45 protein-coding genes (1 of these 45 cut by a window edge) are annotated in these 57,671 nt (G+C 29.1%); 10 read left to right on the forward strand and 35 right to left on the reverse strand.

Annotated elements, in window-relative coordinates; translation table 11 throughout:
* Positions 1-170: 170 nt before the first annotated feature.
* Positions 171-1,229 carry an aldose epimerase family protein gene (locus ABDZ93_RS15555; protein WP_343827378.1) on the reverse strand — a complete coding sequence of 353 codons (1,059 nt, stop codon included), beginning with the start codon at positions 1,227-1,229 and terminating at the stop codon, positions 171-173.
* Between the two features lie 205 nt (positions 1,230-1,434).
* Between ABDZ93_RS15555 and ABDZ93_RS15560 the strand changes: the two genes are divergently transcribed.
* From ABDZ93_RS15560 to ABDZ93_RS15570, 3 genes are read left to right on the forward strand one after another with little or no spacing between them, the layout of a single operon-like run.
* Positions 1,435-2,607 carry a galactokinase gene (locus tag ABDZ93_RS15560; RefSeq protein WP_343827379.1) on the forward strand — a complete coding sequence of 391 codons (1,173 nt, stop codon included), beginning with the start codon at positions 1,435-1,437 and terminating at the stop codon, positions 2,605-2,607.
* A gap of 12 nt (positions 2,608-2,619) precedes the next feature.
* Complete coding sequence (gene galT / locus ABDZ93_RS15565) at positions 2,620-4,113, forward strand: UDP-glucose--hexose-1-phosphate uridylyltransferase (RefSeq protein WP_343827380.1); 1,494 nt, start codon at positions 2,620-2,622, stop codon at positions 4,111-4,113.
* A 13-nt stretch (positions 4,114-4,126) separates the two neighbouring features.
* The gene (locus ABDZ93_RS15570) at positions 4,127-5,146 is read left to right on the forward strand and encodes a LacI family DNA-binding transcriptional regulator (protein WP_343827381.1); all 1,020 of its coding nucleotides are present in this window, start codon (positions 4,127-4,129) and stop codon (positions 5,144-5,146) included.
* Positions 5,147-5,353: 207 nt separating this feature from the next.
* On the opposite strand, the gene ABDZ93_RS15575 is transcribed toward ABDZ93_RS15570, so the two are convergent.
* The 3 genes from ABDZ93_RS15575 to ABDZ93_RS15585 form a co-directional block, all read right to left on the reverse strand.
* Entirely contained in the window at positions 5,354-6,895 is a 1,542-nt protein-coding gene (locus ABDZ93_RS15575) for a glycine betaine uptake BCCT transporter (RefSeq protein ID WP_343827382.1), read from the reverse strand.
* An 88-nt stretch (positions 6,896-6,983) separates the two neighbouring features.
* Positions 6,984-8,294 (reverse strand): betaine reductase selenoprotein B, encoded by a 1,311-nt coding sequence (grdH, locus tag ABDZ93_RS15580; protein WP_343827383.1) that lies wholly within the window; start codon positions 8,292-8,294, stop codon positions 6,984-6,986.
* An 18-nt stretch (positions 8,295-8,312) separates the two neighbouring features.
* A complete protein-coding gene (locus ABDZ93_RS15585) occupies positions 8,313-9,638 on the reverse strand; it encodes a glycine/sarcosine/betaine reductase component B subunit (RefSeq protein ID WP_343827384.1) in 1,326 nt (441 codons plus the stop codon).
* A gap of 221 nt (positions 9,639-9,859) precedes the next feature.
* Between ABDZ93_RS15585 and ABDZ93_RS15590 the strand changes: the two genes are divergently transcribed.
* The gene (locus tag ABDZ93_RS15590) at positions 9,860-10,549 is read left to right on the forward strand and encodes a TetR/AcrR family transcriptional regulator (RefSeq protein ID WP_343827385.1); all 690 of its coding nucleotides are present in this window, start codon (positions 9,860-9,862) and stop codon (positions 10,547-10,549) included.
* Positions 10,550-10,702: 153 nt separating this feature from the next.
* Here ABDZ93_RS15590 and ABDZ93_RS15595 read toward each other — a convergent pair whose 3' ends face one another.
* The 8 genes from ABDZ93_RS15595 to ABDZ93_RS15630 form a co-directional block, all read right to left on the reverse strand.
* Positions 10,703-10,900, reverse strand: a complete 198-nt coding sequence (locus tag ABDZ93_RS15595; protein ID WP_035131204.1) for a cold-shock protein — start codon at positions 10,898-10,900, stop codon at positions 10,703-10,705.
* Between the two features lie 181 nt (positions 10,901-11,081).
* Entirely contained in the window at positions 11,082-14,018 is a 2,937-nt protein-coding gene (locus tag ABDZ93_RS15600) for an insulinase family protein (protein WP_343827386.1), read from the reverse strand.
* Between the two features lie 232 nt (positions 14,019-14,250).
* Positions 14,251-17,304 carry a YfhO family protein gene (locus ABDZ93_RS15605; protein ID WP_343827387.1) on the reverse strand — a complete coding sequence of 1,018 codons (3,054 nt, stop codon included), beginning with the start codon at positions 17,302-17,304 and terminating at the stop codon, positions 14,251-14,253.
* 66 nt (positions 17,305-17,370) lie between these two features.
* On the reverse strand, positions 17,371-18,315 hold the full coding sequence (locus tag ABDZ93_RS15610) for a glycosyltransferase family 2 protein (RefSeq protein WP_343827388.1): 945 nt from the start codon (positions 18,313-18,315) through the stop codon (positions 17,371-17,373).
* 279 nt (positions 18,316-18,594) lie between these two features.
* Positions 18,595-19,023 (reverse strand): large conductance mechanosensitive channel protein MscL, encoded by a 429-nt coding sequence (mscL, locus tag ABDZ93_RS15615; RefSeq protein WP_343827389.1) that lies wholly within the window; start codon positions 19,021-19,023, stop codon positions 18,595-18,597.
* A 29-nt stretch (positions 19,024-19,052) separates the two neighbouring features.
* On the reverse strand, positions 19,053-20,378 hold the full coding sequence (locus ABDZ93_RS15620) for an HdeD family acid-resistance protein (protein WP_343827390.1): 1,326 nt from the start codon (positions 20,376-20,378) through the stop codon (positions 19,053-19,055).
* A 345-nt stretch (positions 20,379-20,723) separates the two neighbouring features.
* Positions 20,724-22,112: an MATE family efflux transporter gene (locus ABDZ93_RS15625; RefSeq protein ID WP_343827391.1), complete on the reverse strand. Its 1,389-nt coding sequence runs from the start codon at positions 22,110-22,112 to the stop codon at positions 20,724-20,726.
* A 386-nt stretch (positions 22,113-22,498) separates the two neighbouring features.
* Positions 22,499-23,005 carry a GNAT family N-acetyltransferase gene (locus tag ABDZ93_RS15630; protein WP_343827392.1) on the reverse strand — a complete coding sequence of 169 codons (507 nt, stop codon included), beginning with the start codon at positions 23,003-23,005 and terminating at the stop codon, positions 22,499-22,501.
* A gap of 516 nt (positions 23,006-23,521) precedes the next feature.
* Between ABDZ93_RS15630 and ABDZ93_RS15635 the strand changes: the two genes are divergently transcribed.
* Positions 23,522-24,067, forward strand: a complete 546-nt coding sequence (locus tag ABDZ93_RS15635) for a GNAT family N-acetyltransferase (RefSeq protein WP_343827393.1) — start codon at positions 23,522-23,524, stop codon at positions 24,065-24,067.
* 66 nt (positions 24,068-24,133) lie between these two features.
* On the opposite strand, the gene ABDZ93_RS15640 is transcribed toward ABDZ93_RS15635, so the two are convergent.
* Both ABDZ93_RS15640 and ABDZ93_RS15645 read right to left on the reverse strand, forming a co-directional pair.
* Positions 24,134-25,441: a sensor histidine kinase gene (locus tag ABDZ93_RS15640; protein WP_343827394.1), complete on the reverse strand. Its 1,308-nt coding sequence runs from the start codon at positions 25,439-25,441 to the stop codon at positions 24,134-24,136.
* A complete protein-coding gene (locus tag ABDZ93_RS15645) occupies positions 25,438-26,112 on the reverse strand; it encodes a response regulator transcription factor (RefSeq protein WP_343827395.1) in 675 nt (224 codons plus the stop codon). Before ABDZ93_RS15645 ends, ABDZ93_RS15640 begins: the two co-directional genes overlap by 4 nt.
* 159 nt (positions 26,113-26,271) lie before the next feature.
* On the opposite strand from ABDZ93_RS15645, the gene ABDZ93_RS15650 reads away from it, so the two are divergent.
* Complete coding sequence (locus ABDZ93_RS15650; protein WP_343827396.1) at positions 26,272-28,659, forward strand: ABC transporter ATP-binding protein/permease; 2,388 nt, start codon at positions 26,272-26,274, stop codon at positions 28,657-28,659.
* 252 nt (positions 28,660-28,911) lie between these two features.
* Positions 28,912-29,478 carry a DUF6143 family protein gene (locus ABDZ93_RS15655; protein ID WP_343827397.1) on the forward strand — a complete coding sequence of 189 codons (567 nt, stop codon included), beginning with the start codon at positions 28,912-28,914 and terminating at the stop codon, positions 29,476-29,478.
* Between the two features lie 86 nt (positions 29,479-29,564).
* Here ABDZ93_RS15655 and ABDZ93_RS15660 read toward each other — a convergent pair whose 3' ends face one another.
* From ABDZ93_RS15660 to ABDZ93_RS15675, 4 genes are read right to left on the reverse strand one after another with little or no spacing between them, the layout of a single operon-like run.
* Positions 29,565-30,956, reverse strand: coding sequence for a HAMP domain-containing sensor histidine kinase (locus ABDZ93_RS15660; RefSeq protein WP_343827398.1), 1,392 nt, complete (start codon positions 30,954-30,956; stop codon positions 29,565-29,567).
* Complete coding sequence (locus ABDZ93_RS15665; protein WP_343827399.1) at positions 30,938-31,624, reverse strand: response regulator transcription factor; 687 nt, start codon at positions 31,622-31,624, stop codon at positions 30,938-30,940. Before ABDZ93_RS15665 ends, ABDZ93_RS15660 begins: the two co-directional genes overlap by 19 nt.
* 33 nt (positions 31,625-31,657) lie before the next feature.
* The gene (locus ABDZ93_RS15670) at positions 31,658-32,413 is read right to left on the reverse strand and encodes an ABC transporter ATP-binding protein (RefSeq protein ID WP_343827400.1); all 756 of its coding nucleotides are present in this window, start codon (positions 32,411-32,413) and stop codon (positions 31,658-31,660) included.
* Between the two features lie 11 nt (positions 32,414-32,424).
* Positions 32,425-34,752, reverse strand: coding sequence for an ABC transporter permease (locus tag ABDZ93_RS15675; RefSeq protein ID WP_343827401.1), 2,328 nt, complete (start codon positions 34,750-34,752; stop codon positions 32,425-32,427).
* Positions 34,753-34,947: 195 nt separating this feature from the next.
* Here ABDZ93_RS15675 and ABDZ93_RS15680 point away from each other — a divergent pair, with 195 nt between their 5' ends.
* The gene (locus ABDZ93_RS15680; RefSeq protein ID WP_343827402.1) at positions 34,948-35,418 is read left to right on the forward strand and encodes a cupin domain-containing protein; all 471 of its coding nucleotides are present in this window, start codon (positions 34,948-34,950) and stop codon (positions 35,416-35,418) included.
* A gap of 471 nt (positions 35,419-35,889) precedes the next feature.
* Here the strand turns inward: ABDZ93_RS15680 and ABDZ93_RS15685 are convergent, their stop codons facing one another.
* The 8 genes from ABDZ93_RS15685 to ABDZ93_RS15720 form a co-directional block, all read right to left on the reverse strand.
* Positions 35,890-38,250 carry an ABC transporter permease gene (locus ABDZ93_RS15685; protein ID WP_343827403.1) on the reverse strand — a complete coding sequence of 787 codons (2,361 nt, stop codon included), beginning with the start codon at positions 38,248-38,250 and terminating at the stop codon, positions 35,890-35,892.
* A complete protein-coding gene (locus ABDZ93_RS15690; protein ID WP_343827590.1) occupies positions 38,241-38,945 on the reverse strand; it encodes an ABC transporter ATP-binding protein in 705 nt (234 codons plus the stop codon). Before ABDZ93_RS15690 ends, ABDZ93_RS15685 begins: the two co-directional genes overlap by 10 nt.
* Before the next feature lie 294 nt (positions 38,946-39,239).
* Positions 39,240-40,430, reverse strand: coding sequence for a chloride channel protein (locus tag ABDZ93_RS15695; RefSeq protein WP_343827404.1), 1,191 nt, complete (start codon positions 40,428-40,430; stop codon positions 39,240-39,242).
* 365 nt (positions 40,431-40,795) lie between these two features.
* Positions 40,796-41,272 carry a hypothetical protein gene (locus ABDZ93_RS15700; protein WP_343827405.1) on the reverse strand — a complete coding sequence of 159 codons (477 nt, stop codon included), beginning with the start codon at positions 41,270-41,272 and terminating at the stop codon, positions 40,796-40,798.
* A gap of 533 nt (positions 41,273-41,805) precedes the next feature.
* Entirely contained in the window at positions 41,806-43,050 is a 1,245-nt protein-coding gene (locus ABDZ93_RS15705; RefSeq protein WP_343827406.1) for a glutamate-5-semialdehyde dehydrogenase, read from the reverse strand.
* 26 nt (positions 43,051-43,076) lie between these two features.
* The gene (proB, locus tag ABDZ93_RS15710) at positions 43,077-43,889 is read right to left on the reverse strand and encodes a glutamate 5-kinase (RefSeq protein ID WP_343827407.1); all 813 of its coding nucleotides are present in this window, start codon (positions 43,887-43,889) and stop codon (positions 43,077-43,079) included.
* Between the two features lie 333 nt (positions 43,890-44,222).
* Complete coding sequence (locus tag ABDZ93_RS15715) at positions 44,223-45,137, reverse strand: hypothetical protein (RefSeq protein WP_343827408.1); 915 nt, start codon at positions 45,135-45,137, stop codon at positions 44,223-44,225.
* A 77-nt stretch (positions 45,138-45,214) separates the two neighbouring features.
* Positions 45,215-46,057, reverse strand: coding sequence for a helix-turn-helix domain-containing protein (locus tag ABDZ93_RS15720; protein WP_343827409.1), 843 nt, complete (start codon positions 46,055-46,057; stop codon positions 45,215-45,217).
* 654 nt (positions 46,058-46,711) lie between these two features.
* Here ABDZ93_RS15720 and ABDZ93_RS15725 point away from each other — a divergent pair.
* On the forward strand, positions 46,712-48,043 hold the full coding sequence (locus ABDZ93_RS15725) for a DUF4910 domain-containing protein (protein WP_343827410.1): 1,332 nt from the start codon (positions 46,712-46,714) through the stop codon (positions 48,041-48,043).
* Positions 48,044-48,168: 125 nt separating this feature from the next.
* Here ABDZ93_RS15725 and ABDZ93_RS15730 read toward each other — a convergent pair whose 3' ends face one another.
* From ABDZ93_RS15730 to ABDZ93_RS15740, 3 genes are read right to left on the reverse strand one after another with little or no spacing between them, the layout of a single operon-like run.
* On the reverse strand, positions 48,169-49,110 hold the full coding sequence (locus tag ABDZ93_RS15730) for a C39 family peptidase (RefSeq protein ID WP_343827411.1): 942 nt from the start codon (positions 49,108-49,110) through the stop codon (positions 48,169-48,171).
* A gap of 25 nt (positions 49,111-49,135) precedes the next feature.
* The gene (locus ABDZ93_RS15735; protein WP_343827412.1) at positions 49,136-49,597 is read right to left on the reverse strand and encodes an 8-oxo-dGTP diphosphatase; all 462 of its coding nucleotides are present in this window, start codon (positions 49,595-49,597) and stop codon (positions 49,136-49,138) included.
* A gap of 35 nt (positions 49,598-49,632) precedes the next feature.
* Positions 49,633-50,721, reverse strand: coding sequence for a radical SAM/SPASM domain-containing protein (locus ABDZ93_RS15740; protein ID WP_343827413.1), 1,089 nt, complete (start codon positions 50,719-50,721; stop codon positions 49,633-49,635).
* Between the two features lie 229 nt (positions 50,722-50,950).
* Between ABDZ93_RS15740 and ABDZ93_RS15745 the strand changes: the two genes are divergently transcribed.
* On the forward strand, positions 50,951-51,097 hold the full coding sequence (locus ABDZ93_RS15745; RefSeq protein WP_343827414.1) for a hypothetical protein: 147 nt from the start codon (positions 50,951-50,953) through the stop codon (positions 51,095-51,097).
* 90 nt (positions 51,098-51,187) lie between these two features.
* On the opposite strand, the gene ABDZ93_RS15750 is transcribed toward ABDZ93_RS15745, so the two are convergent.
* The 6 genes from ABDZ93_RS15750 to ABDZ93_RS15775 all read right to left on the reverse strand — a co-directional run.
* A complete protein-coding gene (locus tag ABDZ93_RS15750) occupies positions 51,188-51,571 on the reverse strand; it encodes a (deoxy)nucleoside triphosphate pyrophosphohydrolase (protein ID WP_343827416.1) in 384 nt (127 codons plus the stop codon).
* A 36-nt stretch (positions 51,572-51,607) separates the two neighbouring features.
* The gene (locus tag ABDZ93_RS15755) at positions 51,608-52,657 is read right to left on the reverse strand and encodes a MerR family transcriptional regulator (RefSeq protein WP_343827417.1); all 1,050 of its coding nucleotides are present in this window, start codon (positions 52,655-52,657) and stop codon (positions 51,608-51,610) included.
* 113 nt (positions 52,658-52,770) lie between these two features.
* A complete protein-coding gene (locus ABDZ93_RS15760) occupies positions 52,771-54,246 on the reverse strand; it encodes a protein adenylyltransferase SelO (RefSeq protein ID WP_343827418.1) in 1,476 nt (491 codons plus the stop codon).
* Positions 54,247-54,701: 455 nt separating this feature from the next.
* Positions 54,702-55,166, reverse strand: a complete 465-nt coding sequence (locus tag ABDZ93_RS15765; protein ID WP_343827420.1) for a GNAT family N-acetyltransferase — start codon at positions 55,164-55,166, stop codon at positions 54,702-54,704.
* A 371-nt stretch (positions 55,167-55,537) separates the two neighbouring features.
* Positions 55,538-56,605 (reverse strand): ABC transporter permease, encoded by a 1,068-nt coding sequence (locus ABDZ93_RS15770; protein ID WP_343827422.1) that lies wholly within the window; start codon positions 56,603-56,605, stop codon positions 55,538-55,540.
* Positions 56,596-57,671, reverse strand: the 3' portion of a protein-coding gene (locus ABDZ93_RS15775; RefSeq protein ID WP_343827424.1) for an ABC transporter permease. The gene runs 19 nt beyond the window's last position; the window shows 1,076 of its 1,095 coding nt (coding positions 20-1,095); its start codon lies off the right edge, out of view; its stop codon occupies positions 56,596-56,598. The genes ABDZ93_RS15770 and ABDZ93_RS15775 overlap by 10 nt, the downstream gene beginning before the upstream one ends.

Genomic DNA, 57,671 nt, shown 5'->3' on the forward strand with positions numbered 1-57,671 from the left:
ATCAAATAAATAATAGATCAGTTTTCTCGCCTATTTGCCACGAATACTGCGTCGTTAAAATCCTGTCATAGCGCCACTATTACAGGATTTTAACTCCTTGTCTCGTGACAAATATACTTCGAATCTTTGATCCATTATTTATTTTCATGTACCTAACTCTATAATTTTTATTAAAATTCATTATCCTTATGAACCCTAAACTTAAAAATGGTTTTAGCCTTATATTCTTCATCCTTTTTAATCAATGAATTCTCCATAAACCTTCCTTTAGGTCCTATAGCTAGATTTTGAGTTTCAAAGCATATAGCTCCATGTCTTTCTAGATTTCCTCCCCACTCTAATTCCTTGCTGCTTTCGGGAAAGTTAGTAGAATACACAACTACTGCTTCTCTATCTGTAGATATCTCCAAGATTCTTCCGCTGACTTCATCCTTTAAAACAATCTGACCTTCTTTATCACTTAAAACCCATGGGTGATCATAACCACATCCTAGAATAAGTTGTTCATGATTATTATTAATATCATCACCAACTTTCTTAGGTATACTAAAATCAAAGGCTGTACCTAAAATATTTATTATTTCTCCACTTGGTGCAGAGTCTTCTCTTATAGTTACCATACTTTTACTTTTTATTGTCAAAACTTCATCTAATATATTTCTTTTTAAGTTGCCTGATAAATTAAAGTAACTATGATTAGTCATATTTAGCAATGTATCTTTATCACTCTTTCCATAGTATTCAATTGATAATTCATCTTTATCATTTAATGTGTACTTTACCTTAATATCTATATTTCCCGGAAAACCATCTTCACTATCTTTGCTTTTAGCTTCTAGAATTACTCCAACTTCTTTTTCACTTTCAAAAATAGTACCTTCCCAGATCTTACTGTTAAATCCATGAATACCACCATGTAGAGTATTTATTCCTTGATTTTTAGTAAGCTCATATCTCTTTTCACAAATATCAATATAACCATCAGCTATTCTTCCTGCGGTTCTCCCAATAATAGCTCCACTATAGCTATTATCATTAATATAATCCTTTAGATTTTTCCATTTAACTACTATATTTTCTACGACACCATATTTGTCAGGCATGAGAATGTCAGTAATAATTCCTCCCAGATTCAATATTTTAACCTCTATATTACTATTATTTTTAAAAGAATACTGAAAAACTTCATCCTCATCCTGCTTAAATATACTTCTCTTTAAAATTTTCATTTTTCGCCTTTCTATAGAAATCAGTTTCTATATATTTTTATATTAATTTTTCAGCCATTTTTTACTTATATCTTTATAATAATGAAATTATAGTGCTTTGTAAATATTATCTTTATAAGTTAATATTTTGTTTCGATAAAATTATTTACTTTTATATAGTAATCGCTTACTATATAATTATAAAAAATTTTCGGAGGTTATATCTATGGAACTTATAGAAAAATTAAAGCATGATTTTAAATATATATTTAAAGAAGAACCTTGTAACGGCTACTTTTCTCCTGGTAGGGTTAACCTAATCGGTGAACATACTGACTATAATGGAGGTAATGTATTTCCCTGTGCAATTTCTCTTGGAACCTATGGTATAGTTTCTAGAAGAAATGACTCTAAAATGAAACTCTTCTCTAAAAACTTTAAAGAAGCTGGCATTATTGAATTTGATTTATCGGAAGTGAAATATGACTTAAAAGATAATTGGGGAAACTACTTAAAAGGAGTTATTAAAACCTTTCAAAATCATGGTTTTAAAATTCCTAATGGTTTTAACATTTTAATATATGGTGATATTCCTAATGGTTCAGGTCTCTCCTCATCTGCTTCTTTAGAAGTACTCATGGCAATAATATTAAAAGATGCCTTTAAGCTGAATATAGATATGATATCCATAGCAAAACTTTGTCAAGAAGCAGAAAATAAATTTATCGGAGTTAACTGTGGTATAATGGACCAATTTGCTGTAGCTATGGGAAAGGAAAACTGTGCTCTATTATTAGATTGTAATACTTTAGAGTATAACTATAGCAATGTCGACATGGAGGGTTATAAAATCATAATAGGCTCCACTAATAAAAAACGTAGCCTTGCAGATTCCAAATATAATGAAAGAAGGACTCAATGTGAAGAAGCTTTAAATATCCTTAAAGGATATAAGTCTATTGCCTCTCTTGGTGAACTTACAGAGGACGACTTTGAAGCTTTTAAAAATAAAATTCAAAGTCCAATTATAAGAAAAAGAGCTAAGCATGCTATTTATGAAAATGTAAGAACTTTAAAAGCAGTTAAGGCATTAAAAGAAAATAACCTTAAGATCTTTGGTAATTTGATAAATGAATCTCATATTTCCTTAAGAGATAATTATGAAGTTACAGGTATAGAGCTAGACACTCTAGTAGAAGCTGCTTGGGATCAAAAGGAAACAGTTCTTGGTTCTCGTATGACTGGAGCTGGCTTTGGGGGATGTACAGTTAGTATAGTAAGAGAAGATAGTATATCTAATTTTATAGAATACTCTTCTAATAAATATGAGAGTATTATAGGCTATAATCCAAGTTTCTATACTGTTGATATTTCAGGTGGAGCAAGAAAATTATTTTAGGAGGTAGAGTTAATGATATATTATGAAATAAGTAGGCTTATAAACTTTGCCCTTCAAAAGGGTCTTCTCGCTAAAGAAGATAAAATTTATTCTACTAATCTACTTCTTAGTCTACTAAATCTAAAAGACTTTGAAGAAAGTGAAATCAATGAAGAGTTAAATAATCCTACGTCTATCTTAGAAAATATATTAGACTATGCTACAGATAAAAAAATCATTGAAAATACAGTTACGGAAAGAGATTTATTTGATACTAAGGTTATGAACTGTGTCATGCCTAGGCCTTCAGAAGTAATAAAAAACTTCTATGAAGTATACAAAATCTCTTCAAAGAAAGCTACAGATTATTATTATAACCTGAGCATAGCTTCAAACTATATAAGAAAAGAACGTACAGATAAAAATATTATATGGAAAACTCCAACTATTTATGGGAAGTTAGACTTAACTATAAATCTATCCAAGCCAGAAAAGGATCCAAAGGATATAGCTAAAGCTAAAGAGCAACACTCTATTAATTATCCTAAATGCTTATTATGTAAAGAGAATGAAGGTTTTTCCGGAAACTTAAATCATCCTGTCCGTGATACCCATAGAATAATTCCAATAAAGCTTAAAAATAATCAGTGGTTTTTACAGTACTCTCCTTATACTTATTATAATGAGCATTGCATTGTATTAAATAGTGACCATGTGCCTATGAAAATATCAAGATCTACCTTTGAAAATCTCCTTGAGTTTGTAGAAAAATTCCCTCATTACTTTTTAGGATCTAATGCAGATCTACCAATAGTAGGCGGTTCTATTTTATCTCATGATCACTACCAAGGAGGCTGTTATACCTTTCCTATGGAAAAAGCTCCTATTGAAAAAAACTATTATATAAAAGGATATGAAAACGTAACTGTAGGACGAGTAAACTGGCCTATGTCAACCATTAGACTTTCTAGTTCTAATAAAGATGAAATTTTAAATCTTGCTAATTATATTCTAGAGTCTTGGAGAGACTACTCTGATGAAGCTGTTCACATATTAAGTAGAAGTAATGGTGAAGTGCATAATACCATTACACCTATAGCTAGACTTAGAAATGAAAAATACGAGCTAGATTTAGTTTTAAGGAATAATAGAACAAATAGTGCTTACCCTCTTGGGATATTTCATCCTCATGAAGAGGTTCATCATATAAAGAAAGAAAATATAGGTCTTATAGAAGTAATGGGTCTTGCTATCCTGCCTGGAAGATTAAAAATGGAACTTCAAATAATTAAGGATTACCTACTTCAAGGTGTAGATGATATCTCCACAGACCGAATTGTGCTGAAACATAGTCAATGGTATAATTATATAGTTCATAAATACCCATCTATTGAAGAGAAAGACGTAGATGAAATCTTAAGAAAAGAAATTGGATTAAAGTTTCAAGAAGTTCTTTATCATTCAGGGGTATTTAAAAGAGATAAATCAGGTCTAGAGGCCTTTGATAAATTTTTAAATATGTTATAAGGTGGAATAAGTTATGAGTATAACTATTAAAGAAGTAGCTGAAAGAGCTGATGTGTCTGTAGCTACTGTTTCAAGGGTTATAAATGGAAATTATCCAGTAAAAAAAGAAACTAAAGAAAGAGTACTTAAGGTCATTGATGACCTTAACTTTGTACCAAACATGCAAGCAAGGGAGTTAACTCAAAAGAAGTCAACTATTATTGGAGTTGTAGTACCTAGCTTGACTAATATGTTTTTTCCTAACGTTGTATATGGTATAGAAACAGAGTTAAAGAAACATTCTCTATCCATTATACTCATGACCACCTCCAATGATAAAAATGAAGAAAAAAAATGTATAAATGATTTGCTTTCCAGAAATGTTTCAGGAATTATAGTTATAGATCCAAGTACCTCTAACATAAAGAGTAAGTTTTTTCATGATATAGCTAAAAAGCTTCCGTTAGTCTTCGTTAATGGTTACACCTCAGTACCTAATATCTCTTCAGTATCTAATGATGAAGCTACAGGATGTGAGCTTGCTTTAAGCTACCTTATAGATAATAATCACAAAGACATATTGTTTCTTAGGGGCAAAGAGAGCTATTCCTATGATATTAAAGAGGAAGTTTACAAAAATATGATGATGGAAATAGGTAACTTTAATCCTGACTATATAATAGATGTAGGAGAAGGAAATAGTATAGAAACTGTAGATAATACTACCGCTTTAATGATGAAGTTACTCCCAAAACTTAAGATAACTTCAGTATTTGCCTGCAATGACCTTATGGCCGTTGGAGTGATGAATAGCTGTAAAAAGTTAAATATAAATATTCCTAAGGATTTATCTATTATAGGTTATGACAATATTCAATTAAGTAGTTTAGTGGAACCTAAACTAACAACTATAGATCAACATATGCAGCTTTTAGGTAGTAAAGCAGCTGCCTTAGTGTTAGATAAGATAGCTGTTAATAATGAATATGGTGTAAAAATAATCCTTGATAACACTTTAGTTGAAAGAGAAAGTGTTACTAAAATAAATATATAATGAAGAAACCTAAGTAAATTTAGTCAAACTTTTTTTAAAACCTTTGGCATGTATCCTAAGGATTATCGTAATATGCTTAGATAAATAATTAATTCTTATATTACTTAAGCTTTTAGAAATGAATATTAAAAAGGGAGTCTATGACTCCCTTAAACTTTATAAATAAATTTAATATAAATATACCTCACAATCTATCTAGATTGCTAATTATATCTTTTCAGTTTTAAGTGCCTTCCACAAGGAAACGCAACATAAAAGCATTACTATAATGAACGGAAATGCAGCAACTACCGATGCTGTTTGTAGTGATGCTAATCCACCTGATAACAATAAAGCTGTAGCTAACAGTGCCTGAAGTATACCCCATATTATTTTCTTTTTATTAGATGGATTTAAATCTCCATTTGAGGATAACATACCTAACACAAAAGTTGCTGAATTAGCTGAAGTAATGAAGAAAGTACCTAATAATATTATAGTAAATACTGAAATTATACTTCCTAGTGGATATTTAGTTATAACTTGAAAGAATGCAGTTTCTGGTGATGCAGCTAAGTTCTTTAACACATCCATTGTGAGCTCACCAGTAATACCAAGATTTACTCCAAGAGTTCCAAAAACTGAGAACCAAATTATAGATACAATACTTGGCGCTACAATAACTCCAATGATAAACTCTCTAATAGTTCTTCCTTTGGATATTCTAGCAATAAATACTCCTACAAAAGGAGCCCAAGCAATCCACCACGCCCAGTAAAATATTCTCCAACTATTTACCCATTTATTACTTGCAAAAGGTTCAATATGCAAACTACTCTCTATAAACTCTGCTAGATAACCACCTGTACCATTTAAAAGAGTATTTATTATCTTTATAGTTGGTCCTATAAATAAAGATAAAATTAAAATTCCAAAGGCAATAACCAAGTTTATATTTGATATTGCACTAATTCCTTTTTCAATCCCACTAACTGCAGTCCAAATAACTATTACTGTTATAACAAATATTATAACTAGCTGAACTATAGGTGTTTCTGGAATTCCAAACATGTAACTTAATCCACTATTAATTTGTAGTGTTCCAAGTCCTAAAGAAGTTGCAACTCCAGCTACTGTGGCAAATACTGCAAGTATATCTATAGTTTTACCAATTGGTCCATTTACTCTTTCTTCTCCTAATAACGGAATAAATATACTACTAATTAGTCCAGGTTTATTTTTTCTAAATTGAAAATATGCTAGGGCAAGACCTATAATGCTATAATTTGCCCACGGGTGAAATCCCCAATGCATAAAGGAAGATTTAAAAGCAAAATTTGCAGCTTCAACGGAACCTGGAGCTATACCTTCTATTGGAGCCACAAAATGAGATATAGGCTCAGCAATTCCCCAAAATACTAGTCCTATCCCCATACCCGCGCCAAAGAGCATTGCAAACCAAGCAACGGTGCTGTATTCTGGTTTTGAATCATCTGCACCAAGCTTTATCTTTCCAAATTTACTAAATGCTAATACCACTGCGAATACTACAAATAAAAACATAGAAATCAGGTATGCCCAACCAAATTTTTCAGTTAAAAAATTAAGAGCACTACTAGACATTTTTTCAAACCCACTTTTATCTAAAATTCCCCAAAATACAATAATGAAAGTTATAATCAATGAAATAATATAAACTGAATTTGATTCTTTCTTTCTTTTAGTATTTGCATTGAGTGTTGTGTTTGTATTAGTGTTGCTATTCCCCATAACAATATCCTCCTTAAAATTAAAGTAGATAATTATGCCGTAAGTTTTCTTTAAGGGCTGTAAATTTACTTTCACAGCCCCTTAAAGATTAAAACTTAACTTTAAAAACAGTTTGTTCTTTTACATCTGCTACTAAGGCATCTAATGCAACTCCAACTCTGTGGTAACGAAGTTTCCACTGTTCTTCTTTTGATGTGCCTGGATCTCCTAAAGGATATGGAATAGATATAGTAGGAATAATCTTGTTTGCTCCTGCTGTTTTTGAAACTGGAATTAAGTTTGCCATTTGTACAATTGGCATACCTGATTTTTCAATTTCCTTAACCATGGTTGCACCGCAACGCGTACAGGTTCCTCACGTAGAAACCATTATAACTCCATCTACACCCTCATTTTTAAGATAAACTAAAATCTCATGTGCCATTCTCTTTGCCTCGGCTTGAGTAGTTCCAGTACCAACCGTTGAATAGAAATACTCATGTAGCTTTTTAAATTTTCCTTCTTTTTCATATGCTCTTAATGCATCTATTGGAGCTATTACATTAGGATCTGCATCTGCTGCTGCAGGGTCAAAACCAGCATGGATTGTCTTATAAACTCCACCTTTTAGATCATCTACTCCATCAATATTATATCTTCCCCATCTTGTTGCAGATGCCGATTGAATTCTATCTGGATTGTCTACAGGTACTATGCCTCCTGTATTTAAAAGTGCTATAGTTGCATCTTTAAGATCTTTAATTGGCTCTGCTATAGGTACTATATCTGTTTTAGGAATTGGAAGTTCAGTGATAAATGGTCTTCCATTTAATTTCTCTATAAGCATTTCTACTGCTCTATCAGCACCCCACTTACCATCTTTTCTCCAAATTTGATGTCTTATCCCTCTTGGATAATATCCCTCTACTTCAGCACCAAGGGTTTCTTCACCTTTTAAAAGTTTATCTCCAAAGCTTGCCATAGATTTTATATCACTTCTCATTTTAGCTGCACTATGTCCCCCTACGAAAACATACATATCCCTTTTAAACATTTCTACTCCAGGGTTTTCTATGTGCATAGAAGTAATTACTGGAACATTAAATTCTTCTTTAACAGCATTACAGATTTCACCACACGCAACTCCATATCTTCCTGCTTGAAAAGCTGGTCCTGCAAAGAAAATATCAAATTCTATATTTTTAAGTTCAGCTATAATTCTTTTTATAGCTTCTTCTGTATTAGATCCCATAAAGTTATCTCCACAAATTATTGTATGAGTAACTTCTGCATCTAAGTTTTTATTTAACTCTATAGCTGGACCTATTGTGCCTTCCTTAATTATAGGCTCAAAATCCGCCTTGTCTTCTCCACCTATTTGACCAAAGAATTGATTTATATATATTACTGCCTTTTCCATTTTATCCCCTCCTAGTTATTAAAACTCTATCATTGTTTTTGGCGACCAACCACAAACCTGATCTCCACAGAACATAGCATTATTCTCCATTATTATTGATCCATCTGCTCTTACAGAAGGTCCAAGTATCTCATCATTTTCCCAACCACCAGATACACCATCTCTACCTAGAGATTCTAATTCTCCTATAACAGTTTCCATTGGTGGAAGAGTTATTAATTCTGACACATTACCACAAGACACAATAGCATCAGCCTTTTCATCCATAGAAACTAGTGGCTGTGATTGTCCATCTCTTCCAGTACACTCATTAGTAAGTCCTACAACTTTTACTCCAGCATCTTCAAGAGCAACTATACAAGCTGTAAAATCTGCATCTGGGTTACCATACCCTTCTTCTGCAACTATTGCACCATCAGCTCCAATTGACTTTGCAATCTGTGCTACAAATAGTGCAGCACGGTTTTTTTGATCTAATGCTACATTAAGATTTGACATTATTATTCCTAAGAAATTTATTGTCTTTCCATGTTCTTTATAAAGTCTTTTTATTGTAGGATTGTTTTGGAACTCATAAGTTGACCATTTAGATGAGCAAGGCATGAAACTTCCTGATACCAACGCTCCATCTAAAACTTCATTGGGATGCATAAAGGTTGGTAGCATACGATTCATATCCCATCCATATAAAAATGTGTTATATCCCAACTCTTCCATTTGAGATTGAGGTTGCATAACAAATACCATACTTGGAAGTTCGTTTACACTTTTTTCACGTTTTATTACTGGCTCTAATTTATATTCTTCAATTTCTTCCGGTTCTAAATCTTTAACAACACTGCCTATAAATTCTGCAAGTTTATGTCCTGCTTCTCTTAAAGCTTTATTTTTTTTCTGTTGTTCTCTTTTTTCAAATTCTTCATCTGTATCAGCAACTAGTACTATATTTTTAAGTTGAGAATAGTAGGTATATTTTGCACCTTCTCCACTCATATCAATAAGTCCATCTTGAAATCCACCCCAATGTTTTCCCACTACAAGCAAACTACAATTCTTCAGTGCATGAGTTCTACCATCACCAGCTTTAACTAAATCTCCTGTATAACCTGGAAATAATGAATTTCCATTCAACTTTACTCTTGGCTCTATAGCTTCTTTTACTGGCATAAGTCGTACATTATCACCTGGCTTAACAATAAATAAATCCGCTTCAGTTATATGTTTGTCCTCTAAAACAAAATTTAATGCTTCTTTTTTATTAATAGTTAGTATCCCTTGAGCAAATTCTGTTTTTTCGCCAAAAACTATGTCTTCGACATAAAAATTTCCAATTTCTAGTTTCATATTCCCACTCCCTTGTTATTTTTATAATTTTCTTAATATTTATAATATTATTTTATTCCACTCATTACATTTTGTAAACGTGTTTACGTTTTTTTGTTATTTAATTAACAAATTTTATGTATTTAAAAATCAAATAGTAACCCTATATATTTATAAAACTTAAACCTTAATGTTATAATGGATGTATATGTTAATATTAAGTGGGTTAAAGGGGTAATCTTATGACTAAGTCAGCCATAGAAAGAAAAGAAATGATAGTTTCTTTCATAAGTTCAGCTAATAAACTTATAGATGAAGAAGGGATAGAAAATGTTACAGCAAGAAAAATTGCTCATACTACAGGATATAACGTTGCTACAGCATATAAATACTTTAAAAATTTAAATCATATTTTGTTTTTTGCTTGTATGAAATATTATAATTTATATATTCAAGATCTTCCTAATTATATTAGTGAAGATAATTCATCTTTAGAGAATTATTTAGGTATTTGGAAGTGCTTCTCTATACACGCTTTTAACAATCCTAAAATCTTTAAATCAATATTTCTAGATCAAGGTCATCTTAGTGTTAAAGATACTATGAAGGAATATTATGAAATTTTCCCTAATGAATTAAAAAACCTCCCAACATCTTTATCTACTATGCTGGATAAAGATTATATTAATGAACGTGATCTTGCTTTACTTGAAGTATGTATTGAAGATGGATATATAAATCAAGCAGATGTTAAAGAATTAAGTGAAAATGTTATTATATTTTTCGAGGGTTTATTGATGAAAGTTACAAACCATGTTGATGGCTATAGTAAAAAACGGGCATTAGAAATTATTCTAAAATTTATTTATAACACTTTGCATTATTATAACTTAAAGTCTTCTAATGTTTTATCACCTTTTTTAACTCTATAAAATTTCATTTATGTAGATGTATTTAACATGAAGATTAATTTAAGATTCATATATTATTGTGTAAAAACACTTCTAAATAATAATTAATTTTAAAGTCTAAAAAACCCCTTAAATAGAATCCTATTTAAGGGGTAAATATTTACTAATTAAAAACTAGATAATAGTAATATTTTCTGCTTGTGGTCCTTTTGGTCCTTTAGCTACGTCAAAAGAAACTTTTTGACCTTCTTCAAGTGACTTGTAACCATCAGAATTTATTTGAGAAAAGTGTGCGAAAACATCTGTTCCATCTTCTCCTGTAATAAATCCAAAACCTTTTTCTCCGTTAAACCATTTTACTGTACCATTCATAAATGTATACCTCCGAAATTTTATTTTTCTTAAATTTATTGTAATAATTCACTAACAAAATTTCGATATTACATACTATATTTATTAAGTACTAATTGAAACATATTGGCTTTACATTATTTACTATTAATTTAAGTTCTTATTAAGCATACTACAGTTTATTATATAAAGCAAGTTATTTTTATAGTAATTTACTTATTTTATTAAAAATAACTTTATTTTCATTAACCTTACCTTCATTTCCTACTGTGCAGCAATAGTTTTCACTCATTCCTACCTTAATCATTGCAGCATAATTTCTTATATCCTGATTAGTAGTACTTAAAAGTTCATCCCTCTCTCTTTGAATGTCTTCTTGGGTTACATTGCATATATAGTCCGCAACTGCTTTTTCACCTTTTCTATCAGGAGTTAATGGTTTATATAACTGTCCAACAGATCCTATTATAAATTTTTCCATATCTTCCTTAGTAAAATCTACTTTTTCTAAAAACTTATAAGCTTCATTATATATATCTATAGTTCTTGTAAGATTGGGATCACGATAGGAGAAAATTGCTAAATTACCATCCTTATTCATGTCACTATAACATCCATAAGCACCACCTTGAAGACGGACTCTAGGATATAAATATTCATTGTCTACTATATTTAAAAGTACTCTCATTTTCCCTGAATACTCATAACCAAGATCTGCAAAATTAAATCCCTTAACTACATATTGCACATTACTAGCAGTTATTATAGCTTCGATATCTTTTTTGCTCTTATGCTCAAGATTATATAATTTAGTAGGTTCAGATTTAATATTACAAATAACCTTATTAATATTAGATACTACTGCTTCAATTTCTCCTTCTTCTCCAACCACTGAAATTATTAAATTATTTTTATTAAATATTGTTTCATAAACCTTAATAAGATTTCTTCTAACTTCCTTACCAGATTTCTCAATACTTTTTTCTAAATTACAGATGAATTCATAATAAGTTGCACCACTAATTTTTTCCCAGTATCCTCTACCACAAGAAGTCTGTGCAAATACTCTGTTCATTGCAACCTCATGTCCTCCATTTATAACTCTCATTTGAAGCTTTGATTTTATTTCTTGAATAATCTGTTTAAGCCTACTTAAATCATCAAATTTAGTAGTAGTAATTATTTCATTTACTAACTCTAATAGATGTGAAATGTTGTCTGCAATTACCTTTGATTTAACTATAAATTTAGGATGATATACCTGACTATTATTTTTCTCAGTGTATACTTCATTTTCAAAAGTTATTCCACCTGTAGTTTTATAGATTTCTGTGATTAATTCAGAATAACCTCTTTTCTCAGTATCAAGCTCCCCTAAAACATCCTTTAAAAGTCCTAAATAAGGAATATACTTTTCTTCAATTACTTTTGCATCAAATAGCAGATCAATATATGCTATTTGATTTGTAGGAATATGATGTTTTAAAATAGTTATTCCTTGTTCTTTTACAACATCTTGAGGAATTTTTTCTACTTTTTTATCTACCTCTTCTATAGGAAGCTTTGGAAGTGTATCCTTTTCTTCTTGTGTATCAATCCTAACCTGAGCCTCTTTTAATTTCTCATTTCTTTTCATAAGATCTTTTAATTCTTTTTCAGATAAAGATCTTTTGTAATTTTCTAGCTTTTCTTCTAAAGTTTTAATTCTAGCATCTTCTAATCCTTTTTTAGGTGTCAAAACTACTAAGGAACAATGAGAATTATTAACCATGTTCTTTTCAATGAATTTTTCAAAGTATCCATTGTCTAAAGCAGCTTTTATTTTATTAAGGTTATCCTCATATTTTAAATGCACAAGAGGGTCTCCATCATATATCCAGCTATTTAAAACCCAGTCATTATATTCAATTCCCTTATTAGCACTTCTCCATGGATCAGCCTCACGTAAACCAAATTCAACGGTATTTATAGCTGCTTTCAATTGGTCCTTATCTAAGCCCTTGTCTACAAGTTCTTTAAGGGTATTCATGATAATATTTTTAAATTCATTCTTCTTTGTAACATCTACATTCTTAGCTACTATTGGGAATAATATTTCCTTAGTTGGATCCATATTCATATCATCTCTTGTAATAATGCACTCACCTATGCCAGCTTTAAGTAACGTAGCTTTTATTGGAGATGCTGAGGATTCTATTAATATATTATAAAGTATTTTTGTAGCTAAATATGCCTCTCCATTACGTGTTTCTTCAAAGGCAAAATTCAGCGCTAAAAATGCCTTATTTTCTTCATCTTCATCCTCACTAATAGAATAATTAGCAGTTCTTTCTACCATACCTTCAAAATTTTTCACATCATCTATATGAGAAGGTATCTCTATTCTGTCAAATTCATAAAGATATTCATCATTTATAAACTTAAGACATGCATCTAAATCCTGATCACCGTATAGGTAGATATAACTATTAGATGGGTGATAGAATTTGCTATGGAACTTTTCAAAATCCTCTTGAGTTAGATTAGGTATATCCTCTGGATCTCCACCTGAAACAAAAGCATAAGTAGTATTTGGAAATATGGATCTATATATATCACTACAAATAACTTCCTCTGGTGATGACATCGCTCCTTGCATTTCACTATAAACTACACCCTTATAATCTAGTTTATTAGTATTTTCATTTAATTCATATCTCCAACCCTCTTGGCGTAATATTTCATGATTTTCATATATTCTAGGATGTAAAACTGCATCTAAATATACGTCCATCAAGTTCATAAAATCTTTATTATTTTTACTCCCTACAGGATACATAGTTTTATCCGTAAAGGTCATAGCATTTAAAAATGTGTGTAATGAACTTTTTGCCATATCTCCAAAAGGATCCTTAGCCTTAAATTTTCTTGACCCACAAAGTACAGAATGCTCTAATATATGAGCAACTCCAGTACTATCTGTAGGCGTTGTCCTAAAACTTATAGAAAATAATTTATTATCATCTTTATTTTCTAAATGTAAAAGTCTTGCCCCACTTTTAACGTGTTCAAATACTCTAGCTATGGATTGTGCCTCATCTACCTTCTCCACTTTTAATAATTTAAATCCATAGTAGATTTCATTAATTTTAAATTGCATATATCTCCCCCCACAATCATAAAAAATAAAAAGCCATAGAGTCCAAACAACCCTATGACTTAAGTAAGCAAAATAATATTTTAGAAAATGTTGTTAAGATCGTTATATGCACTATAAAATTGGATTTTATTTAAGTTATTTAAGTTTTTCATGTAAAAACGACCTCCTTTATATATTTTCAACAATTTCATTCTAGCATTTTTTAACATACTTGTAAATATAATTCCATGAATTATATTCGTGATTTAAATTCATTTTTTAAATTTCTTTTACCAATTATATACCATCCTAAACATATTATTAATGACCCTATACTTATTAATCCGCCTAATTTCAATCCCGGAGTAATATACCTTAACTCTAATGTATAGTTACCTGGTTCTAATTCTATTCCTGTAAATATACCATTTACTTTTAGTAAATCAACCTTTTCACCATTCACCTTAGCTGTCCATCCATTTTTATAAGGAATACTTAATGCTAAAATCCCTTTCTCATTATTTATGATGTTTCCTGATACATGTGGTCCATCTACAACTAAACTTTCAATATTGTATTTATTTCTAGCATCTACCCACTGATTGTACTTTTCATAGGAACTGTACCATAAATCAATTTTATCAACTATATAAGTTCCTGGTGTTAACTGTATTTTCATGGTATCTGTGTCCCCCGACACTTTAAATGTAAATTCATTTAAAGGATATGTCCATTGACCACTTTCTGGTTCTTTTTTACTTATTCTGTCATTAACAGTTATATCAAATCTCTCTCCATTTTCTGGTCTAATATTTATAGTAAATAAAATTTCACCATCAACATTATTATATTTATTGTTTATGGGAAGTATTATTTCTCCTGATTTATCTACATAGAGTTTACCATCACTATACTTAGCATTTGATAGCTCTATATTATCGTAATTAAATTCTAGCTTTTTGATAGTATCGAATTTCAAATTATTTTTTTCAATTTTTTCTACATCTTTTTCTAAAAGTGCAGTATTAAGTAAAACTGCATCACGTTCTGCATAGCTAAGACCTTCTAATTTATCTAAACTCTCATAGCTATCATACCATAAGTCAAAACCTACTGTATTATCATTTTCATAAAGAGTATAATCTCCCTCAGCGATTTTCTCATTGTATCCATATGGTATTTTCTCGTTATCATACTCTAGTTTATACCTAACTCCAAAAGCACTTTCTAAAAATAATCTATTATCAAAATTTGCAAATCTACTAGGCGATACATGATCTTGGACAACATTATAATCTACTTTCATCCACTTATGGACATTCTTATTTATCAAACTATTATAGGCACTGGCACCATAATTCATATAATTCATTGGTGTATTTTCGCTATCCTTAATTTCATATATGGCCCTATAGAATTCATTAGTATTAGGTACAGTTTCAGCTAATATCTTTTTCTCTAAATCATTGTCCATACCTCTACGATTAAAAAGATCCTTATCAAAAAAATGGTATTTTTCCCCATAAGAGGTAATCAAATGTACTTTACAATTTTCTATGCCTCCAACTAAAATGCATACTATAATCATAAAACTCAAAATTGATTGTAACACTTTACTATTCAACATCTTTCTAATATAAAGTATAACTATAGAGCTAATTCCTGCAAATAGAATTATTATATCAGCTGTTGCTACATATCCACCGCCTCTTTCTGCCTTTGTATAGAGCATAATTACAGTGAATAATCCAATTAATAAAATTTTAATAGCACCTTTGATTTTATAAAGATTACAATCTTCTATCCAGTTTGGAATCGCATAAGCAATTACAAAATTAAATATATATAACCATCTGTATGATACATAAGAAAATCCATTAAACATACTATAAGCCATTGGTATCATAGATAGTATAACAAATATAAACGCTAGCAATGTTTTTCTTTTAGTTTCACTACTTACTTTTCTTAATGGTACAGTAAATACTACTAATGCAATTAATGGCATACCTATAAATGATTTATATAAAAATATCTTTTCAAATACTGTTTTATAGAACCCACTATCAAATAACATAGGTATATCATAAATAACTTGAAATCTATCTGCACTCATGAATGCAATGACAGCAGGAATAAATAGAAAAGCTGCTATACCAATGCTTAAGATAATCTTCATACCAAAGTTAAAACCTTTTTTAAAATAGCTTTTAACTTTCTCTTTAATACTATTTCCTTCACCACTTGTAAACACGATGGCATAAATACAATAGAAAATTAAAGACATATATCCAAAATAAAAATTATTTAAAACAGTTAAAGTAATTCCTAAAATCAAAAGAAAATTCTTTTGATTTTTCTCCCAAACTTTATAACCTAAAATTGTTAATGGTAACCATACCATAGCATCTGTCATATAATCAAAGGCTATTGCATTTCTTATAAATATAAGAGATAACCCATAAGATACTGCTCCAATAAAGCTTGTGTACCTTTTTCTATTTTCATATCGCAATAGACTATACATGAATACCATAATAATAAATTCCTTAAATATACTCATATACAACTTGAAATCTATAGATGAAAGATAAGTCCAACTTTCTCCTATTATTTTCTTTATAAAATATAAAATATAAAAAAATGGACTACTTGTATAGTAATATGTAAATTCTCCTAAAACATCTCCACCTAACCCATATGACCATGACCATAATATATCACCTTTATCAATAGTGTTTTCTATAAATGGAACGAAGTACATAAATTGTGTCATACTGTCTCTACTTGCTAATACAAAGCCTCTATTCCTAAATAAATAGCTCCCATGATTTAGCATAGCAATTCCTAAAAAAGCTAATATTATAACTATAATATATATAATATCTTTAGCTGTAATCTTTTTTAATTTTATACCTTCCTCTTTTAATAATAATTTTGTCATTAAAAATGTAATAGGTATTGGCAATATGGATGCCAATGGTCCTGCTATAAATGGTTGTATATTTAATATTTTCACTAAAATATATAGTGTTACTGTTGAAATACAATAATTGGCTAAAGTAGTTAATGGGAACTTTATAAATTTAGATAAAGTAGGTTTTGTTTTAAATGTAAAATAACAATTAAGAAAAAACGATCCTATCATACTTATTATAAAAGCCAACGTAAAACTTATCATATATGGCATAGATATTAATAAAAATAAAGCATACCAAATATAATTATGAATAGTATTTATACCACCTACAAAAGCAAAACGTAAAAACATGAATTTCTTACTTTCGCCATCTCTTATGTTTCTCATTAACAATTTGAATCTATTTCCATTGTCTTCGCTCATATAAGATTTCCTTATCTCCTTTCTAATAATCTATTTAAGTCTCTTATCATCTACATTAGTATCTTTAATAATATAATGTGGTCTTTTCTTAACCTCATAATATATTCTACCAATATATTCACCTATAACTCCTATAGAAATTAATTGGACTCCTCCTATAATTAAGACTGCTGTTATTAATGTAAAATAACCTGGAGAATCTATTCCATTAATAACTATACCTATTAGGGTTATGAAAATATATATAATACTTAGTAATAACAATATTACACCTAAATAAATAATAGATCGTAAAGGTTTGTTATTAAATGATATTATGCCATCAACACCATACTGTAAAAGTGATTTAAAACTCCACTTACTTTCTCCCATTTCTCTTTCTTGATTATCATAATTTATATACTTTGTTTCAAATCCAATCCAAGAAAATAGTCCTTTGGAGAATCTATTATACTCTGCCAAGCTAACTAAGCTATCTATAGCTTTTCTGCTTAATAATCTAAAGTCACCTACTCCATCAATTAATTCTACATCAACAAATTTATTAACTATTTTATAATATAATTGTGATAACTTTCTTCTAATTAACTTTTCACCATCTCTATTTCTTTTACATATTACCTGATCATATCCTTTTTCATAATACTCTACCATTTCGGGTATTAGTTCCGGTGGATGCTGTAGATCTGAATCCATTATTATAGCAACATCCCCAGTGGCATTCCTAAGTCCAGCTAACATAGCTGATTCCTTACCAAAATTTCTTGAAAATGAAATATATTTAACATGATTATCTTTTTCACAAAAATTCACAAGAAGTGTCTCTGTATTATCATGGCTTCCATCATTTATAAATATTAGCTCATAGCCTCTATTGTCTTCTTCATATTTTGATAAGATTTCTGTCAAACTTTTGTATGTTTTAAATATTACTTTTTCTTCATTAAAGCATGGAATTATAATTGATATATTCATCTTATCCCCCCTCATCCATATAATAATACCATATATTGTTTTAAATGTACTAAATAATCACTTCACTTAATCATGTAAAATATTATATAATATTACACTTGACTTTTATCTATATATTTAATCCTAGTATGCATTACTTATCTTTACATAAATAAAAAGAAGTCACAGACTCCCTTTTTATTTTAAATCTCATATCTTCAATAAGTATTGATCTTATTACTGAGTTTAATGAACGCACAATTTTCTATCCACTCTACCTCTTATTAAGACTTGTACATCTTATAGTTCAGAAGTACAATGAGGGCATCTTGTTGCTTCAATTGCAATTTCCGAAATACAATAAGGGCATTTCTTTGTTGTAATCGGCTCCGCCGCTTCTTTTTTCTTAAACCTATTAATTTGTCTAACTACTATAAATACTACAAATGCCATAATTAAAAAATCTATAACACCAGTTAAAAATGAACCATAGGCAACTACTGAAGCTCCAGCTTCTTTTGCAGTTGCAAGAGTTGCATAATCCTTACCATCTAAAGAAATAAATAAATTAGAAAAGTCAATTTTACCTGTAAAAATAGTAATTATAGGCATAATTACTGTTTCCACAAGAGAAGTAACAAGTTTAGTAAAGGCAGATCCAATAATCATACCAATTGCTAAATCAATCATATTACCTTTAAGTGCAAACTTTTTAAAATCTTTTAACATAATTTTTTCCTCCTATGTAATAAATATTTTTATATACTTTTTTCTATTGATAATAGATATATGTTTCTACTAATTACAATACTATTTCTTCTTCTAAACTCCTTTTGAAAATAGTTATAATAAGTTCCTGGTGTAATTATTCCACCTATCCCAAGAATATCAATTCCAGAACGTCCTATTACACTATCTGCAAGTAATACACAGTTTGTATTTAATCCAAAATAGGTTTTAAATTTACCTGATTTAAATGTAAAAAATTCTGCCTTTGTAGATTCGTATAGAATACTTGCATAATCTTTATATTTAGGCTTTATTTTATTTTCTCTTATATCTTTAACTATAGTTGGTTCCCACTTCACCAAATCACCTTTAATTTCATCCAATTTATTTTTTATATTTATTTTCTGCTCTTCATTTAACTTTAGGCCATATCCAAAGATAGTTTTTTTGCTATAATTCGTACAAAAATCTATGTATTTCTCCCTCTCTGCTACAAATAATACTCCCTTACCTGCTAAACCAAACAATTTAAAGGATTCATTATCATAATTTCCATAGGATATAACTTGTCCATCATAGCACAAGTCTACATGTCCAACAACCCCAATGCCCTCTGATGTAACATGTATAAAAACCTCCATATCACTTTGTTCTTTACTATTATTTTTTTTATCTATAACAAACTCATAAATAGTTTCATCACTGCTCTCAAGATATTCATTTATCTTAGTTAAAACCTTATGTGGTATTAAAGTTAACAAAAATACAGGCAGTGTTATTCTCACCTTACGTTTTAGCTTATTTTTAGTTTTTTTTGGTATAATCTCACGAATAAAATCCTTTATAAAATTAAACCCAAATAGCAGACAATACACTCCTATAATTGTAAGTATAGTATTTAGGTGTAATAGTGGTGAAAATAACAATGTCACTCCAAATATAAAGTAAATTATGCACTCAATTAAAACTGCTATCCTGCCTTTAACTTTATCTTTTAAATAGATATAATAAATAATTGCTTTAATTATTCCATTCAAAATAGTATACATTGAAAATAAAATCGCCAAAATAGAGAAAGAAATATTCCTAAAGTACATTACACAAAATCCTAGAGCTATATTAAAAACAGCATTACCTAAGGTGATTCTTTTAGTCATTGCTTTATTTCTATTACTAACTAAACTTATAACTTGAAAGATACCATTAATAATAAATATTAAAGAAATTGACCACATAACTATACTTAAAAATTTGGTCTTACTATATAAAATAACTATAGCTAGAAGTATTAACCCTATTCCTGTAGATAATAAATTTATTCTATTTATATATGATTTATTTATTGATATTCTCAAGTTTATCTCCTTCTTAATATTATTGTCTATACTTACTTGATTTACTTTTTATGCTATGTACTATACAAAATTAGAATTTTAGTTTCTTAATTTACATAAGTAAATTTCAAAGTATAATTACCTTAATTCTATCATAATATATATTTTTTTTATTAGTAATATATAATTATAGATATAAGTTTTAAAAAATCTTTTATGATAATATTATATATGAAAAGAATAAGTAAATGTAGTAACAAAAACCATGGCAAGCTGCCATGGTTTTATTTTAAATTTATATAATAAATAACCACCTTTATACACCTATAATCAATGAAGGTGTTGACACTACCCTAGTATATAGAATCAATCATTACCTGCAAATCCCTTATTTCTCCACTTACCTCTCTTGAAGAAAACCGTAGTTACAATTGCTCCAAGTGTCCAAGAAACAAGCAATGATATGAATGTAGATTCTGGTCTCCCTGTAGGATAAGCTGCACTACGTGTTAAATATGCAATACCATAAGCAACAGGTACACGTAAAATTACCGTAGTAATTAGAGAAATCCACATAGGTGTCATAGTATCCCCTGCACCTCTCATTACACCTGATAAACTTTGAGTTACTGCCATAGCAATATAACCTACTGCAAGAATACGCATCATATGCATGCTTAAGTCAACTAGCTCTGTAGTATCAGTGAAAACTCCCATAAGATATTTACCGAAGATCAAAATTAAAATTGTTATAGTAGTAGAAACCCCAACAGCAATCATAGTACCATCTTTAGTCCCCTTATCGACTCTATCCATCCTCTTAGCACCTATATTCTGACCAGCGTAGGTCGTCATTGCATTACCGAAGGTGAAGTTAGGCATCATAGCAAATCCATCTACACGCATAACAATTACATTACATGCTATAACCATTTCGCCAAAACTATTAGTTAGAGATTGTACAACAATCATTGCAATAGAAAATATGGCTTGAGTAAATCCAGATGGCAATCCAAGTTTTATAAGTTTCATAGAATATTCCTTGGCTGGAACAAGCATCTTAAAATTAAAGTCAAAGGTACTTTTCATTCTTGCTAACTTAATAATACAAAGAACTGCTGATACGCCTTGAGCAATAATAGTCGCCAGAGCAACGCCTGGTACACCCATACCAAGTCCTGCAACAAACCAAAGGTCAAGTATTACATTTAAAACTGTAGCAATAAGTAAAAAACCAAGGGCAGATATAGAGTCACCAAGTCCTCTAAGCACCCCTGCTAAAATATTGTAATAAGCAAAGCCTGAGATACCTAGATAATAAATAACAAGATAATCTGCACACCAATCAATTATAGATTCTGGCGTATTAAGAAAAGATAACAATGGACGAGTAACAAGAGGCCCTATAACCATTATTATCACTGATGCTATAGCGGTAAGAGTTATGCATACTCCAATGGTTCGAGAAAGCTTTTCCCTATCCTTTGCTCCAAAATATTGAGCAACCATGATCCCTGCTCCTGTTGCAATTCCAACAAAAAGTACAAGTAAAAGATTTAATATTGGAGATGCACTACCAACAGCTGCCAGTGCATTATCACCTACATATTTACCTACAATAATAGAATCTGCGGTGTTATAAAACTGCTGGGCTATATTACCAATAAGCATTGGTAATGAAAATTCAACAATTCGCTTCCAAGGTGTTCCCTCAGTCATGTCTTTTGGAGAAAAAATTTCCGAAAATTTTGCCATACATCTACCTCCTAATTAAATTTAATAAGTCAAAACTCTATTTATCCTTAATTTAGAGCTAACCATAAATGATTAGCTCTAAATTTGATTCTTTTATAATTTATTTTTCAAATTGAAAATTTATATAATAAGTGTATTTTTTTACTTTCTTAAACCTTTGAAAATTACTTCGATACTCGAATTAATATTAGTGTATAATAATTCTGAATACTTGTCAATTTTTGTTTTAAATTTAACATCATAGTTAAATTATAAAAATTTAATATTAAGATTTCTGCTATCTCTTGATTCAAAACAAAAATACAACCACCTTTGGTTTATAACCTAGAGTGGTTGTATTTTAATTTTTCCTCATTACTTTATTTACTCTCATATATAAAAGATTATTATGCTACTTTCTTACAGAATATTTCCTTTGTAATATGGTATTCTACTTCTTTCTCAAGCTTTTTAGCTTCTTTGAAACCAATTCCCATAACAAGATTTTGAGACCTTTTATTATCCTTCTTAATTTTTGCAACAACTTTTTCTGTTCTCATTTCGAAAAAAGAAGTTTTTAACGCTTCCATAACTGCATTGTGGCCTATACCTTTTCCCCACAATTCCTTTTCTCCCACAGCAATAACAATCTCAATTGTTTCACCTTTTGGTATAAGTCTTAAAAAACCTATAGTTCCATATGGATTTTTAATAGTAAAAAACCTACAGTTATTATTAAATAAATGAGTTAAAATTGGCATATTTATTCTATCTATAACATTAATTAAGTTTTTTCTAACGTTATTATCTTCATTTAAATACCTTATAATCTCCTCATCACTAAGCCAATCAGCTATCTTCTCCGCATCAGATCTATATACTTCTGGGCTTAGGATAATACTGTTTATTTCCACAAAGTACAACTCCTTAAACCTATTTAATGCTTGCAAACATATATTAACTTACCAGTAACTATGATTTATAATACTATCAATCTTAATATAAGTAAAAATCTTAATTACTGATTAATTAAGTTTAACTTCTTTTTATTGTACTTTCCTCGATTTTCTACAATTTCTTCAATCAGTTTATATTTTCCATTTTTAGTTTTTTAGTTCCAGTTAAAGTTATTAAAAGTCTTTTTATGGCAACATCATTACTATTGATACATAAATTTAATTTTAGTGGTTCTTCTGAAGTTTTCTCTAATCTTCTTATTGGTATCTTTTCCTATATAACTAGATAACTATTTAACTATTTGTTTTATCCATGTGGTTTCAGCAACTTTATTATATAAATGCCATACTTAAAACTACAATAGAACAAATAAAATTTTTCATGGCAATATATTGTTTTTCATTATGATATTCTTTACAATAAGTATTAGCATCTAAATAGTTACAAATAATGAATGAAATGGAGTATTTAAAATGATTTGTAAAGTTGAAACTGAAAGATTAATAATTCGTAACTTTACTCCTGAGGATTGGAGTGATTTATATGAATATTTATCTGATGGGGAAGTATTAAAATTTGAACCATTCAAGCCATTTTCTGAGGAAGATTGTAAAGAAGAAGCACTATCCAGGTCAAAGGGTGATACATTTTTGGCTGTCTCCTTGCGAAGTACAGGAAAAGTAATTGGCAATTTATATTTTAGTAAAGAGGATTTTATGACTTGGGAAATTGGATATATATTTAATTCCAAATATCATAGAAAAGGGTACGCTACTGAAAGTGTAAAAGCTATTATGAAATATTCCTTTGAAAATCTAGGCACAAGACGTATAATTGCTAATTGTGATCCCCGAAACATACCTTCTTGGAAATTGCTTGAAGCTGTAAATATGAGAAGAGAAGGACACCTTCTGCAAAATATCTATTTCTTTGAGGATGAAAATGGTAATCCTCTCTGGAAAGACACCTATGAATATGGGATTCTTGTAGATGAATGGAAGACCTTAACTATGAAGTAAAGGCTCAATCAAAAATCCACGACAAATTGTCGTGGATTTTATTAATTCTTAATAAATAGGAATATCCTATTTATTAAGAATATTATTTTTAGGTAATTCTATTGTGAAAGTCGTACCATAATTAAGCTTACTTTTAACCTTTATTTCACCATTACATAGTTCAATTATTCTTTTTACAAGCGATAGTCCTAATCCATTGCCCTTGCTTAAATGAGATTTATCACCTTGATAAAACTTATCAAAAATATGTCTTTGAGTTTCTTCATTCATTCCAACACCATTATCTGAAACCTTAACAACTATTTTATCCTGCAAATCCATTAGCTTGATACCAATAGTTCCACCCTTCTCTGTGAACTTAATACCATTTCCTATTATATTTAGCCATACTTGCTGTAATAAATCCTCATTTCCTATAATACTTACTTTATCTAGATCTATATCCAAGTCAATGCCCTTTTCACTCCACTCTGGTTCCATTATAAGAATTGCGCACCTAATTTGTTCATCTAAGGCAAACTCTACTTTTTCAGTGATGATATCTTGATTTTCAAGTTTTGAAAGCTTTAATATATTTGAAGTTAGCTTAGAAAGTCTTGATGATTCACTAATAATAATATCTGTAAATTCACTTCTCTCATCATCATTTAAATTTTTATCTTGAATTAACTTTGCAAAACCTTGTATAGATGCAATGGGTGTTTTTATCTCGTGAGAAACATTACTAACAAAATCATTCCTTAAGGTTTCTATACTACTAAGCTCATGAACCATCTTGTTAAAATTTTTTGCTAATAATGCAAATTCATAATCCTTAGGAATACCTATTTTAACACTAAAGTTTCCCTTTGCCACCTCTTCAGTAGCTTTACTTAAAGTTCTTATTGGCCTTAAGATTCGCTTTGATGCTATACCAGATATTATGGTAGCTATTACAGTAGATATAATTAAGGATGCAGTAGTTAGAAGAAATGCACGTATATGCGCACTTTTTTCATTAAATGAATTAGATATTTTTATATACCTATCATCTATCTTTAATATAGTATTAATAATAGGAAGTCTCTTTGTTTTAATTTGTAGAAATTCCCTCTCATGAAGTTTATCAACAGTTCCAGTATATTCATGTAAATCACTAATAAGTATTACTTCATATCTATCATTATTACTTAGCTCTATAATTTTATTTAAAGTAAAATCTGTATTATTATGTAATTCTAAAATAGTATCTACTACTTTCCTTTGGGCATTTTTTGATTCTTTCTCTATATTTCCACTAAACATTATTATGGATATTATAATGGAACAAATTCCTGATATAATCATCATCAATAGAAGAATTAATACAAACTTCACTCTTAGATTTTTTCTCATACCTTCTTAACCGCCTTATATCCAAGACCGCGTACTGTGACAATCTCAAATTCTGTACAACTATCATATCTTTCTCTCAATCTTTTTATATGGACATCTACAGTACGCTCATCCACTTCATTATCCATACCCCATATTTCATCTAATAACTGTCTTCGTGTAAATATAACACTAGGATAAGATAATAATTTAAATAACAAGTAAAATTCCTTTTTAGGAAGGGTAATGCTTTCCCCGTGTCGGCTTACAGATATTGAATCATAATCTAAAATAATATCTCCTATAGATAGTCTATGTTCATTAGAAATCTTAGCTCTTCTAAGAAGTGCTCCAACTCTTAATATCATTTCATTTATATCAATAGGTTTTACCATATAATCGTCTACTCCAACATTAAATCCTTTTCTCTTATCTTCAAACATTTCCTTAGCTGTAATCATAAGTATTGGCATACTATATCCTGAATCTCTCAAAGCTTTCACTAAACTGTAGCCATCTAGCTTAGGCATCATTATATCAGATATTACTAAATCAATATGCTCCTTATCTATAACATCAAGAGCTATTTCTCCATCTTCTGCCATTAATGAGTTATATCCATTTTGTTTTAAGGTTGCAGATATAAGTTTTCTTAAGTTTTTATCATCCTCAACAACAAGTATATTAAACAATATTATCACCTCAATTTATTATGTTACTTTAAATAATAATTATTTCATATTAATTAAATATGAACTTTAGAAATAAAAATATAATTTTAGACCATAATTCATATTAGGTTCATATTACGATTTTACAATTAGAAAAGTTAATCGTAAAGGAGGAGCATAATGTTACAATTAAAAAATATATTTAAAAGTTATACTACAGGCGAATTTACTCAAGTTGCATTAGATGGAATAAGCCTAAAATTTAGAAAATCTGAATTTGTTGCAATTCTTGGACCAAGTGGCTCAGGAAAAACAACTTGTTTAAATGTTATAGGTGGTCTTGATCAATATGATGATGGTGATTTAATTATCAATGGTAAATCTACAAAAAATTTTAAAGACTCAGATTGGGATGCCTATAGAAATAATAGTGTTGGATTCATTTTTCAAAGCTATAACCTAATTTCACACCTAAGTATAGTAGATAATGTGGAAATGGGAATGACCCTTAGTGGAGTTTCAACTACAGAAAAACACAAAAAAGCTCTTGAGGTATTAGAAAAGGTTGGCCTAAAGGACCATGTTCACAAAAAACCAAACCAACTGTCAGGAGGACAAATGCAAAGAGTTGCTATAGCTCGAGCACTAGCTAATGACCCTGATATAATTTTAGCAGATGAACCTACTGGAGCTTTAGACACTCATACAAGTATTCAAATTATGGAGCTTATTAAAGAAATTTCAAAGGATAAACTTGTTGTTATGGTAACTCATAATCCAGAGTTAGCTAATGAATATGCTGATAGAATTGTTGAATTTAGAGATGGTGAGATAAAATCTGATAGCAATCCATTTTATGATGACTTAGATACTTCTGATTATAAACTTAAGAAAACAAGTATGAGTTTCTTTACTGCTTTAAAACTATCTGGCAAAAACATATCTACAAAGAAATGGAGAACAGCACTTACTGCTTTTGCCTCAAGTATAGGTATAATTGGTATTGCCCTAATACTTTCATTATCAAATGGATTCGATAAACAAATTGGAGAATTTGAAAATAGTACATTATCTGGTTTTCCAATAATGATTAATCAAAAAACCGCCGAAGTTGATATGGATGCAATGAGAGAGCAACACAAAGAAGCAGTGAGTAATTCCGTAAATGAAAATCAATTTCCAGATGTAGATTACATTTATCCTTATGACCCTAGTAAAAATAGTATTGAACACACAAATGTATTTACCGATGAATACATAGAGTATATTGAAAATATTGATTCATCTCTGCTCTCTGGAATGTCCTATACAAGACTTGTTAATATGAATCTTTTGAAATCTGATGGCAAAACTGCAACTCCAGTAAATACATCTCAAATTAACTTTTCATCATATCCCAATAGTCTAAATTTAGATACTAAAGGATACCTTGAAAGCAATTATGATTTATTAGCTGGGTCATATCCTAAAGAAAAAACGGATCTTGTTCTTATTGTAGATAGCTATAACAGACTTGACAACTCTATGCTAGAAGCTTTGGGTATAGATTCTGAATCAGAGACTATAAGTTTTGATGATATTATAAACAAGGAATTTAAATTAGCTTTAAATGATGATTACTACAAACAGATGGATAATATATTTACAATAAACGGTACTCCAGACAATCTTATAGATATTTATAATAACGATAATGCTATTACTCTTAAAATTGCTGGTATAGTTCGTTCTAGCAAAAATTCAAAGCTAGAAATTCTTTCACCTGGACTTTCATATTCAGATGAATTATCACAATATTTTATTGATAATGCTAAAAACTCTAAAATTGTTAAAGTACAGCAAGATTCTAACTATAATGTATTAACTGGAAAGCCTTTTGGAGGTGCCACTGCTGGAACTAGTATGCCTACTAATCCAATGGCTGCAATGTCACCAATGGGAGGAGGTAGTAGTACTCCTAATGTTACTAAAGATGACGTGCTTTCTCAATTAGGTGCTACTTCTACACCATTTGCTATCACCCTTTACCCTAAAGATTTTACTACCAAGGATAGTGTACTTAATTACTTAAATTCATGGAATGATGGAAATGCTGTTGAAGACTCTATAATATATACAGATTTAGCAGCTACATTCACAAAATTATCTGGTGGTATTATGGATTCAATAACCCTTGTTTTAATTGCCTTTGCCGCAATATCACTTGTTGTATCCCTTATTATGATTGGGATAATAACATACATTTCTGTATTAGAAAGAACAAAGGAAATTGGTGTATTGAGAGCATTAGGTGCAAGAAAGAAAGATATAACCCGTGTATTCAATGCTGAAACATTCATAATAGGTTCTTGTTCAGGATTACTTGGAATATTAATATCATACTTATTAACATTTCCAATAAATAGTGTTCTTAAGAATTTAACAGACCTTGAAGGTGTAGCAAAACTTAATCCAGTTCATGCTATAGTACTTATAATTATAAGTGTTTCTTTAACATTGCTGGGTGGTGCTATTCCAGCAAAAATGGCTGCAAGAAAAAATCCTGTAGAATCATTACGTACAGAATAATATATAAATTTAATGTTACATACTCCTTATTTTAAAGAGTATGTAACATTTTTATTCCCTATAGCTATCTAGAATTTAATACTTAAACTTTATATTAAACACTATCTTAAATTCTCAGATATACTAAATTTTCAACTCCTTGTACACCCCTTATATCCGTACAACATATATTAACAGTATACAGATTTATTCTTAAACTTTATGTATGAAAAATATGAAAAATCTATACTTTTAATAGGAGATATTATGAAAATGGAAAACACAAAAAATTGTAATGACTCTATAATCTTACCTAATCCAATAACTCAAGTAGCTAGTATGCCATATCCTCTATATCTTTCACTTCAAGGAAAATATTTTGTAGGCTATGCAGATGAATTAAATTTTGGCAGAGGTAAAAGTGCATGGGCAGGATTAGTAAATCCTTATTATTCAGGAGTTAATCTACACGTATATGTTTGGACTGTCACAAATATTGGAGAATCACCAATAAGAGCGCAAATATGGTTTAATTCAAATCCACCTGGATGCCCAGAGGTATCAGAATTAGTTACTCCAGCTAATACAGCTCTTTGTCCATTACCAAAGCCACGAATTAGGTTGCTTAAAGCCAGCAATGTTATAGGAGAACCTAAAGGTGGAGTTAAGGCATTTGTTAGAAGAGCCCTTCCAGAGGTTACAATTGCTGACGAAGAAGTAGGCAAATTTATTTTTCCTCCTGGAGGATCATTTATTATTTTCTTATCCAATCCAGAAACCCCAAATGAACTTGCTCAAGGTAGAGTCGCATTTGGATGGTGGGAAGAAAAGATAAAGTAAATCCTACTAACAATTAAATTAAAAGATAAAAAAGGGGCTGTTGCACAATAGAAAATAATTTCTAGGTGTGACAGCACCTTTATTAATTATATTTTAAGTATAGTAAAACTAATAGTAGTTCCAGATTCTAAAGAAGATGAACACTTTATATTCCCTCCATGACTCTCTACTATATACTTAGATATAGAAAGACCAAGTCCTGAACCTGATATATTAGTATTTCTATACTTTTCACCTCTATAAAATTTATTAAAAACAAATGGTATATCACCAATACTAATCCCACTACCAAAATCCTTAATATTTATAGTGATTTTATCAATATCATCATCTATCCAAATCTCAATACTCTCTCCTGCTCTAGAGTATTTTATTGAATTTGCAATGATATTATTTATAACTTGATCTATTCTTATTGAATCTATTAAAATTAACGCTCTTGGTATTTCTCCCTTAACAGTTAGACTCATGTTATGAGTAGCTACATCAATAGATAAGTCACCTAAAACTTCCTTTATATAATCATCAGAATATATTTCTTTTCTTTCAATTGACATTTCATTCAACTCTGTTTTCGATTGTTCTAATATATCATCTATTAATTTTGAAAGTTCCTTAGATTTCTTCAATATAATATTCGAATATCTTTTTATGCCATCTTCATCCTTTACAATTCCATCTCTTATTCCTTCAACATATCCTGAAATTGATGAAAGAGGAGTTTTTAAATCATGTGAAATGCAAGCTAATAATTCTTTTTCATTTCTTTTGAACTTTTCTTCCTTTTCTTTTGAGTCTATTATTTCATCTCTCATAGCTTCAAAATCATGACAAAACTCTCCAATTTCTCCATGGTAATCGTAGTTTACTTTACACTTATAGCTTCCATTTAGTATGGTTTTTGCACTACTATGGAGCTCTTTAATTGGTTTTATTATGTCTATTTTTACAAACCTATTTATCATAAAAGCTAATATTCCTATTAAAAATAAAAGTATCCACAGAGGTATAAATTTCTCATTTTTGCTTTCCTTTTTTAATATACTCTGTGGTAAATCTATAATTATAATTCCTTCTTGAACATCATTATTAACTAAAGGTATACTGTATCTAATTAATCCATTTTTTCTATTGTCAAAGGCACTATCATAACCTATTTCATTTTCAAGATTTATCTTTTCTCCTTTATTAAAATCATCTATGGAAGAAAAGATAACCTCCCCTTTTAAGTTTATAACTGTATAATTATAAAAATCATTTTCCATGTAATAGTTATTCTCTTTAAACATTTCTTTAATCAATTCTCTTTGATTTGATGTTTCTATTCTTAATAAATTAGACTTATCTTCTTTTTTAATATCTTCCTTTAAAATTAGGAGAGAATATACCACTGATAATATAACAAATAGATATATTAACCCTGTAAATATACTAATTTTTTTACCAAGGTAATTACCCTTTACTCTATTATTTCCCACTTATATCCTACTCCCCATATTGTCTTTATTGACTTTTCACCGTATTCTCCAAGCTTCTCTCTTAACCTTTTAACATACACAGCTATAGTATTTTCATCCATATATTCACTGTATCCCCATACGCTTTCATATACCTGAGACTTTGAAAATACTTGGGAAGGATTAGAGGTAAAAAAATCTAATATTTGAAACTCCTTAGAAGTTAGTGGTACTTCCTCATTATTTAGTAAAGCCTTATATGCCTTAGAGTCTACTATTAAATCACCAAATTGTTTTACATCTGATAGTGTATCACTAGAAAATGAAGTATACCTTCTTATATGAGCTTTTACCCTTGCTACTAATTCCATTGGAGAAAAAGGCTTTGTCATATAGTCATCTGCCCCTACGCCTAATGTTAGTATCTTATCCATCTCTCCACTTTTAGCAGATAGCATAAGTATTGGCATTTTCGATATGGTCCTTATTCTTTTACAAACTTCAACGCCATCTAAAAGTGGGAGCATAATATCTAAAATGATGAGCTTTATCATAGGGTCATTAGCCAGTTCCACGCCTTTTAACCCGTCATTAGCTATCAATACCTGAAATCCATCTATCTCTAAGTAATCTTTTATTAAGTTTCCTAAATCATTATCATCTTCAATTACCAAGATTTTATTATGCATTTTACTCACCCCCACTTCCATTATATCATTATTTTACCATCCCCTACTTTTTATAAATTCAAATATCTTTTTTTCTCTACTATCTGAATCTTTTTTATTATATCTTCCAAGAGACAAATCACCATCAATTCTTCCATCCTTCAAATAAATCAATCTACTTGCTCTTGAAGCTGCCTTTAAATCATGAGTTACCATTACTATGGATTGTCCCTCTTCATTTAATTCTGTAAGAATATCTAAAACCCTGGCTCCTGTTGAAGAATTAAGTGCTCCTGTTGGCTCATCTCCAAAAATTATCTTAGGATTGTTAATTAATGCTCTAGCAATTGCAACTCTTTGTTGTTGTCCTCCTGATATTTCTGAAGGATATTTATTCTCAATCTCTTTCAACTCTAATCTATTTAATAGTTCATCTGTTTTTTTATTTACACCCTTCTTGTCTTTATTGTTTAGATAACCACAATAAGTTATATTTTCTCTTATAGTTAAATCATAAAGTAAGTTTATACTTTGAAAAACAAATGATATATCTTTATTTCTAATACTTGTGGCTTCTTTTTCTCCTATATTAGTTATATCTTTTCCTAAAAGTTCAACACTACCTGCACTTGGGTTATCCATAGTACTAATAGAATATAGCAATGTAGTTTTTCCAGAACCTGAACTGCCCATTATTACAGTAAAATCACTTTCATATATATCTAAGTTAATATTTTTTAATACATTGTTTGATGTTTTTCCTAAAATAAATGATTTACATAATCCATTTGCTTTAATAATACTTTCCATCTCTTCTCCCCCTACTCTTCCATAAGCTCCGCTGTAGATATTTTTCTTATACTAAACATTGATATTATTGTTGCACCAAGAGTTAATATTTCAATAAAGACTATTGTGCTTATAACCTTACCATTTGAAATCATTAAACCATCTATTCCCATCATTGCGAATTTAAATACACTTTTAGATATAGTAGCATTTAAAATAAATCCAACTAAAGATGAAATACCTGTAAGCAGCATAATTCTATATAAAGTTCTCTTCAAAATATAAATATTTGAAAATCCTAGAGATTTTATAATAGCATTATTTCTTCTATTATCGGTATTATTCATAATTATAAGATTTACTATATTTAATATACTAAATAGTAATATTCCTAAAAGAATAATTGTAGTAACTGGTATAACTATCTCAATAACTGACTTGCTTGTTGTTGCAATCAAACTTGGACATGTATCTATAGAACATACTTCATATTTCTGTTTATAGTCTTCTTTAAACTCTTCATAATCATTTTTATCTTTTAAAGTGATATTGATGTTTAAGTTATTAAGGTTATTTCTAATTTCCTTAGGCACTACATCTAAGGTCATTCTCATATTGTAGTTATTTGACATCATGCCTATATATTTACCAGTGATAAGTAATGATCTCTCTTCCCCTAATACTTTTATATCAATATAATCTCCAATATCTAAATTCGCATCTTTTAGAATTTGTTCTGACAATGCAATTTCATTTTTATTTTTAGGATTTCTTCCCTCTTTAATAGATACATTAAACCCATGGTTATTGTCATAGTTATCATATAAATAAGTAATAACTTGAGCATTTTTTATATTGTATCTTGATACATCTAAATAAGCGACCTTCCCTACATCAAATGAGCACGCTCTTACGCCTAAGACTCTCGGGTCACTCTTAATTTCTTCTAAAGCCTTATCATATGACGCCTCTCCACTTGGAAAATCTAAGGTAACATCTCCCTGAAGTAATCCAAACATATTCCATGCATTATCTTTCATATTAATCATTGAGTAATTTACACTAACTAAAAATACTGAAAGATATATTACAAGGGATAAAACTGTTACTATAATTATATTTTGCTTTTTATATTTAAAAATATCATTTATAGCCATAGACATTGGTGATGAAGCGTCTCTAATAATTGCCTTCTTAAATTTCTCTTTAGATGAAGTAACTCCTATTCTAAATGCCTCAACAGGCTTTATTTTATTTATTCTTCTAAGTAAAAGATAAATATTAGATATTAAAACAAAACTCATTAATATTACTGTTAAAACTATAAAGCTAAAATTATTTATACCACCTTCATATATTCCAATATATTTAATAGATATCTTTACTAAATAATTTATAAACCAAATACTAAAGAAACTTCCAGCGGTTATTGCAATGACTCCTACTATTCCAAAGCTTTTTAAATATATATTACGTATCTGCTTTGATGTAAATCCTAATGATTTATATACACCTATAGATTTATACTCCTTTAAAATGTTGTTCCATAGTACAAATCTTATTATTACAATAGATACAATGAATATTAATATAGCTGTACTTAACCCTACTCCACTTGTAATTTGGCTTCCAGCATTTGCTGCAAATATAGTAATCCACTTATCGTAAATAACTCCATCGATAGAACCACCTATATAAGAAATTAATTCTGATGTTGCATCATTTCCTTCTTTAGATGAATCATAACCAATATATTGAGATTTAATAAATTCATTAAAATCCCCATAGTCATTACTATTTACATATAAATTGTTATATCCCATTACAGAACTTGGAACTAATGAATCATTTACTAATGCTGAAATAGTTAGATATTTATATTCATCGCCATCTTTTATCTTTATCTTATCTCCTATTTTTAAATTCTTAGAATCAGCTAAAAGATTTGAGACCCAAATAGTACCTTTACTTGGAGTCATTGCTTTTTCACCGTCTGTTACAACTACATCCCATGGATGAGATTTCATACCCTCATAAATTATTAAACTTGCCATTCCTAAATCAAGGTTTTCATCTTCTAAAAATACTTGTCTATCTACCGTTAACCCCTTTGTTTTTCTAACATCTATTTCATTAGTTTCCTTTTCCTTAATAAAATTTTCTACTTTTGAGATAACATCATCATTATATGTTTGCACTACAATATCCTTTATATTTTCTCCTCCATAATACTCATTAGTATATTTTGAAACTGTACTTGTAAAGCTCATAGATAGTGCAAATATAGATGAAGATACCATTAAAATAATTGCTATTAAAATTAATTGTAATTTTTTTTGTTTAATTTTTTTTTTCCACATCATCATCCCTCCATACTTTTATAGTACTAATTAAATTTTAATATATTTATTTCAAATTCTTAATGAATTCTTACATTTTTCTAAATGAATTTTACCATTAGTAGCCAAATCAAGGATAATATTATCAACCTCTATTATTTCTACAAATCATTAAGTTTTTGATATAATAGATTTATTATACTTAGGAGGTACAGCATGAAATCAGCACAATATTATATAGAAAAATTAGATATGACACCCCATGTTGAAGGAGGATACTTCAAAGAATCAGTATTATCAGAAGATTTCTTTAGGGAAGATAAAAAATTATTTAGTAGCATATATTTCTTACTTGAAACAGGAGAAGTATCTCACTTTCACAGATTAACTTCTGATGAGATGTGGTATTACCACGACGGGCAAGCTCTGACTATATATATGATAACACCAGAGGGTGAGCTTATAACTAAGCAATTAGGATTAGATATAGAAAAAGGAGAGGTTCCACAAGTTTTAGTTCCTAAGGGGTATATATTTGGTTCTTCTATGAACAATGATGGATTTGCTTTAGTTGGATGTATGGTAGCCCCTGCATTTACTTTTGATGATTTTGAGTTATTTGAGAGAGAGGAACTTTTGAATATGTATCCAGATCTCGAAGATATAATAAAAAAGTTAACTAGATAAACTCTCTTCCTGATATTAGCTAAATATTTATTTAATATATCATGGATAAAAAAGGGGCTTTCGCAAAATATATCACTAATCTTATATAGAATGTTGAGCTTGCACTTTTATATTATTGTTAGCGAATGCCATTTGCATAAGTAAGAATCTAAATCTTGGATTTAGTTATTCGAACCTAGTTCTTCTAACTTGTTAGAAGAATCTCCAAAACATTGACTACTTAGTATTTATGAATGATAAAATCGTAAAGCAACACAACTTGTTTGAGTGTATACGAGTTGTTGTGTTGTAGATTTTTCCTTGAATAAATACTTTAGTAAATCAATATTCCGAAACGGCTGAGCGTTAATAATATATGGGCATGCTCAACATTTCTTTTAGATTAGTTTATTTTACGAAAGCCCCTTCTTGGATTTTAATGGTGGATACGATTTTCAAAAATCATCCCTACGAGTTAATTAAAATTTATTTTTAATCTCTATATTCTTTTAGTACTTCTTGTAGGGATATTTTTTCTATTTTCTTTTTAGCTGCATAAGAACCTAGAAAAAATATTACTTCTATCAAAACAAGTCCTATTATCCCGTACCAAATATTAAAATCAAAAGGTATAACCATTCCAAATTCACGTGCTAAATACTTCATTCCATAGCCAAATCCATAAACTGTAATAGGTATGCTTATTAAATAAGAAACTACACAATAAACTAAATAGCTTTTTAATATCATTGAATTAACTTCTTTTTTACTATATCCCATAACCTTAAGAAGTGATATAGAGTAATAATTGTCCTCTATAGTCATAGTTGTAAGAACATATAAAACTATTACTGCAATAGCTATAGCTAAAATCAGCATAGCATAAATCGCTATTTTTACAAATTTTTGCATCATAACAGATTGCTGAAGTATATCTGTTTTATTTATTACAGATAAATATTTATCTTCATCTATACTATTCTTAGAGTATACTCCATTATAAAAGTCATCATTACCTGTAATAATATCACTTAATTCACTTCTATTAATATATATTTTAGATGCTCCATAGTCCTTTGAAATATTTATTACTTTAAATTCATGTTTATCTTTCCCTATTTTAATACTTAATTGATCACCTACATTTACATTATAAGTCATAGCAAAGCTACTGTTTACTATAACTCCATCTTGAAGTCTTTTAGTAATATCATCACCCTTTTTATTAAAGAGCTTATGAAGTTTATTATCACCTTCTATTCCCACTAAGTTAATATTTTCATCTTCGTACATTATATTTGGTAAACTTATAAACTTTTCTTCATCGTCTTTTAACTTAGGAAGCCCTTTACTTAAATCTACATATGCTTCATATTTATAATCTACTGACTTGTAATAATCTAAGATCATTTTATCAAAGAAACCGACCATCATAAAACTCATTATTATAAGCATTGATGAAAATACTATTCCTATGAAGAATACTACGAATTTACTAGTATTAGCAAATATAAATGAATACTTAAACTTTGTTTGAGGCTTGGCATTTTTAAGTAATTTACTTGCAAGTTTATTAAGCTTACTTACCTTGTCTTTATCAGCGACCTTCATTAAGCTAACTGAATTTTTTGATAACATTTTATTTATTACTATTGTCGAAAGACCTAATATTACAAACAAAGGAATTAATATTGCTATTAATAGTACTCCAAAGTTTGTTACAGCTTGCCCATTAGGTATTAGATAAAACTCTAGATAAAATTCTCTCATAGGTGCTGATGCATATATTCCACCTATATACCCTATTAATAGCATTGGAAGAGATATAATAAATAATAGAATAATATATGGGCTTAATACTTCTTTTTTTGAATATCCAAGTGCTTTTAAAACTCCTATTTGTGTTTTTTGATTTTGAACTATTTTATAAATTAATATAAGTACTATTAAAACTGCAATAGTTGATATTGTAAAACTTATACCAATAGTCATAGCCTTACCAGCAACTATTTCTTCATAAATTGCACCACTCCTGATTTGATTCTTAGTAAGAGTAATATCTGTAACAAATTCTAAATCATTATCATAGTCATCAATTATACTACTTTTATCTACAAATTCACCACAAATATAAAAATCTTCTTTCCCTTTTATTTTTTCATATTCATCATCACTCACTATTGCTAGTGTTATTTTTGAATTATCAATAATAAAATCTTCACTAGTCATAGGTAGTGTATTATCAGGTAACAATACAAATCCTGAAATAGAATAGGTTTTACCCGCTATCTTTAGCTCATCACCTATTTGTAGGTTATTCTTTTTAGCATATATTCTCGTTACCGCTATTTCATCATTTCCTTTTGGCTTATTTCCTTCTTCTATATATGATAGATTTATATTTTTATTTTCCTTAAAAAAAGTTACATTATTACTTATATTGTCTTTATTAAAGTTCACTTTTTTATATTCTCTAAGTTCTAAATCATATCCATCATATTCTTTATTAAACTCATTTATTCTATTGTTTATTATTTCATTATATATATCTCCATTATATTTCTTTATATCTATTAATCTATAGGTTAATAAAGGTTGTATTTCAATTTGTTCTTCAGTTGAAAGTTTTTTAATATCAAAGTCTGTAAGTCCATTTATCATATCTATGGAGAAATCTTCTTGATTAGTTTCTTCCATAAAACTTTCAAGTGGTTTTTTCAAGCTGTCTAAGGCATAAAACATTGTAGTGTACAAAAATGAACTTAGTGCTATTATTATACCTATAGCAAGTAATTGGATTTTCTTCTTCTTAAAAGTATTAAAAGTATTTTTTAATAATACTTTTACGCCCATTTTATCTCACTTGCCTTTCTTTTTATATCATTTTCAGTTATTTCTATTATTTTTGCTGAGTTCATTTTTATTACTCTGTCAGCCATGAGTGCTATATTGGGGTTGTGTGTTATTACTACTATTGTTGTTTTAAATTTTTCATTCATATTTTGGATAATATCAAGAACTTGTTTACCTGTATCTTCATCTAATGCTCCTGTAGGCTCATCACAAAACATTATAGTAGGATTTTTTGCTATACTTCTAGCTATAGATACTCTTTGCTGTTGTCCTCCTGATAATTGATATGGGTATTTATCTTTTTCACTACTCATTCCTACTGCTTTTAGAACTTCATCTATATTTAGTGGATTTTTACCTATTGACGAACCTATTTCTATATTTTCTTTTACTGTCAGGTTTTGAAGTAAATTATATTGTTGAAATATAAATCCTAAATTGTCTCTTCTAAATTTTGATAGTTGCTCTTCACTATAGTCACTAATCTTTTGGTCTTTGTAATATATATCTCCTCCTGATGGTGTGTCTAAACCACTTATTACGTTTAGCATTGTACTTTTACCACTACCACTTGGTCCTAATATAACAATAAATTCGCCTTCTTTTATCTCTAGATTTATATTTTTTAATGCAATAGTTTCTACGTCTCCTGTTTTATAGATTTTATCTACATTTATAAGTTTTATCAAATTAATATCCTCCCTAAATTTTTTGCTTATATATTTTACTTATTTTTACTATAATTATAAATTACATGATTGCATTGTACAATGGAAGGTTTTATTTTTTATGAATAAAAAGCTCATAAGCTAGTTATCTAATAGTCAACTAATGAATTTTAATGCAGCACATTATATTTATTAAAAAAACTCATATCATAAAGATATGAGTTTTCGTGAACTTCAATGGTGGATGCGAATCATGGTCTCTGAAATCCACCAAAATCCTACAATACCTTCACCATTGCTAAAGTGAGCTAAAACAATTTACTAAGATGTTTTATATATAAATTTATTAATTATAAAATTTATTGAAAAGGATGATATTATGGCAAAAATCCAATATGTCATAGGTAAGAATAAACATATTAAAATTACAGCTATAATAGGCTTTCTAAGCACTACTGTAATTACTCCAGTTGCAATTATAGCTACAAGATAAGTTGAATTAATATTCAATATACCACTAAGAGCAAATGCTATACAAAAGGATGTAAATATTATAGGAAATATTTGGCCACCAACCCATCGGAAATTAATAGATATTTTAGTAGCTAATATTTTTAGAAAGGAAATAAGCAGCAAGTAAGATATCCCCAATTTTTCATAATTATTAATAACTTCTTTTAAAGCATGTTCACCAGAAAAAAGGGTAAGAGGGAAATACGCTCCTAAAAGTGCTAAAATACATCCACCAATTATGGCAGCAATAAATGGGTTTGAATTTAATTTAGTTTTTTTACAAGTACTTTCTATCAAATGACCTATATAATTAAAAGATAGACCTATTATTATTGAAAGAATTAAAATAGGTATAAAAAACAACAAATCTTTATTAGAGATATGATTTTGAGCTAATTTAAAAATAAAACTTTCTTTATGTGTTAAATTATTTAAAAATTTTATTATAAAATAAGTAGATAAAGCCGTACAGCTATAGGTAAGATAATTTAATAGTTTTTTAGAAAAAAGCTGTAGTTTATAAACTGAATCTTTATCATAAGAAACCGAGCTTAAAAGTGGTACTTCAAAAATAGCAGTAAGTACAGCACTAGTAGAGGTTTTTATAAAGTCTTCTTTTAATTCAGGATTTGAATTTTTAATTTTTATGCTTAAGAAAGTTGAAAACATAGCTGCCATTCCAAAAAGGCCGGCTTCAGGACCTATACTACCTCCAAAAATTAGTGGTAAAAAAGCACATACAATATATTGGGGTAGATGTTTATAGTCAATGGTTTTTGTAAGTTTGTATTCATGAATTATTTCTTCCATTTCTTTTGGATAAGGACCTAAAAACTTTTGACAAAGACCTATTATTAGTCCTCCTAATGTGCATAAAATTATAGTAATGGTAAAATTGCTTATATTTATAATATGTGGTAGCTCATGCCACAGAAAATTACTTGCCAGATTTATAAGAAATATAAATGACCAACAAAAAGCACCAACAACTGTACCCATAATAAAACCGAAAAATACAATATTTTTTATAATAGATTTAATAATCAACACCACCTTTGAGAAATATTACATTGATTATAATAATACAATTTATTTTAAATATCAACATAATTGTATAGATATCCTCATTAATCGACAACTATACAATTAAATTTTTTTAGTGTTAGACTTATAAAGTATCCACTTATTGGTATAAGATTAAATACTTCTAAATTTACACTTAGGAAAAAACCCTCGACATTTCTGTCGAGGGTTTTAATGGTGGTGATGAAGCGTGATATTTATAATCCACCATTATATCTTTTATTTCATTTAATGCCCTTATTAATATTTTTAATCTATGCAGAATTCGTTATTCTTTGTGTCTATTTTTTATGCACATTTGCATTAATAATATTTCGACACTTCCTTATATCTGATTTTATTTGTCGGTTTTCAAAAAAATAAACTTCTGTGCCTGACCAGATAAATACCCAACACACTATGCTTAATATACCTGCGAAATAAGTATAACTACTTGAAAGACTAAAGCCTATCAAACCAACAATGATGCCTAATGCATACAAAACAATAGCCTTCGTATTATTTCTATGATAAATATATTCATTTTCTTCCACACGGTTTGAAAAGGTGTTTACTATAGCCGTCTTCAACGACTTATCATCATAATCATTTTCTCCTTTAATACATATATCAACTTCTCTTCTTTTGCTATTCAGTAGCTTTGATAAAATAAACTCTTCCAAATCAGAGCCTAGGTGAAAATCATCCGAGCTAAAATATGGTGCAAATGGAGTATTGGTTTCATCCAAAAATATATCTATACTTAAATCATTATTCATGTTATCACTCCTCTTACTCAAAGTAAGTAAATTGCTATTTGTATATCATAAATAAATTTTTTAGTAGTATGCAGCAATCAATATCTGGAATTGCTACCTTCTACACCTTTCCTATTCTAAATAACATATTTATATTATTTGCATCTATATATATATATATTCAGATTATCTTCCTAGTCCTTATTGAGTAAAAAATGCAATAAGTTATCCTCTGTAGATGTAAGAATTAATCTTCGTTAATTACAGTTGCTCCTAGAATTATGGCATCATTATTTCTTCCTAAAGCAAAAAAGTTTTTATCCAATACTCCGATGATCAAAAAACATAAACCATGGCATATAAGTCATGGTCTTCAATATGGAGACGAATGGTTACATTTAAAATCATCCATTCTAAAATATTTAATAATTCAAGATTTTTTCTAAATCCAACTTGCCAATTACAAGCATGGTAGCCTGGTTACTATACAAAATAAAAATGACAAAAGGAGTGAACCAAAATGACTTTAATCATTTTGATTCACTCCTTAGTTATTATCTTATTTGACCATTTCCAAATATTATATACTTATTAGTAGTAAGCTCTTTAAGTCCCATCGGACCTCTTGCATGTAGTTTTTGGGTGCTTATGCCTATTTCTGCTCCAAATCCGAATTCCTCTCCATCTGTAAATCTAGTAGAAGCATTCACATAAACTGCTGCTGCATCTACTTGTTGATGAAATTTTTGAGCATTTTGATAATCATTTGTTACTATAGCTTCAGAGTGTCCTGAGCCATATTTATTTATATGAGTTATAGCTTCATCTACATCTTTTACTACCTTTATACAAATTATATAATCTAAATATTCTTTATAATAGTCCTCTTCACTTGCTAGTATTATGTCATTTACTACTTCTATAGATTTTTTGTCTCCTCTAACTTCTACTTTTCTTGTTCTTAATTCATCTACTATTACTGTAATAAATTCTTTTGCTATATCTTCTTGAACAAGTAGTTTTTCCTCAGAGTTGCAAACTGCTGGTCTAGTAGTTTTTGCATTTATAACTATTTGTTTTGCCATTTCTAAGTCACTATTTTTATCAACATAAACATGGCAGTTCCCTGTTCCAGTTTCTATTACTGGTACTGTAGCATTTTCTACTACTGATTTTATTAGTCCTGCTCCTCCTCTTGGTATTAGCACATCTATATATTCATTTAACTTCATCATATTTTTAACAGTTTCTCTACTCGTATCTTCTATTAATTGGATACAATCTACTGGTAACTGAGTTTTTTCTAACGCTTTTTTTAATACTTGTACTATTTTTTTGTTGGAGTTTATAGCTTCACTTCCACCTCTTAGTATTGTTGCATTGCCTGATTTCAAACATAGCCCTACTGCATCACAGGTAACATTTGGTCTTGCCTCGTATATTATTCCTATTACTCCTAGAGGTACTCTTTTTTTTCCTATTTGTAGTCCATTTGGTCTAGTTACTATTGAACTTACTTCACCTACAGGGTCTTCTAGTCCTGCTACTTGTGTTAGGCCTCCACTCATCCCTTTGATTCTATCTTCATTTAAAAGCAACCTATCTATTATTGCTTCTGATGTTCCCTTATTTTGTGCATTTTCTATGTCAATTTTATTTGCTGCTATTATTTCCCTAGCATTTTCTAATAATGCTTTTGACATTTCATTTAAAGCTTTGTTTTTTTCATTTGTTGAAATATTTGATAATATGTACGCAGCTTCTTTTACTTTTTTACCTTTTAAAATTAACTCTTCCATCTAAAATTACTCCCTTTATACTTTGTTTATCTTGCTTTTCCCAGAAATAAAGTTCCTACATCGTCTCCATTTAATATATCAATAAGTCTACTTGGGTCTTTTCCATTTGCTAATATCATATTTGTGCCATTATCAGTTACAAGCTTGGCTGCATGTATTTTAGTTTCCATGCCACCTGTACCTAAATTACTTCCTGCACCTTCTGCAAAATTCTGTACTTCTTCCGTTATAGATTTCACTTCTTTTATAAGCTTTGCATCCTTATTTGTTCTTGGATTAGAGTCATAGAAACCATCTATATCTGATAGTATTATTAAAAGATTTGCATCCACAATAGTAGAAACTATTGCTGCTAGATTGTCATTATCTCCAAATCTAGATACGTTTTCAATTTCATCTATAGATACACTATCATTTTCATTTACTATTGGAATTATTCCGCTTTCTAGCAATGTTTCAAAAGTGTTTGCAACATTATTTCTACTTCTTTCACATTCTATAATGTCTCTTGTTAAAAGTATTTGGCCTACTGAATAGCCATATTCTCCAAATAGTTTGCTATAAATATTCATAAGTGCTACTTGTCCCACAGATGCTGCTGCCTGCTTTTCTCTAATAGTTTTTGGTCTTTCCTTTAAGTTCATTTTACTTACTCCAACACCTATGGATCCAGATGTTACAAGGATTATTTCTTTTCCACTATTTATTAAGTCAGATATTGACATGGCTATTTTCTCAATTCTTCTTAAGTTTATGTTTCCATTGTCATAGGTTAAGGTTGATGTACCAATTTTTATAATTATTCTTTTTGAATTTCTGATATTTTCGCGATATTTCATTTTTCTCTCCTCTTAAGTTTCCTTCAATGATTTTATCAATTAATACGTTTATAATAATATTATCATAAAAATATAAGTTTATTAATACCACGTCACTTTACAAACAATTAGAAATAATTACCCAAAGTATAACGAATCAAATAATATATCCTGTACAAACAATAAGTCTAAAGGAGAGTGTATAGAAATTAGTACAATTTGTCATATATATTTATTATATTATTTTACAATATAAAAACACATTGACCAATATCAATGTGTTTTCGTGAATTTCAATGATGGAGTCGAGACACCACCATTAAATCCAAAGCTTAGTTACATATTAATTTAAAATCAATGTAGATTTATTAGCCCAAAATCTTTAAAAATCCTTGCTCTTTTCACAGCTATGTAGCAAGTCCAAATTTTAGTAACATTTCTAGCTACTTCACTATCTACTCCCCATGAAAAATTAGGTTGCCAAAAACCCTCTTTCTTCAATGTATTAATCCAGAAAGAAAAATTTTTTTCTACAAAAGGTTCAACTAACTTATACCATTGTGACTCAGGTGAAGTTACTAAATCCAAAGGTTGTGGCAAATATTCCATCCATTTATTTTCATCTATGCAAAGGCAATCTAATATTCTTCTTTCCATAGACCTAATAGCTACGTCATTAATTAAGTTAGAATTTAGTTCTTTTAAAACTATAAATAGTCTTTGTATGCAGTAGCAATCATGGTCTGAACACTCTTCATTACTATTTAAAAACTCTATACATCTAGCTGCAATTTTATTACCTAGCTCCTTTTGAACAACATTACCATACTTGATAAAAGCTGAAGCAACAACAGCACAAGGGTTAGGAGTAAATTTTGTATCTGGAGCATATGTCCACCATGGTGCATGTGGAAAGTTTTCTACTCCCTTTGGAACCTTCTCCCAAAATGATGGTGTATCATCAATGGTTTTTTCAAAATAATTTAATAAATTTTTAAACCAAGACTCTTCACAATTAAGCTCATAATCATATGCGATAAAAACAGCCTCAGTAGATGCTATACTTGTTGATGATGGTAATAACATATCTGCCTCTAATCCCTTTCCAAAGCCACCATCTTCATTTTGATATTTAATTAGCTCCGATACTATAGACTCTTTGCTTCCATTATTAAAAAGATAATTCCATTTTACTTTTTCAATATCTCTAGCATTATTAAATATATGATTCTCTATATTTTTTAATTGACTTACCTTTAACTTTTCCATAGTACACCTCACAAATTTTATTTCATAACTTAATGTTAATACATTAAGCATCTTTAGTATTGTAAAAATGCGACATTCTATTTAATTAACTCTTTTATAGCTTTCATAGGAGTGTTTCCATGGTATTTTTTAAAGTCATTTATCATATGAGCTTGATCACAATAACCATAACTATAAGTAATATTCCTAAGATTAAAATCTCTCTTAAAAGCTATGTCTTTCCATATATTTTGATATCTAACTAAACTACAGCACTTCTTAGGAGTTATTCCAATATATTCTCCAAATATACGCTCCAACTGTCTAGAACTAATAGAAATATAATTGCTAATCTCTGATATTGTAGTTACCCCTTTAGATTTTAAAATATAATATACTCCATTTAATAAATTTTTATTGCTAAAATTCTTGTTGAATAATCTTCTAAGCAATAACTTTTCTATGTAATATATTCTTTCTTCAATTTTGGGATAATATATAACTATATCTTCAATTTCTTTTCTTAAACCCATAAAATATTGGTCTACAATTGCAAACTCATTACACTTTTTAGGCAATTGATTATCTGTAAATAAATGCACAGCCCAAAAATTAAATCGGATACCAAAGGTAGAAATCAACGCTGAGGTTTTAACCTCTTCTGTATAAAAAGGAGAATCATTTATACTACAAAATAGGTTATTCACTTTATTATTACTATAATCTATATCAAAAATTATATCCATACAACAATCTGGAATCACAATATTGTTTCTATCCCCCTCTTTAGTTATTTTCTTATTTCTATAAGGCACTGGACTTCCCCAAAAGCATCTTATATATGGCTTTAAAGTATCACATGGCTCAACTTCTCTATAAGTATCTGATTTATTTATTATATTATTAGTTATGGGTTTAAATAAGTCTGATAGCTCTTTCATTTGTTCCACCACTTCATAATAATTTATTCTTATTTTTGTTAATAATTATACTAATATTATAACATTATTTCTAATATTTAGGATGGAGCTTTCGCAAAATATATCACAAATCTTATATAGAATGTTGAGCTTGCACTTTTATATTATTGTTAGTGAATGCCATTTGCATAAGTAAGAATCTAAATCTTGGATTTAGTTATTCGAACTTAGTTCTTCTAATTTATTAGAAGAACATCCATGAATATTTTATCACTTAGTATTTATGAATGGTAAAGTCGTAAAGCAACACAACTTGTTTGAGTGTATACGAGTTGTTGTGTTGTAGATCTTTCCTTGAATAAATACTTTAGTAAATTAATATTCCGAAACGACTGAGCGTTAATAATATATGGGCATCCTCAACATTTTTTTAGATTAGTTTATTTTAAGAAGCCCCATAAAAAGTGTTAGTGTGCTTAATTTTTCACTAGAACTAAATGTATTTAAATGTTAATATATTCATATACTTTACATAAGGAAATAAATTGAATTACTCTAAATATTATATAATTATTATTTAGTTGTAAATGAAAGGAGTGAACTACTTAAAATTTTACCTATTTAAAAATTAAAATAAAAGTTATATTTACTAATACCTTTTGGGAGGGATTAACTTTGAAATGTGCGAAAAAAATAATAAGTATATGTTGTTCTTTAATTGTTATAACATCACTTGTGGGTTGTAATGGTGTTAAAGACAAGTCCTCTAGCCTAAGTGATATAACTAGCATAAAATTCACAGACTTTTCAAAGAATATTTCAGCAGATAGGATATATAGCACGATAGAAAAACTTTCAGCAAAAGATGATGCTAGAATAACAGGGTTTGATGGAGAAAAGGATGCAGCATCATATATTTCTAAGCAATTTGAAGATATGGGACTTATTATTAATGAGCAAGAATTTCCTGTAACAGCATTTAAATGTAATGATGTAGAAGTAAAAATTGATATACCTGAAAGTAAAGTAGTTCAATCTAAGACCTTAACCTTTAGTAAAGAGACTCCAAAAGAAGGCTTAGCTTCAGAAGTTGTTAATGGATATATGGGATCACAAACTGATTTAGAAAAGGCTAAAGTAAAGGATAAGCTTGTAATCATTCAGCGTGGCGGTGATACATTTAGAAATAAAACTGAAAGAGCTGCTGCAATGGGTGCTGTAGGCGTTATATTTTTTGATCCTGATAGTGAAGAACCTATATCAGCTACTCTAGTTGAACCTACGAAAATACCAGCTGTTGCAATATCTAAAGCTGATGCAGAATATCTTAGTTCAACCATAATAACCTCAGAAAAAGGCCTTAAAGCCACAATAAAGGTTGATAGTCAGTGTATAGATAGTAAATCAAAAAATATTATTGCAACATTAAAATCTAAAAAGAAAGATGCTAAAACTATAGTAGTTGGAGCTCACTATGATGGTGTAGATACACCTGCTGCCAATGACAATGCTTCAGGTATATCTACTGTAATGGAAGCTGCAAGGGTTTTATCCAAGAAAAACCTTGATTGCAATATTAAATTTATTGCATTTGGTGCTGAAGAAATAGGTTTAGTAGGTTCAAATTATTATGTTCAATCTTTAAATAGTGATGACTTGAAAAATACAATTGCAATGATAAATGCTGATATGGTTGGTATCGGTGATAATTTATGTGTTTACACAATGGATGGCTCTAAGGATTCTTTAACTGCAGATTTAGCAGTGAGTTGTATGAATAATTTCCAATACGATAATAGAAGAGATGAAAGTAACAGAAGTGACCATGTAGCTTTTGAATCAGCTGGTATACCAGTAGCATATTTTGAATATGGCCCATTTGATAATTATCATACAGATAAAGATACCGCTGATAAAATCAATAAGGAAAATTTATCCAACACCTGTAACATAATCACATCTTTATGCAATGAAATCGGTAAGAACCCAGAAAGATTCTCAAAATAATAGAAAAAAATAAGGTCTTAAGTTTTACACTTAAGACCTTATTTCTACTTCATACACCATTCTTTTCTACATAATTAATAGTTCCACACCAATTAACTTATTTTATATTATATAAGCTAAATAATTTATTCAGCTGTGAAAGTCCACAAATTTTCAGTTTCTTTCATGAACACATTTATATCCCATGTTTGTTTACTTCTTTTTATACTATCTGAGTCATTTACTATTATATTATTTTTACTATCAACACCTGTTAATACTATAAAATGTCCATCTGTGGTAAATGTTCCTGGTCCCATACTCGCTATTATAGGTTGTCCTTTTTTTAAAGTATCTAAGATCTCAGACTTAGTTAGCGGTAATTCTCTACCATTCAATCCAAATTGTTTTGCACCTTCAGTCATAAGAGTCCAACTTGATCCTATCCCATCAACTAAATATCCATTCTCACTACTAAAATCAGCTACAACTTTTGGATTAATATCTGTATTGCCGGTAAGACCTACCGCTACCATAGCTAAAGCCGTGGGCCCACAGCCATTAATAGCAATAAAGTTTGATCCGTATTTTTCATATCCCCATCTTTTATCCCATTGCATAAACAATGGAATTTTTCCTTTTTTATAATCTTGTTTTATAGATATTTGCTTATTTGAATCTGAATTATAGTTAGGGTAATCAGCTACAAAATCTATTGTTTCTGCTTTCCGTGATGCTAGCTCCAAAAGTTCTTTTGGATACAAACTTAAATTACTTAGAATAGTACCAATCTCAGGGTAATCTTTTGACATCTTCAATAGATTTTGTACAGTTAAATCATTTGAATTTATTACTTCATCTGGTATTTTATCTCTGTGTGTATTTTCTTGTAATTCTTTTTCATTATCATTTATACTTGATTTATCAAATATTTCTTTGATTTTTCCACATCCTGTATATACTATGAATAATATGACTACTACTGATATTAAACGCCTTACTTTTTTATTAATTTTTTTCTTTTTATATTTCTTTTTCACATTTAATTTTTTCACGTTTGATTTTTTCGCATTTGTTTTTATACTCATTGTAAGTCTCCTCTATGTACTTAATTTATTTTATTATATGATTCCAACCAGATTTTTGTTGATTTTCTGTAATAAAATACTCATTAAGCTTGTTCTCTAACATTACTTTAACCATCTTGTCAAATCCATGGGCAAGATCTAATAATTGAAGCTTATTTATATCATACCAAAAAACATCTCCTTCTTCGCCATTTTCTATTAAATCTCCCTTATATGAATGTGTTTTAAAAAGAAAAACTAAATATCTTTTGTTATCCTTTGGGCTATACCAATCCTTAACACCACAGATTTCTAAATTACTTATTTTTAAACCAGTTTCTTCCTTAACTTCTCTAATAGCAGAATCTACTATAGACTCCCCTTTTTCTACATGTCCCCCTGGAAAAGCTATTCCAGTCCAACTTCCTTTAATTCGATTCTGGACAAGAACTTTATTACTTACTTTATCCATTACCATAACCATATTTGTTAGTTCTACATTTTCCATATGATCACCTCTTATCTACAATTATACTTAACATTTCATAGTAAAAGTTTTTTTACCTCTTCTTCTTTTTCAAATAGTACACAGCCACCCTTATGTTCACCAACGAGCATTTCTGCTGCACTTAATTTTTTAAATAAAGGCGATTGTAATGCATCTAACAAGCTAGAATTTTTCAGATTTGTATCAGAAAAAGGTGAAAATGGACATGGTTCTACCCCTCCATTTGTGTTAATGTGGAAGAAACCTCTGCCAGCAGCAAGACATCCACCAGAATGCTTTTCATCTCCTGGAAAAGAAATAAAAATCATATCTTCATAGAATTTTCGAAGGTGAGCTTGTTCATTTTCAAGATAACTACGTTCCTTATCTGTTGGTGCTAAAGCTTTAGTTGAGGCATCTACTGGTACATATTCCACAAAAATTACTAACTTGCAACCTCTGTTATATAATTCTGATATAAAGTCTTTGCTGGTTACGTTATAGATATTTTCCGTTGTAATAGTAATAGAAGCTCCATACAATATTCCTTTAGCTTTAAGTGAATCCATTCTATTTATGAGAAGTTCATAGGTTCCTTTACCACGTCTAGCATTAGTTTTGCTCTTATCGCCTTCAATACTAATCACAGGTACAAGGTTTCTATTAGCATCGAAAAGCTTAATATATTCTTCATCAAGGATAGTCCCATTTGTGAATATAGGAAAAATAATTTCTTTAATTTGAGAAGCTTTTTCTATAATATCTTTTCTCATTAAAGGTTCTCCGCCAGCTAGTAATATAAAAGAAATTCCAAGTTCTTTCCCCTGTTTAAATATATCTTCCCATTGATCACTAGTCATTTGTTCTTTATTTGACTTTTCGCTACAGGAATTATTTGCTCTAGCATAACACCCTTTACAAAAGAGATTACAGCTACTAGTGATGCTTGAGATTAGGAAAGGAGGAATATGTTGTCCTTTATCTTCAAAGATTTTTCTTTTTTTAGCAGCTTTTTTGCTTTCCAAAATATATTTCATAATGAATTTTGCCTCTTTTGGATTTTTGAAAGAGGCCTTCATTGCGCCCTTCACAATGTTTTCCACTCCTTCATTTAAATAGTTAACTAAACTAAACTCTGTACCCATTTTAATGCCATCTCCCTATAAATTATTTATTAGTTTTATCTTAACTTTGAATAAACAACAAATATTCTCTAATATCCATAATACACGCCCACTTTTGTTATCAGAAGTTTTATTTAAATACATTATATCATTGTATCGCAAAATCTATAATCATATACTTATGTTATAATATAAGGATTAATGAATTATTTACGCTTTAACTAAAATATATATTAAATGTGAGGTAAATATGAGTACTATACCTAAAACAGACATAGATAATACAACAGCAAATATTAACTTTAAAACCATTGATACAAGTGATAAAAATGTTATTAAAGATGAGATTATTAAAGCTAGTGAAACTGGATTAGTAAATAGATTAAATATCAATTAATTACACCTGTAAGAGAAGATATTTATGAATACATTACTTCATAAAGTAAAAGGACTTAGCAAAGTAATTTAATTTGCTAAGTCCCTTTTATCACATATTCTTCAAAGCATCAATAACTAAAACATCCGCTGGAATCCACTTTTCACCATCTAATTCATCAAAAGTAATCCACTTAGCATCATTATGAGCATTTAGATTTAATTTCCCACCAGAAATTTGGCAAATAAAACAATGCATAATAAGATGAAAACTAGGATAATCATACTCTACTGTGGTTAAAAAATCTGATATATTTATATCCAATTCTAATTCTTCCTTTATCTCTCGGATAAGTGCTTCTTCTTTAGATTCACCAATTTCTATTTTCCCTCCAGGAAATTCCCACATATCAACAAAATCACCATATCCTCTACGTGTAATAAATATTCTATCATCATGTTTTATTACTGCTGCTACTACTTCTATTGTCTTCATATGTTCACCCTCTTTTATTATGCTTTCTTGTAAATACTAGTTCACTTTTATTATATAATTAAGTTCATCTATTTTTCTATACTCTAACTTTTTATTATATTTTTTAAATTCATTTTCTAAAAAATCAATATGTGAATAATACTCGTCCTCTATTTCTTCTACTTGTTCTTTAGATAATTCATTAAAAATATCTTTTTCATCAGCCTTACTTTTAAACATTAAATCTCCAATAACTATTATTCCATCATCTTTTACTACTCTTATCATTTCTTCTATTGCTATAGCTTTTTCACTTTCATTTAAATGATGAAATGCATATGTTGAAATAATAATATCAAAGTATTTATTATCATATGGTATTTTCAAAAATTCACCTAATCGAACTTTTAAGTTCGGGTATTTTTGTTTTGCAACTAGTAACATTTCTCTAGATTGATCTATTCCAATTATATCACAATTGTTATTTAAAAACTTACTTGCTAAATTACCTGTGCCTACTCCTATTTCTAATATTATTGGTTTTTTTAATTTAGCATTATTGACTAAATCATATATACTTTGCAATATTAAATTATAATTCTTATATATTTTTAATTGGCCTTTATCTTCCATAACATCATTATCATATGTTTTTGCCCAATCATTAAAATCCCATTTATCTTTCCAATTGTTTCTAATGCAACTTAATTTATTGCTATTATTTATTATATCTAATATTTCATTGTCTATTTCATATCCTGTTGTTTCTTCATAAAGCTTATCTATCACATCTTCTAAGGATTTTCTTATGCCATTAAGCCTATGGATTTCATCATTAACCAATTGCCACTGATTATTAAAATGTGCTAAACAATTTTCCTTTTCATTATTATCTAATATATTTTTAATATCACTAATAGTTAATCCTATTGATCTATATAGTAGTATAGACTGTAATCTAATTATATCTTGTTCATTAAATTTTCTATATTCATTATCTTCTTCTCTTACAGGCTTTAATAAATCCTTTTTCTCATAAAATCTAATTTTATTAGTAGTTATATTTAACATTTTACTTACTTCGCTGATAGTATATTTACTTCCCATGCTTTCATCCCCTTAATAATATTCTTATTAATATCATTCTAAACTTTCGTCTAGGGTTAAAGTCAATAAAAATAGCTAGTAAAATTTAATGCATTTTACTAGCTGCTTTTCTATTAAGTTCCACAATAGGTTCGGTATGGACAGGTTGATGGTTCCGGCAATGTAGAATAATAATCCCGTTCTCTAGAGTAATCATAAGGTCTTGAAAGAGCATCTAAAAGTCGCTCCATGACACTATAGTCTCCTTGTTTTACTGCTACTTCTAGCGCTTCTTCTACCCTATGGTTACGAGGGATTACTGCTGGATTACTCTTTTCCATAAGTTCCTTCGAGGAAATTTTTGATTCCTCTTGTCTTGTTAGTCTCTCCTGCCATAGCTTATACCACTTATCAAATTCCTCTTTACCAAACAGTACAGTATCCTCTATCTTGTCACTAGTTAATGCACAGAAAGTGTTTGTATAGTCTGCACCGTACTTCTGCATCATACTTAGAAGATCTTCAATTAGATATTCATCTTCTAACTCTTCGTTAAATATCCCAAGTTTTGCCCTCATTCCAGAAAGCCAATTGTACTTATACAAATTAGAAAAGTTTGAAATCTCATTCTGCGCTAGCTTGAGAGCCTCATTTTCATCAGAATGTAATAATGGTAATAGAGTCTCAGCAAATCTTGCAAGATTCCATGCAGCAATATTGGGTTGATTACCATAAGCATATCTACCATGAATATCAATAGAACTAAATACAGTGGAAGGATTATAGACATCCATGAAGGCACAAGGACCATAATCAATGGTTTCACCACTAATTGTCATATTATCAGTGTTCATTACCCCATGAATAAATCCAACTAGTTGCCATTTTGCAATAAGCTCAGCCTGCTTCTTGATTACTTCCTGAAGCAAGAAAAGATATGGATTTTCTTTATCCTTTACTTCTTGAAAATGTCTTTGCAAAGTATAATCAGCCAAAGCTTTAAGCTCTTCAACTGTACCCCACTTTAATGCGTATTGAAATGTACCAACACGTATATGACTAGCAGCTACACGAGTTAATATTGCACCAGGTAGCTCTGTTTCCCTTATTATCGATTCACCTGTTGTAACCACAGCTAGACTACGGGTGGTAGCAATACCCAGTGCATTCATTGCTTCACTTATAATGTACTCTCTTAGCATTGGACCTAGTGATGCTTTCCCATCTCCTCCTCGTGAATATGGAGTTCTACCTGAACCCTTAAGCTGAATATCAAATCTCTCACCTAGTGGAGTAATGTGTTCCCCTATGAGTACAGCTCTCCCATCACCTAACATTGTAAAATGCCCGAATTGATGTCCTGCGTATGCTTGAGCAATAGGTACAGCACCTTCTGGAATCTTGTTTCCTGCAAGTATATCTACTCCATCAGTACTTTGTAGTGCCTCGGCATTTAATCCTAAAGATTTTATTAGCGGATAATTTAGCACAACCAATTTGGGTAAAGGTACATGATTTGGGCTTTGTGTATTAAAAAATATTTTTGGAAGCCCGGCATAACTATTTTCCAAGTTAAACCCTGTTTCTACTATTATTTTTCTTTCTTTCATTATATCTCCTTCCCTTCTTTGTTTTTTGCTCTGTGGTTAATCAAAGTGATAAAATTTGGAGAGAATTATATTTTCATATAATAAATAGTTATATATTAAACTAGTTATATATATTAATAGGAAACTATATAACTAGTTAACTAGTTGTTGTGGCCTCAAGGGTTTCAGAGATTTTGTTATATATTTCTATAATAACTAAACTCTTTTTAGTTTATACTTTTAATAATTTATTATTCCCCTCTATTTCTCTTTAGATACTTATATCTTTACTTACTATTCAAATATCAAATTAAATTTATTCATCTTAACACAGAATCTAAAAACAAAGAAAAAGATGCTCCATCCTCAGATGATTAGCACCTTTTATCTTAAATTTAATTATTTATATAACTTATCTTACCCTAATCATTTATATACTATTTTTAATTTATCCAATAGCCATAAAAAATATATTTCTATTCATTAAATACTAATCTCATAGCTAAAAAATCATAATCATTTCCTCTTATTGTATTAACAAATTCTTCAATAACTTTAAATCCTAATTTCTCATACACTTTAATAGCTCTATTATTGAAATTTGCAACTGTTAAATCAATATAATTAAATTTATATTTTTCTCTTCCAAAATCAATTATTGCTTTTGCAAACTCTATACCAAAACCTTTTCCTGTAAGCTCTGGTCGCATTTGCAAACCTACGCAGAAAAATTCTTCAATATAATAGAATGAACAATTCCCTACTAGCTTGTTGTTATCATTATAAATTGAAAAATTATCACCCGAATCAACAAAGCTTTTTATCCACTCTATTTTTTCCTTTTGTATATCATTATCATAGAATGAATATATTCCGTCATATTTCCAAGTTAAAATATCATCTATATCACTTTTTGTAGGTACCCTAAATTCTAATTTCATATTATCTTCGCCTCCTAATTAATATAGTTGCTTAAGCAAAGACTACATAAAAATCAATTTAATATGCTAATAATTCAATTTATTCATAGCAGTCTTTGCTATGAAAATAAAAATACTTTTAAAGAAGGATATTTCATAATAATCACTCCGATCATATCATTTCATGATTTTAATTTGTTAAATTATACCTAATTACAATACTAGCAATATTATGATAAAAAGTCAAATTATTTATATTATAGTTTTTATAACTACTACGATGATTATACATCATACATAGAGCCTACTTTGCACTTCAACACCTCTTTAACTAAATCCTTAATCGGTGTTACTTACCTTTATAATATAAAATCAAGTCTATTAAATCCACATTATTCCTTAACAAACTCCCTCAACCTGAAGCTTCCTGCTGTAAAGAACATAATAGACATTAGAGATATAATCAAAATAGGAATAATAATTTTGCCTGTATCTATTATTTTTAATAACCATGTAAATGGTGATATTACGCTAATTCTAGTTATTATTTCTGGAATATTTTCAAATGAATCTAACTCTGATCCAAAAATCCCTAAACCAAAGGTAACCAGTCCAAAAACAACTGTAGATAGACTTGCTAAAGATACATTTTTAATCCATCTTGTTACTACCACAATAATAGATGTTGTAACTAAACTACCTAGGAATATAATCAGTATTCCTTGAGAAATATTGTTGTTAGGAAGCTTTAATAAGATAGTTAAAATTATAAAAGCTAAGCAACTTAAGACTCCTTGAATTATAAAGGATGAAATAAATAAACTACCTAAAATAGTTACATCTGAATTACTAGTTGCTATGGTTCTTTTTAGTACCTTTTGCTCTCTAAGTTTAATTATTTCTCCGGCAATTACAGAACCACCCATCATCATAAAATAACATATCATTAATACAGTCATTCTATAGTCATCTTTACTGTCTACTTCTTCATCTACAATAACTGCAATGGTAGAATTTGTGCTTAGCCCTTCACTTACCTCTTCCTCAACAACTCCAGATACATAGTTTGTTATAATATCTTCTGCCATTATAGAGCCACTAGCATCCTCAGTTCTATAACACTTAATTTTAGGAAGCTCTCCATTATCTAATAAATCTTGAAAATTATCATCTATAACATAAATTGCACCTAATTTATTTTCTCTAAGCAAATTAAAGTTATCTTCTATCTGACCCTCTAGTGTACTTATGGAGTATTCTTCACTTAACCTTTCAATAACCTCAGTAGAGTGATTTGAATTACTTTTATCTATAATTCCTATACTTTCTGATCCATTACTTAAACCTCCACCATTTATAACTAAAATCATAACAACAGGAAATATTAAGGTCATTAGTAACATAAATGGACTTTTTAATTGTCTTCTCATATTAATTAATACTAATCTTATTAAGCGCATACCTTTTTCCTCCCCTGAATTACTTCTTTAATTACTGCTGCAGAGTATATAATAATTGATATCGTAAATATTATTAATATCCATTTACCACAGCCTTCTAAATTTCCATTTAAATTATATAAATTAAATGCATTATTTAAATAATGTGTTGGCGTTAGTAATGCAATTTTGTTTCCTTCACCCATAAATATTTCAACACTTAATAATGGCAATATAAATATTATGGATCCTATTATTTTTCCATACTTAGGACCAAATATAGTGGATATACTTTTAGACATGGATACTACCAACATAGTTCCCATTAATATTAACAACATTAAATCTAAAATGTTTCCTTTAAAACTTAATCCAGCTACTCTAAAGAAAATTACATATGCACTGATTATTATAAAGACATATACTATCAAAGCTATAGTATCATAAAAAAGACATTGTAATTTTGTTATAGGAGTCGCATTAATTCTTTTATCTAAATTTATACTAATATCTGAATATCCACTTTCAATCATAGTAAGTATAAGTATGGTAACTACAAATCCAATCATAGATGCTGATATTTTTTCATAGGGATTATTAGTTTTTAAGGTATCTATTGTTATATCTTCAATTACAGATGACTCCATGATTTTGTCTAAACTCTCCATATTTCCACCAGCTATAGATACATATAAGCTCTGATGGTATCTATCTAAAATTACCTTTAAAGTATCAGTAGACATTCCCATGCCTTCTACTTTTTTATTAATAATTATATCTCCCTTATTTAAATATAAAATATTTTCCTCATATCCTTCTTTTATTACTAATTCCACATCTGGCTTTTTATCCACTATACTTACAACCTCTTTCAAATCATCACTTTCTAGTAACTCCACCAATCTTTTTGATGTTTCAGTATTATCCTTATCAATAATTTGAATATTTAATGCTTTAAGCTTTAGAGGATTTCCATCAATCGTGCTTCCAACAAACGCCATAAAACAAGCAAGTAAAATAGGAAATAAGATAAAAGATGCTATGGTAACTACTCCATTTGCAAACATACCCTTAAGGGTAGTTTTTA

The organism is Clostridium subterminale, from assembly GCF_039521425.1.
In the GTDB taxonomy this organism is placed as follows: Bacteria; Bacillota; Clostridia; order Clostridiales; family Clostridiaceae; genus Clostridium_J; species Clostridium_J subterminale.

Bases quoted from the DNA above. Each gene is read 5' to 3' on its own strand.
- ABDZ93_RS15555 (WP_343827378.1), bottom strand. From the start codon at position 1,229: ATGAAAATTTTAAAGAGAAGTATATTTAAGCAGGATGAGGATGAAGTT.
- ABDZ93_RS15560 (WP_343827379.1), top strand. From the start codon at position 1,435: ATGGAACTTATAGAAAAATTAAAGCATGATTTTAAATATATATTTAAA.
- galT (WP_343827380.1), top strand. From the start codon at position 2,620: ATGATATATTATGAAATAAGTAGGCTTATAAACTTTGCCCTTCAAAAG.
- ABDZ93_RS15570 (WP_343827381.1), top strand. From the start codon at position 4,127: ATGAGTATAACTATTAAAGAAGTAGCTGAAAGAGCTGATGTGTCTGTA.
- ABDZ93_RS15575 (WP_343827382.1), bottom strand. From the start codon at position 6,895: ATGGGGAATAGCAACACTAATACAAACACAACACTCAATGCAAATACT.
- ABDZ93_RS15585 (WP_343827384.1), bottom strand. From the start codon at position 9,638: ATGAAACTAGAAATTGGAAATTTTTATGTCGAAGACATAGTTTTTGGC.
- ABDZ93_RS15590 (WP_343827385.1), top strand. From the start codon at position 9,860: ATGACTAAGTCAGCCATAGAAAGAAAAGAAATGATAGTTTCTTTCATA.
- ABDZ93_RS15595 (WP_035131204.1), bottom strand. From the start codon at position 10,900: ATGAATGGTACAGTAAAATGGTTTAACGGAGAAAAAGGTTTTGGATTT.
- ABDZ93_RS15600 (WP_343827386.1), bottom strand. From the start codon at position 14,018: ATGCAATTTAAAATTAATGAAATCTACTATGGATTTAAATTATTAAAA.
- ABDZ93_RS15605 (WP_343827387.1), bottom strand. From the start codon at position 17,304: ATGAGAAACATAAGAGATGGCGAAAGTAAGAAATTCATGTTTTTACGT.
- ABDZ93_RS15610 (WP_343827388.1), bottom strand. From the start codon at position 18,315: ATGAATATATCAATTATAATTCCATGCTTTAATGAAGAAAAAGTAATA.
- mscL (WP_343827389.1), bottom strand. From the start codon at position 19,023: ATGTTAAAAGATTTTAAAAAGTTTGCACTTAAAGGTAATATGATTGAT.
- ABDZ93_RS15625 (WP_343827391.1), bottom strand. From the start codon at position 22,112: ATGGCAAAATTTTCGGAAATTTTTTCTCCAAAAGACATGACTGAGGGA.
- ABDZ93_RS15635 (WP_343827393.1), top strand. From the start codon at position 23,522: ATGATTTGTAAAGTTGAAACTGAAAGATTAATAATTCGTAACTTTACT.
- ABDZ93_RS15640 (WP_343827394.1), bottom strand. From the start codon at position 25,441: ATGAGAAAAAATCTAAGAGTGAAGTTTGTATTAATTCTTCTATTGATG.
- ABDZ93_RS15650 (WP_343827396.1), top strand. From the start codon at position 26,272: ATGTTACAATTAAAAAATATATTTAAAAGTTATACTACAGGCGAATTT.
- ABDZ93_RS15655 (WP_343827397.1), top strand. From the start codon at position 28,912: ATGGAAAACACAAAAAATTGTAATGACTCTATAATCTTACCTAATCCA.
- ABDZ93_RS15665 (WP_343827399.1), bottom strand. From the start codon at position 31,624: ATGCATAATAAAATCTTGGTAATTGAAGATGATAATGATTTAGGAAAC.
- ABDZ93_RS15670 (WP_343827400.1), bottom strand. From the start codon at position 32,413: ATGGAAAGTATTATTAAAGCAAATGGATTATGTAAATCATTTATTTTA.
- ABDZ93_RS15675 (WP_343827401.1), bottom strand. From the start codon at position 34,752: ATGTGGAAAAAAAAAATTAAACAAAAAAAATTACAATTAATTTTAATA.
- ABDZ93_RS15680 (WP_343827402.1), top strand. From the start codon at position 34,948: ATGAAATCAGCACAATATTATATAGAAAAATTAGATATGACACCCCAT.
- ABDZ93_RS15685 (WP_343827403.1), bottom strand. From the start codon at position 38,250: ATGGGCGTAAAAGTATTATTAAAAAATACTTTTAATACTTTTAAGAAG.
- ABDZ93_RS15695 (WP_343827404.1), bottom strand. From the start codon at position 40,430: ATGGGTACAGTTGTTGGTGCTTTTTGTTGGTCATTTATATTTCTTATA.
- ABDZ93_RS15700 (WP_343827405.1), bottom strand. From the start codon at position 41,272: ATGAATAATGATTTAAGTATAGATATATTTTTGGATGAAACCAATACT.
- ABDZ93_RS15705 (WP_343827406.1), bottom strand. From the start codon at position 43,050: ATGGAAGAGTTAATTTTAAAAGGTAAAAAAGTAAAAGAAGCTGCGTAC.
- proB (WP_343827407.1), bottom strand. From the start codon at position 43,889: ATGAAATATCGCGAAAATATCAGAAATTCAAAAAGAATAATTATAAAA.
- ABDZ93_RS15715 (WP_343827408.1), bottom strand. From the start codon at position 45,137: ATGGAAAAGTTAAAGGTAAGTCAATTAAAAAATATAGAGAATCATATA.
- ABDZ93_RS15720 (WP_343827409.1), bottom strand. From the start codon at position 46,057: ATGAAAGAGCTATCAGACTTATTTAAACCCATAACTAATAATATAATA.
- ABDZ93_RS15730 (WP_343827411.1), bottom strand. From the start codon at position 49,110: ATGAGTATAAAAACAAATGCGAAAAAATCAAACGTGAAAAAATTAAAT.
- ABDZ93_RS15735 (WP_343827412.1), bottom strand. From the start codon at position 49,597: ATGGAAAATGTAGAACTAACAAATATGGTTATGGTAATGGATAAAGTA.
- ABDZ93_RS15740 (WP_343827413.1), bottom strand. From the start codon at position 50,721: ATGGGTACAGAGTTTAGTTTAGTTAACTATTTAAATGAAGGAGTGGAA.
- ABDZ93_RS15745 (WP_343827414.1), top strand. From the start codon at position 50,951: ATGAGTACTATACCTAAAACAGACATAGATAATACAACAGCAAATATT.
- ABDZ93_RS15750 (WP_343827416.1), bottom strand. From the start codon at position 51,571: ATGAAGACAATAGAAGTAGTAGCAGCAGTAATAAAACATGATGATAGA.
- ABDZ93_RS15755 (WP_343827417.1), bottom strand. From the start codon at position 52,657: ATGGGAAGTAAATATACTATCAGCGAAGTAAGTAAAATGTTAAATATA.
- ABDZ93_RS15760 (WP_343827418.1), bottom strand. From the start codon at position 54,246: ATGAAAGAAAGAAAAATAATAGTAGAAACAGGGTTTAACTTGGAAAAT.
- ABDZ93_RS15765 (WP_343827420.1), bottom strand. From the start codon at position 55,166: ATGAAATTAGAATTTAGGGTACCTACAAAAAGTGATATAGATGATATT.
- ABDZ93_RS15770 (WP_343827422.1), bottom strand. From the start codon at position 56,605: ATGCGCTTAATAAGATTAGTATTAATTAATATGAGAAGACAATTAAAA.